At 63.7% G+C, this 57,671-nt stretch carries 49 protein-coding genes and 2 tRNA genes (2 of these 51 running past the window's edge); 41 read left to right on the top strand and 10 right to left on the bottom strand.

All coding sequences use genetic code 11. The annotated features are described in order from the left end of the window. The 14 genes from rsmI to BT122_RS05730 form a co-directional block, all read left to right on the top strand. Positions 1 to 98, top strand: partial view of a 16S rRNA (cytidine(1402)-2'-O)-methyltransferase gene (rsmI, locus tag BT122_RS05795; RefSeq protein ID WP_072355035.1) — the 3' end only. 775 nt of this gene lie to the left of the window's left edge; only the last 98 of its 873 coding nucleotides appear in the window; its start codon lies beyond the left edge, outside the window; the stop codon is at positions 96 to 98. Positions 99 to 180: 82 nt separating this feature from the next. Next, complete coding sequence (locus BT122_RS05790) at positions 181 to 1,806, top strand: helicase HerA-like domain-containing protein (RefSeq protein ID WP_072355034.1); 1,626 nt, start codon at positions 181 to 183, stop codon at positions 1,804 to 1,806. Between the two features lie 132 nt (positions 1,807 to 1,938). Then, positions 1,939 to 3,540 carry a methionine--tRNA ligase gene (gene metG, locus BT122_RS05785; RefSeq protein WP_072355033.1) on the top strand — a complete coding sequence of 534 codons (1,602 nt, stop codon included), beginning with the start codon at positions 1,939 to 1,941 and terminating at the stop codon, positions 3,538 to 3,540. 5 nt (positions 3,541 to 3,545) lie between these two features. Then, complete coding sequence (gene rsmA, locus BT122_RS05780; RefSeq protein WP_072355032.1) at positions 3,546 to 4,406, top strand: 16S rRNA (adenine(1518)-N(6)/adenine(1519)-N(6))-dimethyltransferase RsmA; 861 nt, start codon at positions 3,546 to 3,548, stop codon at positions 4,404 to 4,406. Beyond that, positions 4,399 to 5,412 carry a TatD family hydrolase gene (locus BT122_RS05775; RefSeq protein ID WP_072355031.1) on the top strand — a complete coding sequence of 338 codons (1,014 nt, stop codon included), beginning with the start codon at positions 4,399 to 4,401 and terminating at the stop codon, positions 5,410 to 5,412. Before rsmA ends, BT122_RS05775 begins: the two co-directional genes overlap by 8 nt. 523 nt (positions 5,413 to 5,935) lie before the next feature. Next, on the top strand, positions 5,936 to 6,694 hold the full coding sequence (locus BT122_RS05770) for a ComFC family protein (RefSeq protein WP_072355030.1): 759 nt from the start codon (positions 5,936 to 5,938) through the stop codon (positions 6,692 to 6,694). Positions 6,695 to 7,708: 1,014 nt separating this feature from the next. Beyond that, the gene (gene hpf, locus BT122_RS05765) at positions 7,709 to 8,299 is read left to right on the top strand and encodes a ribosome hibernation-promoting factor, HPF/YfiA family (RefSeq protein WP_072355029.1); all 591 of its coding nucleotides are present in this window, start codon (positions 7,709 to 7,711) and stop codon (positions 8,297 to 8,299) included. Between the two features lie 18 nt (positions 8,300 to 8,317). Then, positions 8,318 to 9,409, top strand: a complete 1,092-nt coding sequence (locus tag BT122_RS05760) for a DegV family protein (RefSeq protein WP_072355028.1) — start codon at positions 8,318 to 8,320, stop codon at positions 9,407 to 9,409. 74 nt (positions 9,410 to 9,483) lie between these two features. Then, positions 9,484 to 10,569 (top strand): NAD(P)-dependent oxidoreductase, encoded by a 1,086-nt coding sequence (locus tag BT122_RS05755; protein ID WP_072355027.1) that lies wholly within the window; start codon positions 9,484 to 9,486, stop codon positions 10,567 to 10,569. A gap of 6 nt (positions 10,570 to 10,575) precedes the next feature. Further along, complete coding sequence (locus BT122_RS05750) at positions 10,576 to 11,055, top strand: hypothetical protein (RefSeq protein ID WP_072355026.1); 480 nt, start codon at positions 10,576 to 10,578, stop codon at positions 11,053 to 11,055. Next, positions 11,056 to 11,838 carry an NYN domain-containing protein gene (locus BT122_RS05745; RefSeq protein WP_032111494.1) on the top strand — a complete coding sequence of 261 codons (783 nt, stop codon included), beginning with the start codon at positions 11,056 to 11,058 and terminating at the stop codon, positions 11,836 to 11,838. It begins immediately after the preceding gene. A 27-nt stretch (positions 11,839 to 11,865) separates the two neighbouring features. Beyond that, the gene (locus BT122_RS05740) at positions 11,866 to 12,456 is read left to right on the top strand and encodes a hypothetical protein (protein WP_072355025.1); all 591 of its coding nucleotides are present in this window, start codon (positions 11,866 to 11,868) and stop codon (positions 12,454 to 12,456) included. Between the two features lie 215 nt (positions 12,457 to 12,671). Further along, positions 12,672 to 13,553, top strand: a complete 882-nt coding sequence (locus BT122_RS05735) for a hypothetical protein (protein ID WP_286130317.1) — start codon at positions 12,672 to 12,674, stop codon at positions 13,551 to 13,553. A gap of 143 nt (positions 13,554 to 13,696) precedes the next feature. Further along, positions 13,697 to 14,887 (top strand): purine-nucleoside phosphorylase, encoded by a 1,191-nt coding sequence (locus BT122_RS05730; RefSeq protein WP_072355024.1) that lies wholly within the window; start codon positions 13,697 to 13,699, stop codon positions 14,885 to 14,887. A 172-nt stretch (positions 14,888 to 15,059) separates the two neighbouring features. On the opposite strand, the gene BT122_RS05725 is transcribed toward BT122_RS05730, so the two are convergent. After that, entirely contained in the window at positions 15,060 to 15,869 is an 810-nt protein-coding gene (locus tag BT122_RS05725; protein WP_072355023.1) for a spermidine synthase, read from the bottom strand. A gap of 472 nt (positions 15,870 to 16,341) precedes the next feature. Between BT122_RS05725 and BT122_RS05720 the strand changes: the two genes are divergently transcribed. Continuing rightward, positions 16,342 to 16,417: transfer RNA gene (locus BT122_RS05720), tRNA-Thr, on the top strand. Positions 16,418 to 16,658: 241 nt separating this feature from the next. Then, on the top strand, positions 16,659 to 17,309 hold the full coding sequence (locus BT122_RS05715) for a cupin domain-containing protein (protein WP_072355022.1): 651 nt from the start codon (positions 16,659 to 16,661) through the stop codon (positions 17,307 to 17,309). A gap of 191 nt (positions 17,310 to 17,500) precedes the next feature. Here BT122_RS05715 and BT122_RS05710 read toward each other — a convergent pair whose 3' ends face one another. From BT122_RS05710 to BT122_RS10965, 3 genes are read right to left on the bottom strand one after another with little or no spacing between them, the layout of a single operon-like run. Next, positions 17,501 to 18,850: an ATP-binding protein gene (locus BT122_RS05710; RefSeq protein WP_072355020.1), complete on the bottom strand. Its 1,350-nt coding sequence runs from the start codon at positions 18,848 to 18,850 to the stop codon at positions 17,501 to 17,503. Further along, positions 18,847 to 20,175 carry an ATP-binding protein gene (locus BT122_RS05705; protein ID WP_072355019.1) on the bottom strand — a complete coding sequence of 443 codons (1,329 nt, stop codon included), beginning with the start codon at positions 20,173 to 20,175 and terminating at the stop codon, positions 18,847 to 18,849. The genes BT122_RS05710 and BT122_RS05705 overlap by 4 nt, the downstream gene beginning before the upstream one ends. Beyond that, positions 20,175 to 20,885: a LytR/AlgR family response regulator transcription factor gene (locus tag BT122_RS10965; protein WP_072355018.1), complete on the bottom strand. Its 711-nt coding sequence runs from the start codon at positions 20,883 to 20,885 to the stop codon at positions 20,175 to 20,177. Before BT122_RS10965 ends, BT122_RS05705 begins: the two co-directional genes overlap by 1 nt. Before the next feature lie 364 nt (positions 20,886 to 21,249). Between BT122_RS10965 and BT122_RS05695 the strand changes: the two genes are divergently transcribed. Together BT122_RS05695 and BT122_RS05690 are read left to right on the top strand one after the other, a co-directional pair. Continuing rightward, the gene (locus tag BT122_RS05695) at positions 21,250 to 23,742 is read left to right on the top strand and encodes a glycoside hydrolase family 3 C-terminal domain-containing protein (protein ID WP_072355017.1); all 2,493 of its coding nucleotides are present in this window, start codon (positions 21,250 to 21,252) and stop codon (positions 23,740 to 23,742) included. 95 nt (positions 23,743 to 23,837) lie between these two features. Next, entirely contained in the window at positions 23,838 to 24,368 is a 531-nt protein-coding gene (locus BT122_RS05690) for a GtrA domain-containing protein (protein WP_072355016.1), read from the top strand. 238 nt (positions 24,369 to 24,606) lie between these two features. Here BT122_RS05690 and BT122_RS10855 read toward each other — a convergent pair whose 3' ends face one another. Next, positions 24,607 to 25,122 (bottom strand): DUF5626 family protein, encoded by a 516-nt coding sequence (locus BT122_RS10855; RefSeq protein WP_143189984.1) that lies wholly within the window; start codon positions 25,120 to 25,122, stop codon positions 24,607 to 24,609. A gap of 594 nt (positions 25,123 to 25,716) precedes the next feature. On the opposite strand from BT122_RS10855, the gene uvrA reads away from it, so the two are divergent. The 14 genes from uvrA (at position 25,717) to BT122_RS05615 (ending at position 41,649) form a co-directional block, all read left to right on the top strand. Continuing rightward, positions 25,717 to 28,593 carry an excinuclease ABC subunit UvrA gene (gene uvrA / locus BT122_RS05685; RefSeq protein WP_072355015.1) on the top strand — a complete coding sequence of 959 codons (2,877 nt, stop codon included), beginning with the start codon at positions 25,717 to 25,719 and terminating at the stop codon, positions 28,591 to 28,593. Positions 28,594 to 28,595: 2 nt separating this feature from the next. Beyond that, positions 28,596 to 29,099 (top strand): Cys-tRNA(Pro) deacylase, encoded by a 504-nt coding sequence (gene ybaK / locus BT122_RS05680; RefSeq protein WP_072355014.1) that lies wholly within the window; start codon positions 28,596 to 28,598, stop codon positions 29,097 to 29,099. Next, entirely contained in the window at positions 29,096 to 30,799 is a 1,704-nt protein-coding gene (gene murJ / locus BT122_RS05675; RefSeq protein WP_286130316.1) for a murein biosynthesis integral membrane protein MurJ, read from the top strand. Before ybaK ends, murJ begins: the two co-directional genes overlap by 4 nt. Positions 30,800 to 31,194: 395 nt before the next feature. After that, positions 31,195 to 32,865, top strand: coding sequence for an ATP phosphoribosyltransferase (hisG, locus tag BT122_RS05670; protein WP_083432339.1), 1,671 nt, complete (start codon positions 31,195 to 31,197; stop codon positions 32,863 to 32,865). A 2-nt stretch (positions 32,866 to 32,867) separates the two neighbouring features. Next, on the top strand, positions 32,868 to 34,268 hold the full coding sequence (hisD, locus tag BT122_RS05665) for a histidinol dehydrogenase (protein WP_177242199.1): 1,401 nt from the start codon (positions 32,868 to 32,870) through the stop codon (positions 34,266 to 34,268). 7 nt (positions 34,269 to 34,275) lie between these two features. Next, positions 34,276 to 35,367 carry a histidinol-phosphate transaminase gene (gene hisC, locus BT122_RS05660; RefSeq protein WP_072355013.1) on the top strand — a complete coding sequence of 364 codons (1,092 nt, stop codon included), beginning with the start codon at positions 34,276 to 34,278 and terminating at the stop codon, positions 35,365 to 35,367. Positions 35,368 to 35,369: 2 nt separating this feature from the next. Then, on the top strand, positions 35,370 to 35,957 hold the full coding sequence (hisB, locus tag BT122_RS05655) for an imidazoleglycerol-phosphate dehydratase HisB (protein ID WP_072355053.1): 588 nt from the start codon (positions 35,370 to 35,372) through the stop codon (positions 35,955 to 35,957). Beyond that, entirely contained in the window at positions 35,957 to 36,670 is a 714-nt protein-coding gene (locus BT122_RS05650) for an imidazole glycerol phosphate synthase subunit HisH (protein WP_072355012.1), read from the top strand. Before hisB ends, BT122_RS05650 begins: the two co-directional genes overlap by 1 nt. Beyond that, complete coding sequence (locus tag BT122_RS05645) at positions 36,667 to 37,401, top strand: 1-(5-phosphoribosyl)-5-[(5-phosphoribosylamino)methylideneamino]imidazole-4-carboxamide isomerase (protein WP_072355011.1); 735 nt, start codon at positions 36,667 to 36,669, stop codon at positions 37,399 to 37,401. The genes BT122_RS05650 and BT122_RS05645 overlap by 4 nt, the downstream gene beginning before the upstream one ends. Before the next feature lie 374 nt (positions 37,402 to 37,775). Further along, positions 37,776 to 38,543: an imidazole glycerol phosphate synthase subunit HisF gene (hisF, locus tag BT122_RS05635; RefSeq protein ID WP_059054819.1), complete on the top strand. Its 768-nt coding sequence runs from the start codon at positions 37,776 to 37,778 to the stop codon at positions 38,541 to 38,543. Between the two features lie 41 nt (positions 38,544 to 38,584). Beyond that, positions 38,585 to 38,968, top strand: a complete 384-nt coding sequence (hisI, locus tag BT122_RS05630) for a phosphoribosyl-AMP cyclohydrolase (protein ID WP_083432338.1) — start codon at positions 38,585 to 38,587, stop codon at positions 38,966 to 38,968. Between the two features lie 88 nt (positions 38,969 to 39,056). After that, a complete protein-coding gene (hisE, locus tag BT122_RS05625; RefSeq protein WP_059054818.1) occupies positions 39,057 to 39,380 on the top strand; it encodes a phosphoribosyl-ATP diphosphatase in 324 nt (107 codons plus the stop codon). Between the two features lie 11 nt (positions 39,381 to 39,391). Continuing rightward, on the top strand, positions 39,392 to 40,396 hold the full coding sequence (locus BT122_RS05620) for a lipid II:glycine glycyltransferase FemX (protein ID WP_286130315.1): 1,005 nt from the start codon (positions 39,392 to 39,394) through the stop codon (positions 40,394 to 40,396). Positions 40,397 to 40,416: 20 nt separating this feature from the next. Continuing rightward, a complete protein-coding gene (locus BT122_RS05615) occupies positions 40,417 to 41,649 on the top strand; it encodes a carboxylate--amine ligase (RefSeq protein ID WP_286130314.1) in 1,233 nt (410 codons plus the stop codon). Positions 41,650 to 41,662: 13 nt separating this feature from the next. Here the strand turns inward: BT122_RS05615 and BT122_RS05610 are convergent, their stop codons facing one another. The 3 genes from BT122_RS05610 to BT122_RS05600 form a co-directional block, all read right to left on the bottom strand. Further along, the gene (locus BT122_RS05610; RefSeq protein WP_177242198.1) at positions 41,663 to 42,643 is read right to left on the bottom strand and encodes a lipid II:glycine glycyltransferase FemX; all 981 of its coding nucleotides are present in this window, start codon (positions 42,641 to 42,643) and stop codon (positions 41,663 to 41,665) included. A gap of 96 nt (positions 42,644 to 42,739) precedes the next feature. Then, positions 42,740 to 42,814, bottom strand: a tRNA-Asn gene (locus BT122_RS05605). Positions 42,815 to 42,905: 91 nt separating this feature from the next. Next, positions 42,906 to 44,132, bottom strand: a complete 1,227-nt coding sequence (locus tag BT122_RS05600; protein ID WP_072355006.1) for a carboxylate--amine ligase — start codon at positions 44,130 to 44,132, stop codon at positions 42,906 to 42,908. Between the two features lie 147 nt (positions 44,133 to 44,279). Between BT122_RS05600 and uvrC the strand changes: the two genes are divergently transcribed. The 9 genes from uvrC to BT122_RS05555 all read left to right on the top strand — a co-directional run bounded on the left by uvrC (position 44,280) and on the right by BT122_RS05555 (position 55,249). Beyond that, positions 44,280 to 46,259 (top strand): excinuclease ABC subunit UvrC, encoded by a 1,980-nt coding sequence (uvrC, locus tag BT122_RS05595; RefSeq protein ID WP_072355005.1) that lies wholly within the window; start codon positions 44,280 to 44,282, stop codon positions 46,257 to 46,259. A gap of 55 nt (positions 46,260 to 46,314) precedes the next feature. Continuing rightward, positions 46,315 to 47,004 carry an N-acetylmannosamine-6-phosphate 2-epimerase gene (locus BT122_RS05590; protein WP_072355004.1) on the top strand — a complete coding sequence of 230 codons (690 nt, stop codon included), beginning with the start codon at positions 46,315 to 46,317 and terminating at the stop codon, positions 47,002 to 47,004. 58 nt (positions 47,005 to 47,062) lie between these two features. Next, a complete protein-coding gene (locus tag BT122_RS05585) occupies positions 47,063 to 48,157 on the top strand; it encodes a Gfo/Idh/MocA family protein (RefSeq protein WP_083432337.1) in 1,095 nt (364 codons plus the stop codon). Between the two features lie 991 nt (positions 48,158 to 49,148). Beyond that, positions 49,149 to 50,105 carry an RNase adapter RapZ gene (gene rapZ / locus BT122_RS05580; protein WP_072355003.1) on the top strand — a complete coding sequence of 319 codons (957 nt, stop codon included), beginning with the start codon at positions 49,149 to 49,151 and terminating at the stop codon, positions 50,103 to 50,105. Between the two features lie 3 nt (positions 50,106 to 50,108). Beyond that, a complete protein-coding gene (gene whiA / locus BT122_RS05575; protein ID WP_072355002.1) occupies positions 50,109 to 51,053 on the top strand; it encodes a DNA-binding protein WhiA in 945 nt (314 codons plus the stop codon). A 225-nt stretch (positions 51,054 to 51,278) separates the two neighbouring features. Further along, complete coding sequence (gap, locus tag BT122_RS05570; RefSeq protein ID WP_072355001.1) at positions 51,279 to 52,304, top strand: type I glyceraldehyde-3-phosphate dehydrogenase; 1,026 nt, start codon at positions 51,279 to 51,281, stop codon at positions 52,302 to 52,304. A 97-nt stretch (positions 52,305 to 52,401) separates the two neighbouring features. After that, a complete protein-coding gene (locus BT122_RS05565; protein WP_072355000.1) occupies positions 52,402 to 53,601 on the top strand; it encodes a phosphoglycerate kinase in 1,200 nt (399 codons plus the stop codon). Next, positions 53,594 to 54,361: a triose-phosphate isomerase gene (gene tpiA / locus BT122_RS05560; RefSeq protein WP_072354999.1), complete on the top strand. Its 768-nt coding sequence runs from the start codon at positions 53,594 to 53,596 to the stop codon at positions 54,359 to 54,361. Before BT122_RS05565 ends, tpiA begins: the two co-directional genes overlap by 8 nt. A 108-nt stretch (positions 54,362 to 54,469) precedes the next feature. Beyond that, on the top strand, positions 54,470 to 55,249 hold the full coding sequence (locus BT122_RS05555) for a creatininase family protein (protein ID WP_072354998.1): 780 nt from the start codon (positions 54,470 to 54,472) through the stop codon (positions 55,247 to 55,249). A gap of 313 nt (positions 55,250 to 55,562) precedes the next feature. Here BT122_RS05555 and BT122_RS05550 read toward each other — a convergent pair whose 3' ends face one another. Further along, the gene (locus BT122_RS05550) at positions 55,563 to 57,227 is read right to left on the bottom strand and encodes an ABC transporter substrate-binding protein (RefSeq protein WP_072354997.1); all 1,665 of its coding nucleotides are present in this window, start codon (positions 57,225 to 57,227) and stop codon (positions 55,563 to 55,565) included. A gap of 295 nt (positions 57,228 to 57,522) precedes the next feature. After that, on the bottom strand, positions 57,523 to 57,671 hold the 3' end of the coding sequence (locus BT122_RS05545) for an aminopeptidase (RefSeq protein ID WP_072354996.1). 1,252 nt of this gene lie beyond the right edge of the window; the window shows 149 of its 1,401 coding nt (coding positions 1,253-1,401); the start codon falls outside the window, past its right edge; the stop codon is at positions 57,523 to 57,525.

Genomic DNA, 57,671 nt, shown 5'->3' with positions numbered 1-57,671 from the left:
AGTCCGCGCTGGCAAAGCGGCTCGCCAAGGAACTCTCGGTTCCCCGTGCCGAGGTCTATGACCAGGTGGTGGCAGCGGCTGCGCCCGCCGAGCCGTAGCCCCTTGCCCCGGCAGCCCCTCGCGCACGCACTACAATCCACATAACAGCACCTTGTATCACAGACCACGTTGGGAGGCCCCATGCTCGTAGGTGACAAGATCTGGATCGCCCAGGGCGAGAAGCCCTGCTGCCTGCTCCTCAACCAGGCCAACCGCCACGGCCTCATCGCGGGCGCTTCTGGCACGGGCAAGACCGTCACGCTCAAGGTCCTTGCGGAGGGCTTCTCGCAGGCAGGCGTGCCCGTCTTCATGGCCGACGTCAAGGGCGACGTCACGGGCATGGCGCAGGCCGGCGAGATGACGGACTTCATCCGCAAGCGCTGCCAGGACACCTTCAACCTCAAGGAGGACGAGGTCAGCTTCCAGGGCGCCCCGGTGCGCATCTGGGACATGCTGGGCGACAGGGGCATCCCCGTGCGCGTGACCGTCTCGGACATGGGCCCCGTCATGCTCGCCCGCATCCTTGGCCTCACGCAGGTCCAGGAGGGCGTCCTCAACATCGTTTTTCGCGTGGCTGACGAGAACGGCCTTCTCCTCATAGACCTCAAGGACCTGCGTGCGATGCTCTCGTATGTCTCCGAGCACGCCAAGGAGTACCAGACCACCTACGGCAACGTCTCGCCGCAGTCGGTCGGCGCCATCCAGCGCGCGCTCATCTCGGTGGAGGACCAGGGCGGAGACATCTTCTTTGGCGAGCCCAACCTTGACCTTGGGGACTGGTTTGCCTGCGCCCCGGACGGCCGCGGGTACGTGAACGTCCTCAATGCGGCCAAGCTCGTCCAGACGCCCCAGATCTATGCCATGTTCCTGCTCTGGATGCTCTCCTCGCTCTTCGAGCTTCTGCCCGAGGTGGGTGACCCCGACAAGCCCAGGTTCGTGTTCTTCTTCGACGAGGCGCACCTGCTCTTCGACGACATGCCCAAGGGGCTCGTGGACAAGATCGTCCAGGTGGTGAAGCTTGTGCGCTCGAAGGGTGTGGGAGTCTACTTCATCACGCAGTCGCCGTCGGACATCCCCGACGAGGTGCTGGCGCAGCTCTCCAACCGCGTGCAGCATGGCCTGCGCGCGTACACGCCCGCCGAGCAGAAGGCCGTGCGTGCCGCCGCGGCGAGCTTCCGCGAGAACCCCGCCTTCGACTCGGCGCAGTCGCTCCAGGACCTGGGCACCGGCGAGGCCCTTGTCTCCCTTCTGGACGAGGAGGGCAGACCGTCCGTTGTGGAGCGCGCCCGCGTGCTCTTCCCCCAGTGCCGCATGGCCGCGGCGGACGCGGACGTGATGGACGGCGTCTACGCCGCCCAGGCAGACCTCATGGAGAAGTACGGCACGGCCATAGACCGCGAGAGCGCCTACGAGCAGATCCAGGGCCAGCGTGACGTGGCGGCGGCAAACGCCCAGCTTGCAGCCGAGCGCGCCGCCTTCGAGAAGGAGAGGGCGGAGTTCGAGGCCAAGCGCCAGAAGGAGGCCGAGCGTGCAGCCAAGGAGCAGCAGAAGGCAGAGGAGAAGGCCGCCCGCGAGGCAGAGCGCCAGGCTGCGCGCGCCGAGGCGGCCGCCCAGAAGCAGGCCGAGCGCGAGGCCCGGGAGCGCGAGAAGGCCCAGCAGGAGGTCGCCAAGCAGGTGGGAAGGGTTGCTACCTCGATGATCGGCTCCTTCGGGCGCGAGGTCACGCGGCAGCTTGCGCGCGGCCTCATGGGGAGCCTCAGACGCTAGGGTGTCGTTGCCGCCAGGCGCCGCGTGGGCCCTTCGTGAGCCCCTCGCGGCGTCCTTCTCGTACGCTGTATAATCTCCTACCGCATGCGCGCAGCGCATCTACGCACGATCCGTCATTAGGAGACCCAACCCATGGCAAAGCCGAGCTTCTTCATCACCACGCCCATCTACTACGTCAACGCCAAGCCGCACCTGGGCACGGCCTACTCGACCATCCTCTGCGACGTCGAGGCGCGTTACCGTCGCGCGACGGGCTATGACGTCAAGTTCCTCACGGGCATGGACGAGCACGGCGAGAAGGTTGCGGAGGCCGCAGCCGCCCATGGCATGACCCCGCAGGAGTGGTGCGACTCCCAGGCCCCGTTCTTCAAGGACCTCTGGCGCCAGCTCGAGATCTCGAACGACGACTTCATCCGCACCACCGAGCAGCGCCAGCACGACGCCGTGCAGTACCTCTGGGAGCGCATGAAGGAGTCTGGCTACCTCTACAAGGGCTCCTACGACGGCTGGTACTGCGTGCCCGAGGAGACCTACTTCACCGAGACCCAGGTCACAAAATCCGACGAGGAGCACCGCACCGAGGGCCAGCACCTCTGCCCCGACTGCGGCCGCCCGCTCGAGCGCGTGCAGGAGGAGTCCTACTTCTTCAAGCTCTCCGCGTTCCAGGATCGCCTCCTCAAGCTCTACGACGAGCACCCGGACTTCGTTCAGCCCGACTTCCGCATGAACGAGGTCCGCAGCTTCGTGGAGGGGGGTCTGCAGGACCTCTCCGTTTCTCGCACGAGCTTCGACTGGGGCATCCCTGTGCCCTTTGACGAGAAGCACGTCACCTACGTGTGGTTCGACGCCCTTCTCAACTACATGACCGCCGTGGGGTACGGCGTGGACACGCCCGAGGCCAAGGCCGAGCTGGCGTATCGCTGGCCCGCGCAGTACCACGTGGTGGGCAAGGACATCATCCGCTTCCACTGCGTGATCTGGCCGGCCATGCTCATGGCCATTGGCGAGGCTCTGCCCGAGCACGTTTTTGCGCACGGCTTCCTCATGGTGCGCAACGAGGAGACGGGACAGGGCGAGAAGATGTCCAAGAGCCGCGGCAACGCCATTGCGCCGCAGGACGTGATCGACCTTCTCGGCGTCGAGGGCTACCGCTACTACTTCATGACCGACGTCGTCCCCGGCGAGGACGGAGCCATCAGCTTCTCTCGCATGGAGCAGGTCTACAACGCCGACCTGGCCAATAGCTGGGGCAACCTGGTTTCGCGCGCGCTTAACATGAGTGCGAAGTACTTTGACGGCAAAACGCCCGAGCTGGCCGATGGCTGGGCGGACGAGAAGAACCCCCTGCGCGAGATTGCCCAGGGCATCGAGGGCCGCTACGCCGAGCACATGGACAAGCTTGAGTACGTCCAGGCCAAGGACGAGGTGATGGAGCTCGTCCACGCCGCCAACCACTACGTGGAGGACATGGCGCCGTGGACGGTGGCCAAGGACTTCACGCGCATCGGCGAGCTGGCCCACATCATCGCGAACCTGCTCGAGTCCATCCGCATCTGCGCGCACCTGCTGGCGCCCTTCATGCCCGAGACCTCGGCCGAGGTGCTGCGCCGCATGGGCGCCGGCGACGAGGTCGATACCACCGACCTCGCATCCGTGTGCGAGTGGGGTCGCCTTGCCGGGGGCGTCGAGGTGACGAAGGGCGACGCGCTCTTCCCGCGTCTGCAGAAGAAGTAGGCGCTATGCACTCCTGGCTTGCCAACCAGTCTGCAACGCGAGACGTGCTCGACGAGTTTGGGCTTTCGACAAAGCACCGGCTTGGGCAGAACTTCCTGGTGGATGACACGGTGATCGGGAAGATCCTGGAGCTGGCGGAGCTTGACCCCACTGATGTGGTTCTTGAGGTGGGGCCGGGCATTGGTACCCTCACGGTGGCCATGCTGCCGCGCGCAGGCGCCGTCTGCGCCGTTGAGGCCGACCGCCAGCTCGAGTCGGTGCTTGCCGAGACCTGCGCGCAGGGCTCCGATCGTCTGCACCTGGTAATGGGGGATGCCCTGCGCGTGATTCCGGACGGACTTCCACTTGAGCCGGGCAAGTTTGTCTCGAACCTGCCCTATCAGGTGGCGGCGACCCTCATCCTCAAGGTGTTTTGCGAGGTGCCCTCCGTGCGGCGGGCCGTGGTGATGGTCCAGGCTGAGGTTGCGGACCGCATCTGCGCGGCCCCTGGCTCCAAGACCTACGGTGCCTACACGGCAAAGCTGGCGCTTCTCGGCCGTGTGACCGGTCGATTCGAGGTGGGGCCGGGATCATTCAACCCGCCGCCGCACGTGAACTCCGCCGTCGTGCGCATAGACCGCGCGCCGCTTGCGGGCGTGCCGGCGTCTACGCCCGCGGTAATCGACGCCGCGTTCGTGCAGCGTCGCAAGACCATTCGGAACTCCATGGCCTCGAGCGGGTACGAGAAGGCCGCGCTGGACGCAGCCTTCGCCGCGTGCGGCATCGCGCCGGTCGTGAGAGCCGAGACCCTCTCGCCCGAGGACTTCGTGCGGCTGGCGGCTGCGCTGGAGGGCGCGGCTGCGGGGGAGAGCGGTGCGGATGCCTAGCGAGCTTCTTGGCCTTGACGCGCTCACGCTCGAGGACGGCCACCTCTTCCACGACCGCAAGGGGCGGCCGCGGGAGCTGCCGCCGGCGACCGCGCCACTGGCGGACACCCACGGGCACCTTACGAGCTTTACGCGGCACGATCCCTCGATTGCCATCTGCCGCGCCGCGCTGGCGGGCGTGCGCCTTCTGGTGGTGCCGGTTGACCCCGTGGACGAGGTGCCGCGCCTCTTTCCCTCGGCTGCTGTGTATCTCTCGTGGATAGACGAGCAGGTGGAACGTGCCGCGGAGCGCCTGGAGGAGTGCGCGCGGCACGGTCTTGTGCCGCCGGAGCACGCTGGGTATCCTGACCTTCCGCCGCTGGTGGAGCGCGTGCGTATTGTGGCTGGGGCGCATCCGTACGGCGCGGCGCGGCTGGACAAGGCCGCGCTTGCCTGCCTGGACGAGCTTCTCGCCAGCCCGCGCTGCGTGGGCGTGGGCGAGATTGGCCTGGACTTTGGGCCGTACAACGAGCTGCCGGCAGACGTGCAGGAGGCCGCGTTCAGACGCCAGCTTGCCGTTGCCCGCGAGCACGGGCTACCTGTTGAACTGCACATTCGAGACGGTCAGGACCCTGATGACCACTCCGCCCACGAGCTTGCGGCGCGGGTGCTGGCCGAGGAGGGCATACCTTCCGCCGGCTGCGACCTGCACTGCTTCACGGACGGTCCCGAGGTCATGGCCCCCTTCGTGGAGCTGGGCTGCCACATTGCCTTTGGCGGGGCGTCTACGTTCAAGCGCTCCGATGACATCCGCGAGGCGGTCGCGGCCTGTCCCGAGGAGCTTCTCCTCTCCGAGACGGACTGCCCTTACATGGCGCCCGTGCCGCTGCGCGGCGAGGAGTGCGAGCCTGCCATGGTGGCCTTCTCGGCGGCCTGCGTTGCTGCCGCTCGCGAGGACGCCGGCGTTGCCACGAGAGACCAGACGTACGCCGCGCTTTGGGAGAACGCCTGCGATCTTCTCGGCTAGCAATGCCTGGGGGCTTCTGTGTGCTTGCCCGGCGCTTTGGCCTCTCCCAGCCACCCTTCCTGCCGCCCTCCGCTTTCGTCCTCACACCCCTCTTTCGCCCTTCCAAAAACCTGCGGGTTAATAGCACCTCTTTGCACAGAGACAAGCCATCTACCTGCGGTTCTTGTCAGCGGTGACCTTGAAGAATTGCAATTAACCCGCAGGTTTCTCTGTGGCCAAGGAATGTGGGAGGCGAGATCCGTCTTCTCCCATTCAGTCGCATTCGGCTGGATTCGGCGGCGTCGAGACGGAATTATCGCGCGTTATTTCTGATAGCCATTAGGCTTAACTGGCCAGATGTCTCTCTTGCGAGAAATAACGTTCAATAATTTGAGAGCGGCTCTGAACCGGCGGCTCTGGGCTGGCGAGCAATCATCGGGAGCGCCTGGCATCCGATATTCCGTCCGGCCCGCTTGAGCCGGCCTTACGTGCTACCATCAGCTCAACTGATGCGACCCCCACCCGCACAAGCGATGGGGGTCGCATGCCGCGTAACGCCAACAGGGTGGGGGAGCGCCTCTCCGCCGGGGCGTCGCTTCTCGTCTCCGGTGCTGCCGAGCTCTTGTGGCCTACGCGTTGTGTTTCCTGCGAGATGCCCGGTGAGCTCGTTTGCGATCAGTGCCGAGAAAATCTCCCCTGGATTGCCCAGCGCTGGGCGTGTCCGGACTGTGGAGCGCCGTTTGGATACCTCACCTGCACGGAGTGCGCGCACGAGTGGGAGGCGCGCGCTACCATTTGTGCGCTGGGATTTGCCGGCACTGCCGCTCGGATGGTCTCGTGCCTGAAGGACGCCCACGAGCTGCGGCTGGCCCCCGTCATTGCCGCTGCAATGGCAACGGCGCTGGACGAGGCTTCCGCCTGGCCGGCGCGTGACGGCTACGCGCGATTTGACCCGCGGGCAATCGATGCCGTGTGCTTTGTGCCCGCGACCTCGGCGGCGTTTGCGCGGCGAGGCTTTGACCACATGGAGCTCGTTTCTCGCGCGCTGTGCCGAGAGGAGGGGCTTGCCCTGGCAGATGTCCTTGTACGTCCCTACTCTCGCGACCAGCGCGCCCTCGGGCGAGAGGAGCGCGCGGCCAACCTCGCGGGCACCATCTCGGTGTGCGATGACGTTTCGGGTCTTGACCTGCTGCTGCTTGATGACGTAATCACCACGGGGGCGTCTGTGCGCGAGGCGACGAGGGCGCTTCTCGCACGTGGTGCGGCGTCGGTGACGGCGTGCGCCCTTGCTCGCGTGTGGTGAGGCAGTTTTGGCGCGATTTGACGGTTGGGATACCGTTTTTCGGGGGTACCCAAAGTATCCAAGGGTCCAAACTTTGAAAAACAGCAGGTAGATAAATCGTACCAACCGCAGTAACACATAAGATATGCAACGAAAACTGCTGCCAACCGGAAGCTGCTCTGCGACGAGTTCGTGAGTGCATGGCTAACTTCCGGTTGGCAGCAGTTTTCGTTCAATCGCTTATATGACTACGTCGCAGACGCATTTCGCTGACCAGGGGTTTATCTACTTTCAAATCGGTTGATACTTGGGGTGTCTCTGAAAAACCGTATCCCAACCGTCAAATCGTGCCAAAGTGCATCCGGTCCCTTGGGCTCTGGGGATCCACCCGCCCGAAGCTCTTTTGTCTGTATTACTCACCGGAATCCCTTAGGTGGCATATGCCATTCTTGCGCTAACTGCTTGTGTCGCTGTTGCTGGCTTTGGCCTGCTACCTGCTATAATCTCCTCCGTTCCACCCAGGTCTGTGGTTGCGGGCGCATGCGTGCGCCCTAGTTCATGGCAGACGAGGCCAAAAGGATCCACGTAAGTCGCGGGGTGCGCCCTGCGGCGAGCACGGCTCGTCCTAGAGGTAAGTCGCACCGCCCGTTAGACGAGAGGTATACGGCCTCGCGGGCGAGAGGGTCGTGAGTGAGGGGCCGAGTAGCCCCAAAGCGGAGGCCCCGGTGCGCGAGTGTGGGGTCGAATACCAGGTCAGCTGGGTGGAACGCTCTTTTGTGGCCAGCCTTTCGGGTCTTGCGATACACATTCGCATGCCGAATCTGTATCGGCCTGCGCGCGTCACACATTCGTGTGCGAACGTGTGACGGAACTCCGCGCTGATTGCGGTTGCTGTCCCCCTCGCGCCCACTCCCCATATCCACGCGCCTACCGTCCTTGCGCGTAGCCCGCGGCCGCTTTGGGTACCAACCAAGTACGGCCAGACTCGCGTCGGTGCTTGCGCGGGGATGGCAGGGCAATCGATTGGAGGCACGCATGGTTGACATCAAGATCTCGGGCCGCAAGGTCACCGTTTCCGACGCGCTGCGTGACCGCGTCAACGAGAAGATAGGGGACGCCCTCAAGGTGTTCGACATCTCGCCCATGAGCTGCGACGTCGTGCTTCGCGTTGACAAGAACCCCTCGAACCCGGATCGCAAGACCTGCGAGGTCACCGTCTTCGTACGCAAGAACGTGGTGCGCGTGGTTGCCAGCGCCGACGACATGTACGCCGCCATCGACGAGGCGGCCGACAAGGTCACCCGCCAGCTGCGCAAGTACAAGACGCGCGTAATAGACCGTCGCCAGCGCGCCCAGGTCCCGCCGGCACCCGTGCCCAGCGCAGACGAGCTTGCCAACCTCATCGCGCCTGCGCCCGAGGAGGAGGACGACCAGCTCGTGCGCGAGAAGTATGTCGAGCTCACGCCCATGAGCGAGGAGGAGGCCCTCGTTCAGACCGATCTTCTCGGCCATGATTTCTATGTGTTCACGAACGCCACCACCGGTCTGGTCAACGTCATTTACCATAGGAAAAATGGCGGCTACGGCATCATCAAGCCCAAGGTCGAGGAAAACCCGGACGCGTAAGCGGGAAAGACTGAGCGAATGGCAGAAGAGAAGGACCAGAAGACCATAAGCGCCCAGGAGGAAGCTCCCCAATCGTCACAGGCACCGGCCGACGTCGCAGGCGTCGGCCGGCGCTACCATCAGAGGCGCAACGTCACCATCATCGTCGACTCAACGTCCGACTACGCCCCGGGCGTGGCCGAGCAGCTCGGCGTCGAGGTCATACCCTTCACCTACGTGGACTCCGATGGCGTGGAGCACGTGGATGACATGTGGAAGACCCAAGATCCGCACGAGTTCTACGAGAACATGCGCAAGCATCCCGAGACCCACTACACCACCAGCGCGGTGACGCCCGGCCGTTACCTCGATGTCTTCGAGAAGGCGACCGAGGAGGGTCTCCCCATCATCTACATGGGACTCTCCGAGGGCCTCTCGTCCTCCATCAACGCCGCCCGCCAGGCGGCGGAGATGCTTCGCGAGAAGCGCCCCGGAACCGAGATCTACGTCCTGGACAACCGCTGCGACTCCGCTGCCGGCGAGCTTCTCGCCATCGAGGTCGTGCGTCAGGCGTCAAACGGCCTCACGGCGCGCGAGCTCTACGATTGGGCCTCGGACGCGCGCTACTTCATCCACGGCTACTTCACGCTCGACAGCTTTGACGCGCTTGCCGCGGGCGGCCGCATCCCGCCAGCCGCGGCCAACGTGGGCGGCAAGCTCGACATAAAGCCCGAGCTCTCCTATGACCTCAACGGCGCCCTCACGCTGCGCGGCATGTGCCGCGGCCGCAAGAAGGCGCTGCGGGCCATCATCCAGGACTTCCGCGACAACTACGCCCACGATTCGTCACTCCCGCTTGCCATCGTCTCGACCGACGCCGAGAAGGACGCGGACTGGCTCGAGCACGAGATCCGCAAGGAGAAGGGCTGCGAGGACGTCACCGTCATTCGCTCCTCGGTCTCGCCCATCCTGGGGACCCACGTGGGACCGGGCATGGTGGCCCTCGTCTTCTGGGGCACCGACCGCCGCGAGAAGCTCTCGCTCACCGACCGCATCGCCAAGCGCGTGCGAGGCCGCGCAAGCAACGGCGGTGCCCAAGATGCGCCCAGCAACCCGGGCGCACAAGCCTAGCCTCGGCACAGAACCGGGCCGCCTCGGAGCGAGACGCTTTGGGGCGGCCTCCCTCACATGAAAGGACCTATCACATGCCCACAACCCACAGGACCAAGGTCGCCTTCATCGGCACCGGCATCATGGGTGCCCCTATCGCAGGCCACATCCTGGACGCCGGCTACGACCTCACGGTAAACAACCGCACCAAGTCGAAGGCCGAGGGGCTTCTCGCCAAGGGCGCGCACTGGGCCGACACCCCCGCCCAGGCTGCAGCCAACGCGGACGTCATTTTCACCATGCTCGGCTATCCCGCAGACGTCGAGGACGTCTATCTTTCAACGGACGGCCTGGTGCGCGCCGCAAAGAAGGGCGCCTACCTGGTTGACCTCACGACCTCCTCGGCGCAGCTCGCCAAGGACATCCACGACGCCTGCGAGGTCGAGGACAAGCACGCCTTCGACTGCCCCGTAACCGGGGGTGACACCGGTGCCAAGGCTGGTACGCTCACGCTCATTGTGGGCGCCAAGGAGAGCTACGCCGCGCCCGTGCTGCCCATCCTCCAGACCTTCTCGGACAAGATCTACTACATGGGCGGCGCTGGCAAGGGCCAGACGGCCAAGCTCTGCAACCAGGTCTCGCTTGCCGCGTGCATGGTGGGCTACGCGGACGCCATGGCCCTCGCCGAGCAGGGCGGCCTCGACGTTGCCCAGACGCTCGACATGGTGAGCCACGGCATGGGCGGCTCGGTTGCCATGGATCGTCTGGCGCCCAAGTCGCTCGATGGCGACTACAAGCCCGGCTTCCTCGTGGAGCACCTGCGCAAGGACCTGGGGCTTGCGCTCGCGCAGGCCGAGGACGCAGACATCACCCTTCCCGGCGCCGAGACGGCCTACACCCTCTATGACATGCTGTACCAGATTGGTGGCGCGCGTCTTGGCACCCAGGCGATAAGCCTTCTCTACCAGGACGAGGTCACCTGCACGGCGGCCGGCCTCGACTGGTCCAAGCTCGACGTGGAGGACCTCGCCGACGAGGGCGAGAAGGACGACCACTGCTGCGGCGGCCACGGCGGCGACGGCTGCTGCGGCGGCCACGGGGAGGGCCACGGTGACGGCTGCTGCGGCGGCCACGGCCACGAGGACGGCCACTGCTGCCACCACCATGGGGACGGGGAGTAGCCCCGCATGGACGAGAACAGCCTTGGCACAGGCAGCTTCGCTGTTGCCATCTTCGTGATCATGCTTTTTGCCTTTGGCCTTGTCATTGGCGAGCACGTGGGCGAGGAGATGGGCAAGAAGTGCGTCGAGAAGCGCGACTTCCACATCGCCAACCTCAAGATCATCTTGGTGGGCGTCGCAGTCTCTGCCATGGTGTGGGCTGTCCAGCTGCTCACGCTCGCTGGCCTGGTCCTTGGGCTCATGGCTGGCGCACTTGCCGGGGCAAAGATCGGCTTTGGCGAGTCCGTCGGTCCCTGGAAGTTCGCCGACAAGTACTTCAACGTGAACAAGGACCAGACCAATCGCACCGAGGCCGAGAAGGCCCGCAGACGTGCCGTTCGCAAGGCGCGCAAGGAGGGCAAGCCCGAGCCGGAACTCATGAGCGTCCAGGCAGAAACCCCAAACGCCGAGACCGGCGCCAACGTCGAGAAGGGAACCAGGCACTAGATGGCAACCACCGACATGCCGCAGAGCTCCATTGCGGTGTTCATAGACTACGAGAACCTTGCGCTGGGCACCGGAAAGCGCAAGCGGAACGGCCACCAGGAGCCGGGCCCCGCGCCCGACGTCAAGCTCATCCTGGAGCGCCTGGTCGACAAGGGCCGCATCACGGCCAAGCGCGCCTACTGCGACTGGCAGCGCTTCGACACTGCCGTCACGCCCCTGCACGAGCTGGGCATCGAGCTCATCGAGATACCGGACCGCGCCTACACCGGCAAGAACTCGGCCGACATCCGCCTTGCCGTGGACGCCGTCGAGATGTGTCTCACCAAGGACCACATCGACACCTTTGCGATTCTCTCCGGTGACTCGGACTTCTCGCCGCTTGTCTCCAAGCTCAAGGAGTTTGGTAAGACGGTCATTGGCGTGGGCATGAAGGAGTCAACCAGTTCGCTTCTGGCCGAGGTCTGCGACGAGTTCATCTTCTACGAGGACCTCACCCGCTCGGCGGGCATCCCGGACTTCTCGCAGAAGGTTCCCAAGGAGAAGCAGCCCTGCTACCAGCTGCTCTTCGAGACCATCGACGCTCTGCAGCGCGAGAGCGACTCGTTCATCCTGGCAAGTCGTCTGAAGGACACCATGCGCCGCAAGCGTCCGCAGTTCTCGGAGGGCTCGTTTGGGTACCGTTCCTTCACGGCGCTCATCCGCGAGGCAGCGAAGCTTGGCTTTATCGACATCCACCAGGACCCCAAGAGTGGAACCGTCGTGGTAGACGGCTTCCACGAGTAGCGCGGGGCTAAGAGAGGAGACTTGGCAATGGCAGAGGAGAACAACAAGACTATGAGCGCGGCGGGCGTCGCGACCCTGATTGACGGCCTTTCGGCATCGAGCCGTAGGCACCGTCAGGAGGTGTCGCAGGACATCGCGGCCGTGGCGGCAAAGGACCCGTCGCTGCTCGCCGGCCACATCGACGCGCTGATCGACGCCCTTGACCGCCCGGAGGCACAGACGCGCTGGGAGGTGCTCGACGCCCTCTCCACCATGACGGACGCATACGCCGACCAGGTGAGCGCCGCCTTCGACGGCGCCGAGGCGTCGCTCTTCGACGACGACTCCGCGACGGTGCGCCTGGCAGCGTTCCTCTTCCTCTGCCGCCTGGGGGCCACCTCTCCCGCGCGCTCCGACGAGGCCTGGCCGCTTCTGGACGAGGCGATCCAGTGCTACCACGGCGATGCCGAGTACCGCGACATGCTCGAGGGGCTTCTCGCCTTCGCCGGCGGCGACATCTCCAAGAAGACGGCCAAGGAGCTTGTCTCGCGCGTGAAGTTTGACGCGGAGAGCGGCAACGGCTACATCAAGCAGTTCTCGGGCGACATTCTCGCTATTGCCAAGGGCAAGGCCAAGTAGGGGCACCGGCGTAGGCCGCGCCCGTTGGACCCGTACGGCGCATTTCTCGCCCCCTCTTTAAGGTTGGTTGCGTGCATGTGCTAACGCGGGGGAGCGCGCCGCGTTGAGCCGGGCGCGCGTTGGCTCTAGGGTAGAATGCCAACCGTATGTATCTGCTGGGTTTCTATGAGAGAACCATGGCGCGGGAACCCCGCGCCGATTCGAGAGGTGAGCACATGGCAGACAGCACCATCGAGAAGAACGGTGCCCCCAAGGCACCCAAGGGCGCAAAGCGCTCGCTGGGCACGCCCGTCTGGATTGCGATCTGCGCGGTCGCCTTGGTCGTGGGCGTCCTTTGCGGCCACTTCCTGCTTTCGAACGGCTCCGGTACCGCATCGGGAAAGACGGCCCTCAGCGAGTCGGACCTCGACTCGACCATCGCGACGTACACCTATGACGGCTCCAGCCACGCGATCACCGCGCGCGAGGTGCTGCAGCAGAACGGGTCGCTCGAGAACCAGGCAAACAGTGACGGTTCCTACAACGTCCCCTCTGCGGACGACATCCTGAGCTATGCACGCAACAAGGTCGTCCTTGCGGAGGCAGAGAGCCAGAACATCACCGTGACCGACGACGACGTGAGCAGCTACGCACAGAGCACCCTTGGTACCGACGACTTTGCGACCATCGGCTCCAACTACGGCCTGGACGAGGACGCCACAAAGTCGCTCCTCCACGACGCCGCGGTCATCAAGAAGCTCCGCGACTCCGTGATCACCACCACGGTCCCCGACCAGCCCACCGCCCCCACCGCTCCCTCCGACGGCAACGAGGACACCACGTCGGCCGATTACGCGCAGTACATCATCGGCCTCGCCGGCGACGAGTGGGACTCCGCGAACAACACCTGGGCCAGCACCGATGGCGCGTACTACTCGGCGCTCTCGACCTACTCCATCTCCAACGACTCCGCGAGCTACGCTGCCGCCGAGCAGGCCTACTACGTGGCGTACTCCAACTACTCCACCGCCGCCTCGCAGGCGTCGAGCGAGTGGACGACCTACGTCAACACGCTGCTCTCCAAGACCTCCATCCAGATTAGCTCGCTGACGGTCTAGGGGTTACACCAAGCGCGTCCTTGTGGGGACGGGGCATTGCGCCCCGTCCCCTTTTTGATGACAATTTTGATGTGTCGAGAAGAACGCGCCGCCGTTCTCGCCGCTTGTGCGGGTGACGGCCGTGCTGCGAGAGGGGAGTGCCTATGCGTGCGATAGTGAGTGCCTGCCTTCTGGGGAGGCCGGTACGCTACGACGGGGGCGCCAAGCCGTGTCAGGCGGTTATCGACCTTGCCAAAAAGCTCGACGTGACGCCGGTGTGCCCCGAGACCGCCGCACGTCTGCCCGTGCCCCGACCGCCTGCGGAGCAGCGCGAGGGACGCGTGTGGCTCCGCGACGGCACCGACGTGACCGAGGACTTCCTGCGCGGAAGCGAGAAGATGCTTGCCGTTGCGCGCCGCGCGGGGGCACCGCTTGCCGTCCTCAAGGCAAAAAGCCCGTCATGCGGGGTCCACGTCATTTACGATGGTACCTATACCGGAAGCGTGACCGAGGGGGAGGGCGTCTATGCCCGGCTCCTCGAGGAGGAGGGGATCTGCGTGGTTAGCGAAGAGACGGTTGAGTCCTGCAAGCCCTCTGTGGAGCACCCCGTTGCCATTGTGCTGGGGACGGGCCTGGGGCATCTGGCCAAGCTCGTCAAACCCGTGCGCCGCATCGACTACCACGACATCGAGGGCTTCCCGGAGTCCGCGCGTCCCGTGAGGGGGCATGACTTCGAGGCTACGGTTGGCACCATCGACGACGTGCCCGTGGTTGTCTATCCCGGCCGCATTCACCTCTACCAGGGCTACTCCGCCTCCGAGGTGACATGTCTTGTGCGTCACGCGTTCCGCCTTGGCTGCCGTGACATCATCTTTGCGTGCGCGACGGGGGCGGTTGAGGGCAATGCCAAGGTGGGCCTTGGCATTCTCACGGACCAGATCAACTTTACGGGGAGAAACCCGCTTGCCGAGTGGGATGAGCTGCGCGACGTCGACACGCCGTTCGTCGACATGAGCGCGGCCTTCTCGCCCTATCTGCGCACGATTGCCCAGGGCGTGGCCGACGACGCCGGCATTGGGCTGCAGCAGGGCGTCTATGCAGGGATGCTGGGACCTTCGTTCGAGACTCCCGCCGAGGTTGCCGCCCTGCGCTTGCTGGGCGTCTCGTTTGCGGGCATGTCTACGGTGAACGAGGTCATCATGGCCCGCGCTCTTGACATGAACGTGCTGGGACTCACGCTTGCCACCAACATGGCCGGCTCTGCTGATACAGATCACGGCTCCGTGCTGGCGTGTGCCGAGCGCTACTCCGAGGACTTCGAGCGACTGGTCCGCGGCGTGCTAAGGATGCTGTAGGGCACCGCGTGCCTCTCGACTCTTGCGTCGCTCGCTCCCGTGTCGCCGGAAGGCCCCTTTTGGCAGCGTTTGCAACACAAACGGCCCTCTGGAGACAATTTGTCTCCAGAGGGCCTTGTTTGGCGAGAATTGCAACATTTTGCGCCTTCCGGCGACGTTGCCAGCAACTGCCTTACAGCGTGCTGTCGTGGAGGGCGTCGCCGAGAAAGTCCTCTTCAAAGGGGATGGCGTCGGGCAGGTCGAGTGGGGCGTCCGAGGCAAAGACGATGTAGTTCTCGCCGACGTTCTGGTGGTCGACCACCAGAGTGATTTCTACGTGGGAGAAGGTTGCCACAAGGCCTGCGGCGACGCTTCTAAGAAAGCCGTTGCCTGGGTCGTTCTCGTCTGGAACCACGTTGGCGAGAAGAACGCCGTGTGGAGAAAGGGCCTGGTGGGCAGCTTGGAACGCCTCTGCGGTGGCAAGGGAGAGCACGGGCGTATCGCGGATAAAGGCGTCCAAGACGACGGCGTCATACAAGGATGGCGCGGCATCATCGAGCACCCGTCTGCCGTCCGCGCAGATCACGTTGAGCTGGCCCCCGCCGTGCTGTTGCAGTTCGCTGGCCTCGTCGAGGTAGAACCAGCGCCGCGCGATGTCGATGACGGCGGGGTCGATTTCGACCACATCGGTCACGACAGCCGGGTGCTTCTCGGCAACGTACTTGGGGAAGGCAAAGCCACCGCCACCAATGGCGAGAAGTCGCTGGGCGTGGGGCACCAGGTCAAAGATGCGACCGAAGGCTCGGTGGTAGGCAAACGGGGGTTCCATGCGCCGGGGACCCAGGAGCGTTGCGGACTGCCAGACGCCTCCGGTGCTGAGGATTCGCTGCCATACGTCGCGCGCGTGCGTTGTGTGAATGACGGCCAGGCCAGACTGGGTGCGTACAACGTGTGGGAGGAGCTCGGCGGGGGAGGGGAAGTAGCCGTGCGCACTGTATGACATGCTCGCCCCCTGCCTCTCTCTGTCTGCGTAGGCCCCATCATAGCGATTGGGCTCTTTCTGCTGGCACGGCGCCGACAGTTTGGATTATTTGCAGGGGACGCTCTTGTGCTGGGAGTGCTGGAAGCTATCTTGGCACTGGAGGCTTGCTGTTCCCCGTTGAGGGCTGGCTGCTCTCCGCTTTGCCGGCGTGGTGAGATTAGCGAAGGCTGCGTTATTGCAAAAATCGATTGATTAGCGTGGCCTAACCAACCGATGTTTGCAGGTAGATAATGGTCCTGCAGATTCCGATTGGTTAGCATCCATTTATCGATCGAGTTTTGCAAGAGTGAGTCTAACCACTCGAAATCTGCAGTATTGGGTCACGAAGGGCATCCCAGCGGAGGCAAGCGGCGAGGGAATCCATGGAGAAATCCGCGCTGACGCTTGCAAAGCAGGGCGCGTCCCCGTATAGTAGTTGGGCGCTCAAGCGCAGGCCAGCATAGCTCAGTTGGTAGAGCACCGCTCTCGTAAAGCGGGGGTCATCAGTTCGAGTCTGATTGCTGGCTCCAGTGTATTCGCAGGTCGGATGGGGTATTCCTCGTCCGACCTATTTCATTATTTATGTCCCATTTTGCCCGGAGGGGTGAAATAGGGGTGAAATGTCATTCATTGGGAGCGATGGTTATCGCGACTCTCGGCCCCCTTTACCTCAAACTGAACTCAAGGCTCCATAATTGTTGCTACGACAACATTTCTTCTCGCCGCAGCAGGGCACCATTGCCTTGTCACCCTAAGAGAGGAGTGTCGCGTATGAATGAGACCGCGGGACACACATTTGATATTGCCGCAGACAACCCGCCTGTCGCGGGCTGCACGGTTTCGCATCCGGTTTGGGAGGCCGGTGGAAACGGCCTCTCGTACTTTAGCCTTGGCGCCGGGACCGACATCAGCGCTGAGCTCTACGGCTATCATAGGCTGGAGCTCGTTGTTGCCGGTGAGGCGCAGATCACGGGTGCCGCACCTGCTGTTGCCGGCGCCGGCCAGGCAGTGGTCACGCCCACGAATGTCCCCGTGGGCATGCGCGCCGAGAAGGACACCGTTTACGTTGAGCTTTCGCTCGAGAAGGGAACTGCCATGAACAGCGTCATCAAGCCGGGTGAGGCGTTCACTCTGAAGGACCTCATCCCTTACCAGGACGGGCGCATCGTGAACATGGACCTGGCGCACAACGACAGCATGAAGTTCGTTCTCATGAGCTTTGATGCCGGTACCGGCCTCTCCGAGCATGCCGCCCCAGGCGATGCCCTTGTGTTTGCGCTGGACGGCGAGGCAACCATTACCTACGAGGGCGTCGAGAACCTCGTCCGTGCCGGCCAGACCTTCAAGTTTGATGCGGGCGGTCGCCATGCCGTGCGCGCCGACAAGCGCTTCAAGATGGCGCTGTTGGTCACGCTGGCGTAGGGTCATACGCTGGATCTCGTGGGGCTAAAATCATACACATAACAACGTAATAGCCGAGAAAAACGTCGAGTTTCGGCCCGTGAGCATCGGTGGAGGAGCCCGTCGGCACCAGCGAGGAGCCCGTCGGCATCTGCAGAGGGGCCCACTGGCGCCGGCGAGCTCCCCCACCGCCAGCGGCACCCGCGCAGACCCTACTCCTCCGGAATCGGAATGAGTGCGTTCACGTGGAAAACGTCCCCGTCGCTGCTAAAGGTCACGGTGCCGCCGTACTTCTCGGCAACGTCTCGCATGGAGCGCGAACCAAGCCCGTGTCCGGTTGGATCGGCAGCCGTGGTCTTGGGCAGCCCGTCGACCATCGTCACCGCGCCGTCAAAGTAGTTGGTCACGTTAAGCGTGAGCATCCCGCCCATACGTCGCGCCACCAGGCCAATCGCGCGCTTCTCGGGGTCTGCCACCTTGCGCACGGCGTCCAGTGAGTTGTCGAGGGCGTTTCCCACCAGCGAGTAGATGTCGACGGGGTCCATGAACGCCAACGCCGAGCCGTCGGCAATGCACGAGAGGGTCACGCCCTCTCGCTCGCACACCAGGCCCTTTACAAAGAGCAGTGCGTCCAGGGCGTCGTTTCCGGTTCTTAGCCGCAGCTCGGACATGCGCGTTTCGCTCGCCAGCTCTTTGAGCTTTGCCGTGCTGGCTCCGCCCTCACGTGCTGCTGCGCGCACGTGCTGACGCATTGCCTCCATGCGCGCGTTCACGGCCTCGACACTCTCGCGCATGAGGGTGTAGTGGGCCTCCTGATCTGCGTCCATGCGCTCCAGGGTTGCGACATCGGACTCCAGCTGGCGCGAGTAGAGCATCTCAAACTCCAGCACCAGCGAGAAGACGCATATCACGTCGTGCACGGCGCGAAGCACCATCACAAATGGCACGGGAATGCCTGCGTTGAGCAGGTATTTGTTCTCCATATCAAAGACAATGGCGATGAGAACCACCAGCGCCAGCACCAGAAGGATCTTTTTGTTCTCGATCTCCACTAGGCCGTTCTTGTGGATTGGCCGCACAAACAGCCAGTAGCACACGGGGTAGACCACGGCCATTCCCAGCAGGTTAAGCGGCAGGAAGAGCGGGCTTGCCATGTTGGTTCCCGTGCCCTCGGCAAGCAGGAACGCCGAGTAGGTCACGCAGCTTGCCAGGTTCTGGATGATGTAGCCCGCCGTCGCACAGAAGAGTGCCGTCCAAATGGACACCTCAAAGCAGAAGGCCAGCGCCGCAACCATAACCGCCAGCATGGCCACAAAGTCCAGGGCCTCCGCCAAGAAGGAGACCAGCCGCGGCGAGAAGACCGAGACAATCAGTGAGTTCCTGTAGAGCGCAAACGACACAAGCGCCAACGCCGCATACGACGCTACGGCTCGCGCCACAACGTGGCTGCGCGGGGGAAGAATCGTTGTGAACATCCCTACTGCAATCGCAAGCTGGGCAGATATGGTTACCGCAAGGATGAGGGCCGCCCTTGTCATGACGGCAATAATGGTTGCGCTCACCTACGCGCCACCCCCTTGGACGGCAGCGGGACAATCACATCGAGGCGAAAGAGGTCGCCCTCGGTGCTAGTGGTGATCGAACCCCCGTAGCGCTCTACAACAGCGCGCATGTGACGCGCGCCAAAACCGCGGGCATCCTGGCGCGTCTGCGCAAGCGGCAGCCCGTTGGCGAGTCGCACGTCTCCGCGGAAGTAGTTCTCCACGTGTGCGCTCACCATGCCGCCGGTGTCTCTCACCGTGAGGTCAATCACACGCTTGTCCGGGTCATTGAGCTTCTCGACAGCCTCTATTGCGTTGTCGACGGCATCGCCAAAGAGCGAGTAGATGTCCGCCGGCGCCATAAAGGAGAGCGCGTCTCCGTCGGCCACGCAGCCAAGGGCAATGCCCTCGCGCTCGCATATCAGCCCCTTCTCGGTGAGCACCGTGTCTAGGGCAACGTTTCCGGTCTTCACCGCAGCGTCATAGACGCTCAGCTGGCGCTCGAGGTCATCGAGCGCGTCGGCGCCAACAAAGTCCAACGCCTCCAGATCGCGCAGCTGGTGGCGGATGTCGTGCATGCGCACGTTGATTGCCCGCACGTTGGAGCGCGAAGCTTCCAGCCCCTTGGCATCGTCGGCGCGGGCGCGCTCCATGGCGGCAACGTTTGTGCGCAGACTCCTCGTGTAGAGCAGCTCAAACTCGACGGTAAGCATGAACACGCAGGATATGCCGTGAATCACCCGCAGAAGCACCACGTCGCCGGTGCTTGCGCCGAGGGCAGGCAGGGACTTGTTCACAAGGTCAAAAGCAATCACCACGAGAAGAACCGCGGCAACCACAACAAGCATCGCGTGATCCTCGACATCCGCAAGTCCGTGGCGCCGTACCGGGAGCGCAAATGCCAGGTAGCCCAGGAGGTACACAATGCAGGTAACTGCCGCCGTCTCCGCAAGCTCCAGCGGGATGGTTCTCTCGCCCAAGGTGAAGACCAGAAGGCCCTCTGCGCCACTTGCGAGGTTCTGGAGCGTATAGCCCGCCGTGGCAAAGAAGAGCGCCACCCACACCGAGGTGTCGAAGAGGACGAGCAAAACCGGCACAGCCAGCACGAGCACCATCGAGAAGAGAACAAACTCCGCGAGCACGCGCGCGGGCCCCACCGTGGTAGATATGCCGGTGGCCCCCGCTACGGCAACCCCCACAAGGGTTAGGGCAACCCCTGTCGCAACCAGCCCGACCAAGCGCGCCCAGAAGTGGGAGCGGCGGGGGAGCGACCACGCAAAGATGAGCATGGCAAAGGCAATCTGGGCCACGGTCGCCACCGCGCTAACAGCGAGCTTGGCGTCCATCAGATGCTTCCACCCAGGTATTTGGCTATCTCGTCCACTGCGGCGCGGCGACGCGAGCGGCTAAAGAAGTACGTCTCGCCTGTGGTGGTGCGCACCTCCGAGCCAGTCACAGTGCGCACGTACGCCATGTTGAGCAGGCAGCTGTTCGAGATGCGCACAAAGGGCGCCTGCGAGAGATCCTCCTCGGTCTTCGAGAGGCTGCCGCGCACCACATAGGTGTTGCCGTCTGCAAGGTGGTAGACCAGGCTGTGGTTGGAGACCTCGACGGCCACAAGCTCTGCTGCCGGAATCACGCGCAGGCCGTCGTGGGAGGTTACCACCACATTCATGCCGGAGTTGCGCTTCAAGATGCGCATTGCCTTGTCCATGCGCATCTTGAAGTTGTAGTACGAGACGGGCTTCACCACAAAGTCCAGGGCGTCTACCTCGTAACCGCGTACCGCGTACTGTGCGAGGTTGGTCACAAAGATGATGGGCGTCTCAGAGTCGTAGGTGCGGATGAGCGTAGCCGCTTCCATGCCGTTGATTCCGGGAAGCCCAATGTCCATGAAGATGAGATCGAACTTCGCGTCTCCCGAAGATGCACCCAATGCCGAGCGCTCCCAGCTAACCTGGAACTCCAGGTTATTCTCGCGCGCATAGCGCTCCAGGCTGTGGCGAAGCGTCTCGGCCTCGCGTTCATCGTCCTCGACCATGAGTATGCGATACATGCCACCCCTCCATTCCCCCAGAACATGGTACGCGAAGGAGGGGATTTGCGCGACCCGAGCGGGCGGGCAGCGGGCGCAGAGTTGGGCACGCGTCGGCGCGGGCAAAGTGCAGACCGCGACCCAGTTTTGACGGATTACGACCTTTGGGGCGCGGGCTTGTTTGGCGCCCCTACTGTTACGACTGGAAGGGGTTCTCCCGTCACGTTGGAGGCCAGGCCGCAGCTGGCGCTCACCCTTTGGGTGGGCCATTCGTGGCACGTGGCAGACCGAATGTGCCACTTTTCCCCGGCGTGACGGGTGGGGCAATAGAGTTGAGGCAGTTGAGGGCGCACAGCGGCGCCATGTAAGCGAGGGAGCGGGTTCGATGAAGCACGCAGACATTATCGAGAAGATGACGCTGGAGGAGAAGTGCGCGCTCCTCCAGGGGGCTACGACTTTTGGGAGCTGGGACTCCGAGCGCCTCGGCATTCCCGTGATGGAGTTCTCCGACGGCCCCAACGGCCTACGCCACCAGCTGGGCGCGGCAGACCACCTGGGAATCGCGGGCTCCGAGCCCGCCACCTGCTTCCCCACGGCGGTCACCGTCGCCAACACCTGGGATGAGGCGCTGGGCGAGAAGATCGGCAAGGCACTGGGTGAGGAAGCTGCCGCCCAGGGCGTGGGCACGCTTCTGGGGCCGGGCCTCTGCATGAAGCGCTCGCCGCTCTGCGGGCGCAACTTCGAGTACTTCTCCGAGGACCCCTACCTTGCGGGCAAGATGGCCGCGTCCTACGTGCGCGGCATCCAGTCCGAGGGCGTTGCCGCCTGCCCCAAGCACTTTGCCGCCAACAGCCAGGAGACGCGTCGCCAGGCGTCCAACTCGGTGGTCGACGAGCGCACCCTGCGCGAGAACTACCTCACGGCCTTCGAGATCGTGGTGCGCGAGTCCCACCCCAAGTCGATCATGAGCTCCTACAACCTGATTAACGGCACTTACGCCAATGAGAACCGCCACCTGCTGCGTGACATCCTGCGCGGCGAGTGGGGCTTCGACGGCGCCGTGATCACGGACTGGGGCGGCTCGAACGACCACGTTGCCGGCGTGGAGGCAGGCTCCACCTTCGAGATGCCCGCGCCTGGCATGGACTCCGTACGTCAGCTGGTTGCCGCAGTGCACTCCGGCCGCCTCTCCGAGGAGGTGCTGGACGGTTGCGTGGACGACGCGCTTGAGCTGGTGCTCTCCACGCATCCGGCCGTCGAGGGCGCCACGGGCGAGTTTGACAAGGCTGGCCACCACGCGCTTGCGCGCGAGGCTGCGGCTGAGGGCGCCGTGCTTCTCAAGAACGAGGGATCGCTGCTGCCGCTTGTCGCCGGGACCAAGGTGGCCCTCGTGGGCGACTTTGCCCGCGAGCCGCGCTACCAGGGCGCCGGGTCTTCCGCGGTCAACTGCACGCAGGTCGACGACATTCTCGACATGGTGGGGGAGAGCGGCCTCACGCTCGTTGGGTACGAGCAGGGCTTCCTTCGCCACGGCGGCGAGGATGCCGCCAAGCGCGACGCCGCCGTTGAGCTGGCGCAGCACGCCGACGTTGTCATTGCGTGCCTGGCGCTCGACGAGATTGCAGAGTCCGAGGGCGCGGACCGTCGCAACATGCGCCTGAACGACAACCAGATCGAGCTCCTGCACGCAATCTCACAGGTGAACCCCAACGTGGTCGTGCTTCTCTCGGCTGGCTCTTGCGTCGAGACCGACTGGGTGGCAGACGCCCGCGCGGTGCTCTACCTTGCGCTTGGCGGACAGGCCGGCGCCGGCGCGGCGCTTGATTTGGTGTGTGGTCGCGTGAACCCCTCCGGCAAGCTCACCGAGACCTGGCCCAAGCGCCTGGCTGACACCCCTACGGCGGACCGCTTCCCGGCGCAGGGCATGAGCGCCGAGTACCGTGAGGGCATCTACGTGGGCTATCGCTACTATCAGACGGCTGGCGTCGAGGTTGCCTACCCGTTTGGCTATGGCCTCTCGTACACGAGCTTCTCATACAGCGACATCAAGGCGACCCCCAAGGGCGTGACCTTCACCCTTACCAACGACGGTGACCGCGCGGGCACCGAGGTGTGCCAGCTCTACGTGGCCAAGCCCAATCACCAGGTGTTCCGCGCCGCCCAAGAGCTCAAGGGCTTTGCTCGCGTGGAGCTTGCCGCGCACGAGAGCAAGCAGGTGAGTATTGCCCTGGATGACAAGGCGTTCCGCTACTTCAACGTGGCGACCGACGCCTGGGAGGTCGAGGGCGGTACCTACGAGCTACGCGTTGGCGCTTCAAGCGAGGATATTCGCCTTGTTGGAACTGTTGAGGTTGAGGGCACCAATGCGGCCGACCCCTATGCCGGCGTCGACGTGACGCCCTACGAGACGGGCAAGGTCCAGACCGTGGACGACGCACACTTCGCGGCGCTCCTCGGCCACCCCATCCCCAGCCCCAAGGTGCGCATCGACCGCAACATGTGCTTCTGCGACCTCAGCCACGGGCGCTCGCCAATCTTCTGGATAGTGTGGCTGGTGCTTGCGGCCATGAAGCGCGCGGCCGACGCCTCGGGCAAGCCCAACCTCAACGTGCTGTTCATCTGGAACATGCCGCTGCGAGCGCTGGCCAAGATGACCAACGGCATGGTCTCTGTGGCCATGGTCGACGCCATTGTGCGCGAGATCAAGTGGTGGGGCCTTGCGGGTATCGTACCGGCGCTTCTCGTCAAGCTTGCGACCGGCGAGGGCTTCATCCTGGTTTGGTTCCTCTGGTTTATCGTGCCGATCCTTGTCGCCTTTATCGCGAACCTTATCGGCAATGCGCGTACCAACGGGACGCTTACCTCGGCAGGCAAGTAGTTCCTGTGTGTTGGTCGCGCTGTCGGGCGGGGCGGCGCGGCCGTGTGAGGAAGTAGGTTGATCGGCCGGGTGGCCGGGAAGGAAGGGGCAAGTCAATGAGCTTCAAGACCTGGACCGAGGAGCACAAGACGCTCTGGCAGTTCATCAAGTTCAACGTGCTGTCGAACATCTCAACCATCACGCGCTTTGTGTGCACGTGGGTGGGCACGGCAATCTTCATTAACGCTATGCAGCTCAACGGCCCGTTCAAGTTCTGGCTGTTCGACTACACCACTGCCGGCTCGAACTACCTGGGCGGCTTCATCACGTTCCTCATCGCCGAGGTGCTGGCGCAGGTCGTGAACTTTTTCGTGCAGATGTTCTGGGTGTTTGACTCCGACACCTCGTTCAAGGACGCTGCCTGGAAGTATGCGCTGCTCGCCGTGCTTATTGTTGTGGTCAACCTCATCCTGCCGAGCTATGTGACCGCCTTCTGCCAGAGCACCTTTGGTTGGGACGCGGGCCTGTCTGGTACCGTTGCCTCTGCGGTCAACACGCTGGCCGCCGTTGTCGTGAGCTTCCCGCTGCTTAAGTTCTGGATCATGCCGGACTCCAAGGACAAGAAGTCGGAGCCCAAGAAGGCGTAGCGGATTCCGTAGTGTCGCGGCGTTACGACGGCTCATCAAAGTGGCCCGCCCTGATTATTACGGGGCGGGCCACCTTCTTTGGAGAAAATGGCAAGTAACGTCCTTCTTGGGGTACTAACCTATCGCTTCTTGGTGATTGAACGTACGACAAGCAGGAGAGCCACAACCACTATGGCAACGCACGCAATAATCAGTGGCTCAGGCGCACCCAGGCCTGCGTATTTCATAACCTCGCCTCCTAGTTGGCATACGTGTGTAGGGTTGTGCCTTCCATCAGTGCCTGGAGAACTGCTACTGTCGACCCCATTCCACCCACAGCGTCAACATTCAGCTGATACGTTGCGTAGGTACTCTCCCAATTGAAGCTCTCTCCGGAAACAGTGCAGAGGAAAGTTGTATAGGAAGGGCTATGAGCATTAGTAATTGCGTGGTTACTAATAGTGATATAAAAATGGCGGTAGATTATAGGAGAGTTATAGTAAATCTCCCAGTTGCCAGATGCGTTGTCATAGTATGAATCCCACAATGGGCAAATCGCCGATACTGGGCGAATACCGATTTCTGCCGTCCTGCCATCAGAGAGATAAACAGTCTCTGACTGTGGCTGATTCAGCTCGAGATCAAAGGTTGCTTCGACTGTCTCTCGACCATCGGGCTCACTTGCATTTGCAACGGCTGGCCCACAAATGCCGCCAAGAAAAACTGTCAGAGCCAGAGTGAAAACGATGAAATGCCTGCGTCTGCATTGACCCATCAGTGCCTCCTGAGTTAAGAGATTGCCTACATAATGACGAATGCTGCAAGTCTTAGAGGAGTCTTTTCACTGGTTTGACTTGTATAGCGCCTGGCCCCATTGGCCAGGTGCTTGTTTTTTGGGTTCATCACCTCCTGCAACGATAGTAATGTCTGCCGTTCCTGCGCTCGACGCTCTCTCGGTTAGCGTTTGATGCTGGACTCCTTGCGGTGTAGGTATCACTAATTCAGCAGGGCGGGGCATTTTCTCGTCCGCCCTCCTCGCTTCTCCGCATCCGCTCCCGCCTCTCCATCGCTCCATTCTTTATCGGTATCAGAGAGTTGGCGCTCTCGCCAACTGGGCAAACGTGGTTTCTCTTTCACAGAAACCGCAAAAGAACGAAGGGCGGTGATGAGAGAGGAGGCCAGAGGAAGGCGGTGGCTAACCGTACGAATTGTTGTTGCGACGTGTGCGAGAATGCCCACGCTGTGTTCTGAGGCACCGCTTAGCTAAACTCAAAGGCTGGCTAAAAACGTCTGCGAGAGACGCCGTCCTACGTCGTCCCGCAGAACCTGCCACCAGATTCGCAAGCAACAACGAGGGGAGCCACCTCACATGGCATCCAACTCCATAGTCATACGCGGGGCCCGCGAGCACAACCTGCAGAACGTCGACGTGCGCATCCCGCGCGACAAGCTCACGGTGATCACGGGCCTCTCCGGCTCGGGCAAATCGAGCCTTGCCTTCGACACCATCTACGCCGAGGGCCAGCGCCGCTACGTCGAGAGCCTCTCCAGCTACGCCCGCCAGTTCCTGGGCCAGATGGACAAGCCCGACCTCGACTCTATCGACGGTCTCTCGCCCGCCGTCTCCATCGACCAGAAGACCACGTCGAGAAACCCGCGTTCGACAGTGGGCACCGTCACCGAGATCTACGACTACCTGCGCCTTCTCTTTGCGCGCGTGGGCGTGCCCCACTGCCCGGAGTGCGGCCGCGTGATTGAGCGCCAGACCACCGACCAGGTTGCCGACAAGGTCCTGGCCCAGGGGCAGGGACGCCGTGCACTGGTGCTGGCGCCCGTGGTTCTCGGCCGCAAGGGCGAGTACACCAAGCTCTTCGAGGATCTGCGCCGCGAGGGCTTCAGCCGTGTGCGCATCGATGGCGAGGTGCGCGAGCTCGACGGCGAGGTGCGCTTGGAGAAGAAGCTCAAGCACACGGTCGAGGTCGTGGTTGACCGCATCGTGATCCGCGAGAACTCGCTCAACCGCATCGTGGAGGCTATCGAGCAGGCCACCAAGCTGGCCGCGGGGAAGGTGGGCGTCTACCTCCTGCCCGATCGCGATGACCCCGAGGCCATGCCGGGCGAGCTTTTGCAGTACTCGCTGGCGCTGGCCTGCCCCATCCACGGCCACTCGATTGACGACCTGCAGCCGCGCGACTTCTCGTTCAACGCGCCCTACGGCGCCTGCCCGGACTGCGACGGCCTGGGCTTTCGCAAGGTTGTCGACGCGGAGGCGCTGATCGACGACCCCTCGCTCTCCGTTGCCGAGGGTGTCTTTGGTTCGATCTTCGGCCACTCCAACTACTACCCGCAGATCCTCTCTGCCGTCTGCGCGCACCTTGGCGCCTCGGACCAGACGCCCTGGAAGGACCTGCCCAAGAAGGTGCAGAAGGCGCTTCTCGACGGCTTGGGCACCACCAAGATCCGCGTGGACTACCGCACGCGAGATGGTCGCAACACGCACTGGTTCACCACGTACTCCGGCGTGCGGAAGATTCTCTTCGACAAGTACCAGGAGACCACCTCCGAGACCATGAAGACACACCTTGAGCGCTTTATCCACGAGGTGCCCTGCCCAACCTGCCATGGTGCGCGCCTGAAGCCGGAGATTCTTGCCGTCACGGTGGGCGGCAAGAACATCAACGAGGTCTGCGACCTCTCGTGCCGCGACTGCCTGGCCTTCTTTGAGGCGCTCGAGATCCCCGAGCGTCAGCAGGCAATTGCTGGGCCAATCGTCAAGGAGGTCAAGGCGCGCCTGCGCTTCATGGTGAACGTGGGCCTTGACTACCTCACGCTTAGCCGCGCCGCCGCCACGCTCTCTGGCGGAGAGGCGCAGCGCATCCGCCTTGCCACGCAGATTGGCGCCGGGCTCATGGGTGTGCTCTACATCCTGGACGAGCCGTCCATCGGCCTTCACCAGCGCGACAACGACCGCCTCATTGGAACGCTCAAGAGCCTGCGCGACATGGGTAACACCGTGATTGTGGTCGAGCACGACGAGGACACCATCCTCGCGGCCGACTACGTGATCGACATGGGCCCCGGTGCGGGCGAGCTGGGCGGGCACGTGGTGGCCGCCGGCACGCCGCAAGAGATCGAGGCCAACCCCGACTCCCTGACCGGCGCGTACCTCACCGGCCGGCGCCAGATTCGCCTGCCGGAGGAGCGCCGCAAGCCCGGCCGTGGAGCCATCAAGATCACAGGTGCCACGGCAAACAACCTCAAGGGCGTGACCGCCAAAATCGAGCTAGGCACGTTCACTGTGGTCACGGGTGTCTCGGGCTCGGGCAAGAGCTCGCTTGTTACCGACACACTGGCGCCGGCGCTCACCAATGCCGTCCAGCGCTCCAAGCGCCCCGTTGGCTCGTACAAGAAGCTCGAGGGCGTTGAGCTCATCGACAAGGTCATCGACATCGACCAGAGCCCCATCGGCCGCACCCCGCGCTCGAACCCCGCCACCTACATCGGCCTCTGGGACGACCTGCGCGCCCTCTTTGCGTCCACGCCCGAGAGCCGCGCGCGCGGCTACAGCCCCGGCCGCTTCTCTTTCAACGTGCCCGGCGGGCGCTGCGAGGCGTGCAAGGGCGACGGCCAGATAAAGATCGAGATGAACTTCCTACCCGACGTCTACGTGCCCTGCGAGGTCTGCCACGGCAAGCGCTACAACAGGGAGACGCTCGAGGTCACCTACCACGGCAAGTCCATCTCGGACGTGCTTGACATGACCGTGAATGAGGCGCTGGCCTTCTTCACCAACATCCCGCGCATCAAGAACAAGCTGCAGACCCTGCATGACGTGGGGCTGGGCTACATCCACCTGGGCCAGAGCGCCACCACGCTCTCCGGCGGCGAGGCCCAGCGCGTGAAGCTTGCCAAGGAGCTCCACCGCCAGCAGACGGGCAAGACCTTCTACATCCTGGACGAGCCCACCACAGGCCTGCACTTCGAGGACGTTCGGCAGCTCATCGACGTGCTCGAGCGTCTGGTTGACGCTGGCAACACCGTCCTTGTCATCGAGCACAACCTCGACGTCATCAAGATGGCCGACCGCGTGCTCGACCTTGGCCCCGAGGGCGGCGACGGCGGCGGTACCATCGTGGCCTACGGCACGCCCGAGGAGGTTGCCAAGGTCCCCGGAAGCTATACGGGCCGCTACCTTGCCCGCATCCTTGAGCGCGACCGCGCGAGACTGGCGGAGGGGCAGGAGTAGCCATGGCAAAGCGCGAGAAGTTCCAGAAGACCAACGCCATGCGCGAGCTTGAGCGTGCGGGCATCTCCTTCACGTATCAGGAGTTCGAGGAGGATGACCTCACGCGAGGCCTGGGCCTGCGCATGGCGCTCGAGGCCGGCGTCGACCCGGCGTCCTCGTTCAAGACGCTGGTCACGGTGGCTCCTTCCGGCACCTACGTGGTGTGCTGCATTCCCGTGGGCGAGGAGCTCGACTTCAAGAAGGCCGCGGCAGCCGCGGGCGAGAAGAGCCTTTCGATGCTTCCCACCAAGGAGCTCGAGGGCCTCACGGGCTACGTGCGCGGTGGCTGCTCGCCTGTGGGCATGAAGAAGCGCTTTCCCACGCTCATAGACGAGACGGCCCAGCTCTTTGACATCATTGGCATCTCGGGTGGCAGGCGGGGACTCTCCCTGCGCCTTGCCCCTGACGACCTGCTTGCGTTCTGCGACGCCAAGTATGCCGACATCTGCCGAGAGGAGACCAGGTGAGCGATAACCAAGACTTGAAGCCCAAGCACATGGCTGCCAGCGAGAAGAGACCTGCGCCCAGCGTGACAGGTGAGACTTCCACGGGCAGCAAGGCGGCCGAGTCCACCGAGAACCAGGTGGGGCGCAACGCCGCGCTTATGAGCTTCCTTGTCATCGTGAGCCGCATCACCGGCTTCTTCCGCACCTGGGGCCAGAGCTTTGCCCTTGGCGCCGGCATGGTGGCCAGCTGCTACTCGGTGGCCAACAACCTGCCCAACCAGCTCTACGAGATTGTCGTTGGCGGCATGCTTGTGACGGCGTTTCTGCCGGTCTACATGTCGGTCAAGCGGCGCGAGGGATCCGAGGGCGCTAGCCGTTACACGTCCAATCTCGTCTCCATCATCATCCTACTCATGGGCGGCGTGGCCATTCTCGGCTTTGTCTTTGCCGCCCAGCTTGTGTGGACGCAGTCTTTCTCGGCCACAAGCGAGTTCGACGCAAGCTTTGCCACCTACCTCTTTAGGTTCTTCGTGGTGGAGGTTGTGCTCTACTCGCTGTCTTCGATCTTCTCGGGCGTGCTTAACGCCGAGAGGGACTACTTCTGGAGCAGTGCAAGCTCCATCTTCAACAACTTTGTGGTCACGGCGTCGTTTCTGCTGTATGCGGCGCTTGTGGGCTCCAACCCGACGCTGGCAACGGTGATTCTGGCCATTGGCAACCCGCTTGGCGTAGCGGTGCAGGTTATCTGCCAGATGCCTTCGCTGCGCAAGCACGGCATCCATCTTACGTGGCACGTCGACTGGCATGACCCCCACCTCAAGGAGACGCTTTCCATTGGCGTCCCCTCGCTTGTCGTGATGATCACGTCATTTGTCCAGACCTCCGTCCAGCAGAGCACCGCGCTCTCCGTGACGGTGTCCGGCGCGTCGGTGGCCTACTACGCGCGCCTTTGGTACACCCTGCCGTATGCAATCCTTACCGTGCCCATCACCACGGCCATGTTCACGGAGCTATCCGACAGCTTTGCAAAGAACGATGACGCTGGCTTTAAGCGGGGCATCTCTGCCGGACTGAGCGAGATTCTCTTCTTCATGGTGCCGTTTGCGATGTACCTCATCGTCTTTTCCATGCCGCTGACCTCGATTGTCGCGGCGGGGAAGTTCACCTCTGACCAGCTCTCCATGACGGCGGGCTATCTGTTTGGCCTTGCGTGCGCATTGCCGCTCTACAGTGTGTGCATGTACCTGCAGAAGGTCTTCTCGGCAATGAGGCGGATGGTCCTTTACGCGATTGCGAGCGTGGTGGGCACGGCGTGGCAAGTCGTGCTTTTGCTCTTCCTCATGCCACAGGGCCTAAGCGAGTTTCAGGCCATAGTGTATGTCTCGCTGACCTCGGCCTTGTTCTTCCTCGCGGTGGACATCGTCATTGTGGCGTTTTTGCGCTACGCCATTGGGTCGCTTGGGCTTCGCGACATTCTGGGGTCGCTTGTGAAGTCGATCCTCATTGGGCTGGTAGGCGCTGCCGTGGGCGCGGGGATTCTCGCTGCTCTTAACGCGTTCGTTGGGGACTGTGCCGGCCACACGCTGACGTCGATTCTCTATTGCATTGCAGGCGGCGTGCCAGCGGTTCTTGTGACCTACGGGCTGTCGATTGCGCTGAAGATGCCCGAGTCGCGCTTCATCAAGTCTGTGCTTGGGCGCCTTACGCGCCGCCGCGGGTAGGCGGTACCCCCCTGGTGAGACAAAGGGACAGTCCCTTTGTCTCATCCGGCGTCAATTTGACGCCGGAGGGCACGTTATCGAAAAAATCACGTAGGAAAGGACCTCTCGGGCGCCGTTTCTCGCCGGAGGGCGAGTTTCTGTGGAGTCTTCGGATGTCGCCGTCGGATGGCCGCCGAGAGGAACAAGCCGTCGCCGAGAAGCACTCCACTCCGCCCCCAGCTCCCCATATGAATGGAGCGTTAACGCTCTGTGTGCCTGGCGTCCACACAGCACACAGCACTTTAGTATGCTAAAGTGACAACGCGAGAAGACATGCGTCGCGACAAGTGGCGCACCGTAATTTCTGTCGCGGCGGAGCGGTATGCTCTACGTACCAGAAGGGGAGAGGGGCAGGCGTGATAGCAGGCACACCAAGCGGGTTCCGTGACATCCTTCCTCAGGAGGCGCTTGCGCGCGAGCGCATCTCCGGGACCGTGCGCGAGGTCTTCTCGTCGCATGGGTACCTTCCGGTGGAGACGCCACTCCTGGAGTCGCGTGACGCGCTCGAGCGCGCGGGCCGCATCAAGGGTCTGCCGTTTCAGCTTTTCGACGTGGACGGAAGCCTTCTCACGTTGCGACCGGATCTCACGCTGCCCATCGCGCGCATGATTTCCACGCGCGTAAGCCCAGACAGCCTGCCCGTGCGCCTTCGCTATGAGGCGCCCGTTGTGCGCGAGGAATCATCGCTCAAGGGTCAGCCGCGCCAGTTCACGCAGCTGGGCGTGGAGCTTGTGGGCGGTGACGGTGCTGCCGCAGAGCACGAGGTCGTGGACCTTCTCGCCGAGACGCTCGGTGCGCTTGACGTGCCGGCATGGCGCATCGTGCTGGGCTCGGTCACGCCGCTCAAGGCTCTGCTCGACACCTGTGCCCCCAGCGCACGCTTCCGCGAGGATGCGCTTGCCCTGGTGCACGACTCTGACTTCGTCTCCTTGGACGAGCTGGTCGAGAAGTCCGTTGCCGCCGGCGAGCTCGATGCCGCCGCAGCCCGCGCCATCTGCCGCATCCCGCGCCTGGTGGGCGGTACCGAGGTGGTTCCTGCGCTCGACGCCCTGCTCGACGAGGCTGGTGTCGAGGAGGACGCCCGTGGTACCGCGGAGCTCTCGCGTCTGGTTGACTCGCTCTCGGACCTGTTCTCTGACGGTCGCGCGTCCTTTGACTTCTCGATCATCAACTCCTTCGACTACTATACGGGCATCATCTTCAAGGGCTACGCCGAGGGCATCGCGGCCTCGCTGGCCTCCGGCGGCCGCTACGACGCGGTTCTCGCCAACCTGGGCCGCGAGAATACCGCTGCCTGCGGATTTGCCCTCTCGCTCGAGCGCCTGCAGGAGATTCTGGGCGAGCCGGGAGAGTCGGGCGTGGTCACCCCCGGCGTGAGGCTTGCCGAGCGGCCCCTGCGCATTGCCGTCCCCAAGGGGTCGCTCCTCAAGGACACCATCCGCGTTCTGGAGGCGGCGGGGCTTCCAGTTGAGGGTCTGCACGACCCAGGTCGCCAGCTCACGGTGCGCGAGGGCGACGTGGAGTACGTAATCGTGCGCGCCCAGGACGCGCCGGCCTTCGTGGGCCACGGCGGCTGCGACTGCGGCATCTGCGGGCGCGACTCGCTCGTGGAGGCCACCATGGACGTGCTCCAGCTGGTTGACCTTGGCTTTGGCGGCTGCCGCTTTGTGGTGGCCGAGCCGCGCGCCAAGGCGGGGCTCGCCGAACGCAACTACGCGTGGCGTGGCACGGTGCGCGTGGCCACCAAGTACCCGCGCATCACGCAGACCTACTACGACTCAATTGGCCAGCAGGTGGACATTGTGACCCTGCACGGAAACATCGAGCTTGGCCCCATCGTGGGCATGACCGACCGCATCGTCGACATCACGGCCACGGGCACCACGCTCCGCGAGAACGACCTAGTGGTTGTGGACGAGGTCATGGAGTGCACCGCCCGCTTCTTTGCGGGTCCGGCCGCATACCGCTGCGACAAGAGGATTCGCGACCTGGCGACGCGTCTCGCCGAGGTCGCGGGAGGGGAGTAGCTTTGAGAAGAATCACACTTGCCGCCGGACAGGCGCTCACGCAGGCAGACCTCAATCGCTCGGGGGCGCTTCCTCGCGAGGTGATGGAGAGCGCCGCAGCCATCGTGGATGACGTGCGCGAGAGGGGCGACGCAGCCGTCCGCGAGTACTGCCAGCGCTTCGACGGCGCCTGCCCCAGCGAGTTCCGCGTCCCGCAGGAGCTGGTGGACGCCGCCCCCAGCATGGTGGATGCGGAGTTCCTCTCGTCCCTGCGTCGCGCCTACTGCCAGATCCGCGAGTTCCACGAGCGCCAGCGCGAGAACTCCTGGTTCGAGACGCGCCCCGACGGCACCATCCTGGGCGTCAAGGTGACGCCGCTCGACTCCGTGGCCATCTACGTGCCCGGAGGCCGCGCGCAGTACCCCTCGACCGTGCTCATGGACGCCATTCCCGCAAAGGTCGCCGGCGTGCGGCGCGTTGTCATGGTGACGCCGCCCCAGCACGACGGCACGCTCTCGGCATACACGCTGGCCGCGGCCTCGGTGGCGGGCGTCGACGAGGTCTATGCCGTGGGCGGCGCGCAGGCGATAGGAGCCGTGGCCTACGGCACCGAGTCCATCCCTCGCGTCGACAAGGTTGTTGGCCCCGGTAACGCCTACGTTGCGGCCGCCAAGCGCCACGTCTCCGGGGATGTGGGCATCGACATGATCGCCGGGCCCTCCGAGGTCTGCGTCCTGGCGGACGCCTCGGCAGACCCCGTCGTGGTGGCGGCGGACCTCATGGCCCAGGCAGAGCACGACCCCATGGCGTCCTGCTACCTCGTGACCTGCGACGCATCGCTTCCAGACCGTGTCCTCGACTCCGTGGAGCGCCTGGTCTCGCAGAGCCCGCGCGAGAAGATCACCCGCGCCTCGCTCGACGACCGCGGCGTGGTGGTTGTGGCCGCAACGCTGGCAGACGCCGTGGAGGCCGTGAACGTGGTGGCGCCGGAGCACCTCGAGCTGCATTGCGAGGACGCCATGTCGCTTCTGGGGTCCGTGCGCAACGCAGGCGCCATCTTTGTGGGCGCCTGGAGCTCTGAGCCCCTGGGGGACTACGTTGCCGGTCCAGACCACACGCTTCCCACCGGCGGCACTGCGCGCTTCTCCAACCCCCTGGGCGTCTACGACTTCCAGAAGCACTCGAGCGTCATTTCCTACACGCCGCAGGGCCTTCTCTCCGATGCTCCCGCCGTCCAGGCCATGGCCCAGGCCGAGGGGCTTTGGGCGCATGCCCTTTCTGCCGGGCTACGCGTGAAGCTTGCCAAGCAGGGCGAGAAGGACTTCGCAAACGCGGCCGCCGCTTGCGAGGACGCAACCCACACCGCGTGGCCGCGCACGCTCGACACGCCGGGCGTGCCCAAGCTGCCCGGATACGAGGGGTAGGGGAGAGATGACAGGCATCACACCAGAGGTCCGCGCGCTCATGCGGCCGTCCGCGGCGGCGCTTGAGCCCTATGACCCGGCCTTCTCGCGCGTCGAGGTGATTCTCTCGGCAAACGAGAACAACTATGGCCTCCCACCCGAGGTGACACCAGCGCTTGCCAAGGCGGTGACTGATGCCGCTTGGAACCGCTATCCCGTGCCCCTTGGCGGCGAGCTGCGCAACCAGCTTGCCGCGTGGCACGGCGTTGCCCCTGAACAGGTGATTGTTGGCAACGGTGGCGACGAGCTGCTCTTCAACTTCTTCCTGGCGTTTGGCGGTGCGGGGCACGCCCTCGTGAGCTGCCCGCCCACCTTCTCGGTCTACGGCCTCTACGCCTCCATGGTCGAGACGCCCGTGGTGGAGGTTCCGCGCGAGAAGGACTTTGCCCCCAACGTGGACGCGCTGGTAGAGGCCGCGCGCACGGCGACGCTCGTGGTGGTGACCTCGCCCAACAACCCCACGGGCGACCTCTTCCCGCGCGATGGCGTGCGCAGGCTCTGCGAGGCGTGCCCGGGCATCGTGCTTGTGGACGAGGCGTACGCCGAGTTTGCAGACCCCGATTCGAGCGTTGAGGACATGCTTGGCGACTACGAAAACCTGGCCGTTCTACACACTTTCTCAAAGGCGTTTGCGCTGGCAGGAGCCCGCGTGGGCTACGTGCTGGCAAGCCCTGCGGTGGTGGCGGCACTTGCCGCCGTGCGGCAGCCCTACTCGGTGAGCGTGCTCGACCAGGCGGCCGCACTTGCCGCCGTCACGCACCGAGACGCGTTCCAGCCGGCCATCCAGGCCATACGCCAGGACCGCGGCCGCCTTTCTAGCATGCTGGGCGGCCTTGCGCCGCTGGGCGTGCGCGTGTGGCCAAGCCAGGCAAACTTCCTCTGCGTTCGCGTGCCGCACGCCCACGACGTGTGGCGCCGCCTGCGCGACGAGCGCTCCATACTGGTGAGGGACTTCTCGTCCACGCCCGGTCTTGAGGACTGCCTGCGCATCACCGTGGGCAAGCCCGAGGAGAACGACCTTGTGGTCGCGGCACTCACGTCCATCCTGAAGGGGGAATGACCATGGCACGCGTGGCAAGCGTCTCTCGGCAGACCGCCGAGACCGCCATCGAGGTCACGGTGAACCTTGATGGCACCGGCACCTCGGACATCTCGACGGGGGTGGGCTTCTTCGACCACATGCTCACGGCGCTCTCGCGTCACTCGCTCGTGGACCTCACGGTGCATGTGAAGGGCGACACCTGGGTGGACGACCACCACACCGTGGAGGACACGGGCATCGTGCTGGGGCAGGCGCTGCGCCAGGCACTGGGCGACAAGCGCGGCATCCGCCGCTTTGGCGATGCGCTGGTTCCGCTCGACGAGGCCCTGGTCATGGCTGCCGTCGACATCTCCGGCCGTGGCGAGCTCTTTTGGGACGTGCCCATTGGCCCCGAGAAGGTGGGCACCTTCGACACCGAGCTTGGTCACGAGTTCTTCTGCGGGCTGGCGCGTGACGCCGGCATGACCGTCCACCTGCGCGAGGTTGCCGGCGAGAACGCCCACCACATCCTCGAGGCCACGTTCAAGTCGTTCGCCCGTGCGCTTCGTGCCGCCGTCGAGCCGGACCCGCGCGTGGAGGGCATCCCGTCCACGAAGGGGGCGCTCTGATGGCATCAGCGAAGATCGTCGTCATTGACTACCACAAGGGCAATCTCCTCTCGGTCCAGCATGGCCTTGCCGCCGTGGGCGGTGAGGCGGTCATCTCCGACGCGCCCAAGGACATCTCCACAGCCTCTGGCCTGGTGCTTCCTGGTGTGGGAAGCTTCGAGAATGCCATGGAGTACGTGAACGCATCTGGTCAGGGAGAGGCCATTCTCGATGCACTTGACCGCGGCGTTCCCTTCCTGGGCATCTGCCTGGGGCTCCAGCTTCTCTTTGCGCGCGGTGAGGAGCGCTCGGGCGAGAGGGGCCTTCCGCACGAGAACGAGGAGCCCGTTGCCGCCGGCACGCCCGGGGACGACCGCTGGGTTGCCGGCCTGGGCTTCTTCCCTGGCTCGGTCACGCGGCTGCGTTCGGGGAGGCTCAAGGTGCCGCACGTGGGGTGGGACCAGGTCTATCCCACCGCAGTGGGCGAAAGCTCCCGCCTCCTGCGCGGCGTTCCCTCCGGCGCGAACTTCTACTTCACGCATTCCTACGCCCTTGCGGACGACGTTGACCCCGCACTGGTTGCTGCCCGTACGCATTACGCGCGCAGCTTTGGCTCGGCTATCGCACAGGACTCGGTCTTTGGCGTGCAGTTCCATCCCGAGAAGTCCTCGGCCACGGGCCTCGTGGTGCTCTCGAACTTCGTCGACATCGTGAGGGCTGGGGGCGTCCGATGATCCTTTTCCCGGCAATCGACCTGGTGGGCGGCCGTGTGGTGCGCCTTGCGAACGGTGACCGCTCACGCATGGACGTCTATTCGGATAGCCCGGCCTCCGTGGCGCGAGACTTTCTGGCCCGTGGTGCCAGCTGGGTGCACGTGGTAGACCTCTCGAGCGCGCTCGGCGAGGACGATGCCGCCCGCGAGGCAAACGCCCAGGCGATACGAGCCATCTGCCAGGTCGAGGGGCTCTCGGTCGACGCCGGCGGCGGCGTGCGCTCGATCGACGCCATGCGCCGGCTTGCCGACCTTGGCGTGCGACGCATCGCCATTGGCACCGCGCTCGTGCGCGACCCCGCGTTCGCCCGCCAGGCTGCGCGCGAGTTTAGCGACATGGCTGTGGCGGACGTCGCCGCGAAGGACGGCGTGGTGCGCGTGAACGGCTGGCGCGAGGGCGGCTCGCTTGCTGCAGATGACCTTGTCTCCAGCCTTGCCGAGATGGGCTTTCGCCACCTTGTCTTTACCGACATCGCGCGCGACGGCATGCAGACAGGCGTCGACCCCACGGCATACAAGCACATCGCCGAAGTGGCAGGCTTTCCCGTGGTGGCCTCGGGCGGCATTGCCAGCGCGGACGACGTGCGAGCGCTTGCGGCTCTGGGTCCCGAGGTGATTGAGGGCTGCATAACGGGGCGCGCGTTGTACGAGGGCGCGCTCACGCTCGAGGACGCCCTTGCTGCGTGCGGGTAGACGGTGGGGGCGCGTCCTGCTTCTCGCAGGGCTCGGCGCTCGCGCTTTGCGCTCGCTCGCTTCGCGACTCGCCCTGCAAGAAGCAGGACGCGCCCTCGGAGCGACCTACCGCAGGCAGCGCGCCCTCGCACAACGTCGCTTGGCTTCTGGTTGTGGTTGTAGCTCTTCTCTCTGTGCACTGTTCTTTGCTCTTCTAGAAGGTCAGGCCCAGGTCCCAGGCTCCAGTCAGGGGCTGACCGCTTGAACGTATTGGTTTCGACTGCGGGCCGCCGTGCTTGTCGCGGCGCAAGTCGCGAAGCGAGCGAGCCGCCTCAAGGGCGGCGAGCGCCGAGCGCAGCGACAAGCACGGCGGCCCCCACCGAAGGGAAGTAACCATGCTGACAAAGAGGGTCATCCCCTGCCTGGACGTCAAGGACGGCCGCGTCGTTAAGGGCGTCAACTTCGTCGACCTGCGCGACGCCGGCGACCCCGTGGAGTTGGCTGCCAAGTACGACCGGGAGGGCGCGGACGAGGTGGTCTTCCTCGACATCACTGCAACTTCAGACGACCGTTCCACTACAGTGGATTTGGCCTCGCGTGCGGCAAGCCAGCTGCACATCCCCTACACCGTGGGCGGCGGCTTCCGCGACGTCGAGGGCTGCCGCGTGATGGTCTCTGCCGGTGCCGACAAGGTCTCCATCAACTCGGCCGCCGTGCGCGACCCCACCCTCATCACGCGTGCCGCCAGCGCCTTTGGCAGCCAGGCCGTGGTCGTTGCCATCGACGCCAAGCAGGTGGGGCCGGGCGACAAGTGGGAGGTCTACCTTGCTGGAGGCCGCATCCCCACGGGCATTGACGCCGTCGAGTGGGCCGAGGAGGCCGCACGCCGCGGCGCCGGAGAGATCCTCCTTACGAGCATGGACCGCGACGGCACCAAGGACGGCTTCGACATCCCGCTCACCCGTGCCGTCTCGCGTGCGGTGAGCATTCCCGTCATTGCTTCGGGCGGCGTGGGCACGCTCGAGCACTTTGCCGAGGGCATAATCGAGGGCGAGGCCGACGCCGTTCTCGCTGCGAGCGTCTTCCACTTTGGAACCTACACGGTGCGCCAGGTGAAGGAGTACATGGCAAGCCAGGGCATTCCCGTGAGGCTTGACTTCTAGCACGTCTCACGCGGTCCATCAGTCGAGAAGGAGCAACAGTCATGCCAGATGCGTCGCTTGTCTCGCCTGCCTATGCCGGCGAGCCCACACAGCCCTGCGACAACTTCCCCGCCTGCGTGAGCTTTGACGCCCACGGCCTCGTGCCCGTGGTGGTGCAGCAGGAAGGCTCGGGCGAGGTGCTCATGGTTGCCTGGGCAAACCGCGAGGCCCTGGACCTCACCCTCAAAACGCGTACCAGCTGGTTCTGGTCGCGCTCTCGCAAGGAGCTCTGGAACAAGGGGGCCACCAGCGGAAACATACAGCAGGTGCGCCGCGTCCTTGTGGACTGCGACGCCGACACCCTCGTCTACGTGGTGGACTCTCCCGGCCCAGCCTGCCACACGGGACACCGTAGCTGCTTCTTCCGCGAGGTCCCTCTCGCCTGAGTGCGCCCGGCGCTACGTTGCCTGCACATTCTGCAGACACCCTTGCCGTACACTGAGCGGGTTGCTCGCACAGACCAAAGGAGATCAGATGGGTGTCAGAACCGCAAACGTGAAGGACGGCAACATCGGGGAGACCCTGGAGGGGCTCGCCGCCGTCATCCATCAGCGGGCCACGTCAGCGACTCCGGAGGAGTCTTATACAGCGCGTCTCCTCACGCCCGAGAAGGGCGACAAGCTGCTCTCAAAGCTTGCGGAGGAGTCGTCGGAGATCATCATGGCCTGCAAGGACGAGGACCATGACCACATACGCTACGAGATGGGAGACCTCCTCTACCACATACTCGTTGTTGCCGAGAAGTACGGCATCACGCTCGACGAGCTGGCGGGCGAGCTTGACGCTCGTCGCCATTAGCGGAGGGGGCAATGATGGCCTTTCACGTGAGAGAGATTGACTGGTCTGAGTTCGAGTCGCTTTTGGCGGCCCAGAACGTTGACGTCCCCATAGAGCAAACAAAGGCCTGGTCTGAGTACGAGTCTGGCATTCCCGGGCGCAGCTTTTGGGGCTGCGTTGCCATCGAGCACGACGGCGATGCTGTTGCCGTTGCTGCCTTTATGGACTACCTCACCCATCGCTTCCATTACCTGCGCTCACATCATGGGCCCATCTGGTTCGAGGCTCCCACACCCAGCGAAGAGGCCGAGGCGCTCGAGGCGCTTCGCAGCTACGTTCACACCCGCGATGGCAAGGTTGTTTTCCTCCGCCTGGCAGTGGACGCGGACGTAGACTTCGCCTGTCATACGCTCTCCACGATTCCCTATGACACAACCGTCGTTATCCAGACCGAAGGCGGTGAGGAGGGCATTCTTTCGCGCATGAAGCCGCGCGGACGTCGTGACGTGCGCAAGTCTTTGCGCGAATGTCCAGCTGAGGTTGCGGATGAGACTGACCTCGCCGCTGCGGACTTTGCTCCGTACTACCAGATCATGGTCGAGACAGGCGCGCGCGACGGCTTTGCGCCCGCTCCCTGCGGGGACTATGAGCGGCTGCTTGCCACTCTTGGCCCCGAGCACGCCCGTGTTTTTGCCGCACGCATCGACGGCGAGCTCTGCGCCTGGTCGATCGTCACCATTAGCGGTAAGGTCGCCATGCGGTACTACGCGGCGTCGAAGAACGCCACCATGCGGCAGCACGTTGGCGAGCGCCTCGTGCTCTTTGAGGCGGAGTCCCTTGGGGAAGCGGGAGTCGAGCGCTATGACCTCATGGCCGTTGGCTCGGAGATTGCGCCTCAGCTTATGGGCCTCAACGAGTTCAAGACAAAGTTCTCGAAGGAACTCGTCCACGTTGCCCCCGACCGCGACGTGCCCGTGCGCACTGCCTTCTACGGCGCCCTCGTGCGCCTGCAGCACCTCCGTCACTCACATCGGTAGTTGGGTATCTTCTCATGACAATGGCCCAGTCAAGGTCTGACCTTCTCCCCGTCATTCTTGGTGGGGACATTTCCTGCCACGCCTATGCCCGGGAGTTTCACGAGGCGTTTGGCGTTCGATCGGCAATACTGGGCACCGGTTTCGCTGCCGCCGTTGAGCACTCGCGCATTCTCGAGAAGCACCTGCTGCCGTCGTTCGCGCCCAATCAGCTCCTGCACGTCCTGCTGGAGCTTGCTTCGAGCGCACCCGGCGTGCGCATGCCCGTCATCGTCTCCACCGATGCCCTTGCAGAGGCTCTCGAGGCTATTCGCGACGAGCTCCCGTCCCAGTTCGTCCTGCCCATCCCTTCTCGGGAGGCGTTTTCCCGGGCTTGCGACAAGTCCGAGTTCATGGCCCTTTGCGCGGCTCATGGCCTTCCAACACCACAGACCGAGATCGTGCGTCTTGCGGGCAGCGATGTCATCCCGCCTACCCAGATTTGCTTTCCAGTTGTCGCGAAGGCGGCCCGTTCCGCTGGCTACAGCCACCTTTTCTCAAAGGGGTTCCGCAAGGTCTACCGCATGAACTCCCAGGCAGAACTTGATGAACTCTGGGCCTCGCTTCGAGCCGCAGGCTTTTCGGGCGACTTCCTTGTCCAAGAGCTCATTGGCGGTGACGACACCCATATGGGTGCGCTCACGCTTTACGTTGACGCCGCGGGCTCCCTGCGCCTCTTCTCGGCCGCCCAAACCCTGCTCGAGGACCATGCGCCCACCATGCGCGGCAACTCTGTGGCCATGGTCTCTCGCCCTATGCCCAACATGGTTGAGAAGGTCGCCGGCCTTCTTCAGGACCTGCGCTACACGGGCTTCGCGGAGGTTGACATGAAGCGAGACCCGGCAACGGGGGAGTGGCTCTTCTTCGAGCTCAACCCCCGTGTAGGGTGCAACTCCTACTACGTTGTTGGCGCGGGAGCCAATCCCATGCAGATCATGGTTGCCGATCTTGTAGATGGCGAGAATCGCCCTCTTGTGTGTGCCGAGAACCCCTGCCTGTACTCGCTTGTGCCGGACTGCCTGCTCATGCGTTACCTCACCGACAGTACGCTTGCAGCAGAAGTGCGGGGCCTCATCCGTGACGGCCGTCGGGTTGACCCCCAGCGCTACGCGCCTGACATGAGCCTGCGCCGCCGCTTGGACGTCGATCTCACGGAGTGGAACCAGCTGCGTAAGTTCCGCCGCTACTACCCAAGGCCAACCGAGAGCTCGTTTTAGGGGCGCCGCAAACCTACTTGTGCGCAATCACCTTGCGGGCAAGGTCGTAGACGGCGTAGTGCGCCTGCTTGATGGGCTTCTCCCAGGTGCCAAGGTAGTGGCGCGCCTCTCCGCCAAAGGACTGCTTGAACTTAGTGAACCCGTACCAGGGGTGCTCTGGGCCGGCACCCTCGGGTGCCATGCCGTGGAAGTCGCACCACGTGCGGCCCTCCTCGGCGGCATCGAGCACAATCTGCACCTGCATGGCTACGTTTGCGCCGGTCTTGAAGTAGTTGCTGTCTGCGCCGTTGTGGATGAGGTAGCAGCAGCCGTCATCGAGGAAGACAAAGTTGGCGGCAATCACGCGCTCCTCGCCGGTGGGGTTGCCATCGGCATCCCTCTCGTGAAGCACCGCAAGATACAGTCGGCCGTTTCCGGTGGGGAAGAGCGAGGCGGCCTCCTTCTTGAGGTAGTCGGTATCGCGAAGCGTTACGCCGTCCCTCTCCTCGACGTCGCTCATGAGCTTGGTGAGCAGCGGAATGTCTTCCGGGTTGGTGGACGTGCGAATCTCAATGCCCTTGCCGGCTGCCTGGCGATAGCGCTTGCGGTTGGACTTATCCATGCCCTTGAGCAGGGCGTCTTTACCAACGGTGACGTTTATGCGCCACGTGTCCTCCGGCAGGAGGTGGCTCACGCGGTGAAACCCAAGGGACTCGAGCTTCTCGCGCGCGCCCTTCTCGACCTCCGGCGAGGTGCCCATGGGCTCGACGCGCACAAAGACGTCGCCCATCTGGCGGGCGTTGAGCTCGAACTGCTCGAGTGCCGGCTGGAGTGCCTCAGGGTCCGAGAAGCTCGGCCCATATGGCGCATAGAGGCGCTTTGTGTGAAACGGGCCAAAGACCTGAGTTTCCTCGACGCCAAGGAAGCTCCAGTCCTCGCCTACGCGCCTGGTAACGCGCTCGCCCAGGCTCTGCTGGAAGCGTGCCCATGCCTCTGATTGCAGGAAGTGTGCCACCTGACGTCTCCTTCTCGCATGCCGACTGCCACCCGCCTCTGTTGGGGTGAACATGAAAACGGGGCCGACGAAAAGCGCCGGCCCCGCATTGCGGTCTGGCTCCCCGGGCAGGGTTCGAACCTGCGACACGCTGATTAACAGTCAGCTGCGCTACCACTGCGCCACCGGGGAATCACGTCGAACAATAATAATACCTCGTCGGCCAAACCTCACGGGTTCATTCAATTTCCTTATCGCCATACAAATGGCCTTTGCCAAACGCCTAGAAGCTCGAACTGCTTTGCTCGGGGTAGTATTTTGCAAACTTCCGGTACTGGTTAAGCTCGGTGAGAGAAACGCTCAGCATGCGCGATGCGCCGTTGTCATGCGCGTAGCGTTGAGGATCGAAGACAAGACCGGCACGGTATGCATTCTCGACTCGCTTGCGTAGGGACTCGTCGGTGAGGTAGCGCCTGAGAAGGCCGCGGGGGACAAGCGTGTAGAGGGCCTCGCGCGAGGTGCGCACCTCCTTGGGCTCTCTGCCAAAGACAAGCTCTTCGATGCAGTGGCCCATGGGATTCTCGCCCGCGGCGCTTACGTAGTAGGAGTTGCGCCCAACACGGGGGTTTATCTCAAGGAAGAGTGCCCGCCCATCACGCGGGTCGCGCTTTACGTCAACGCATGCGTAGCCGTGATAGTCCATGCCCTCGAGGAGCCGGCTCACCTGGTCGTATAGTTCTGGCACCTCTTGCGTGAGCATTGCCACGGAGTTTCCCATCAGGCTGGGTGAGTGGTCGTTGAGAATAGTGCGGGCTCCTGAGAGCAGGCTGATGCGCCCAGAGCGCGTCACGTAGACGGTGACGGTCTCGTTCATGGTGTCATCGCCGGGGACAAACTCCTGAACCAGGAAGGTGCCTGCGAATTCTGCCGAGCGCAGCTTCTTCCAAAGCTCGTCGAGCTGTGCCTGGCTGTGCATGAGGTAGACCTTCCGGAACCCCTGGGCGATGAACGGGGCGTACTCTGCCGAGAAGGACGGTTTGGCAACCACGGGAAAGGCGATCTTGCTCGGCGGAATTGTGGTGCCACCGGAAAGGTCGACGATCTCTGTTGCCGGGGTGGGAAGGTTCCGCTCGCGGCAGAGGCGGATGAAGCGGTCCTTGTGGGCAAGCGCCTCCACGGACTCGAGGGATGGGGTGGGGGTCACCACGTTTTCCGGTAGGCGTGCCTCCAGGCGGCAGACGCAGCCCACCACAGATTCGAGGTTGGTGATGAGAAGGACCTTCTGGTCTGCGTGGGCGGCTGCCGTCTCACGCACTACGCGCTCGACCTCGGCGTCATCAAGCCTGCTGACGCTTGCGCACTCAAAGATGCGAGACTTCGTGATGGCGTCGATGGGACCTTGAGAAGCGCATATGCTGCGAACCCCGCATGCCTCGTGGAACTCGCGGCCAAGCGCGTATGCGCCAATGTCGCCCCCCAGGATGAGAGGGACGAAATCGGGTAAGGCCATTGCATCTCCTAGCTTAAATGGGAACCACGTGCGTTTTGCAAACGCACCTTATACTACTCCTACTGTTGAAGTGTCCTTTTGGTGCCGAGGGGAGACGTGTCGCATGCTCTGCGAAGGTATGGCCCGTGCGGAAGGGAGTCGCGTGCCATGACAATCCGTGACCCCGGGGCCCGCCCCGACTTCGATGACGCGCGCTCGCTTGACGAGAGTCTGCCCGAGTTACGTCGCCAGGTGGACGACGCGCCTACGGACCCCGGCTGCTACCTCTGGAAGGACGCGCGCGGGCAGGTTGTCTACGTGGGCAAGGCCAAGAACCTGCGCGCCCGCCTGCGCCAGTACGTGACGCTCCAGGACGATCGTGACAAGATCCCCCTCATGATGCAGGTCGTGAGGTCGTTCGACTACATCGTGGTGGGCTCCGAGCACGAGGCCCTCGTGCTCGAGCGCAACCTCATCGCCCAGTACCACCCGTACTTCAACGTGGACTTCAAGGACGACAAGAGCTACCCCTACATCGCCATCACCGAGTCGGACGTGTTCCCGGCCATCAAGTACACGCGCGAGCACCACCGCAAGGGCACGCGCTACTTTGGCCCCTACACCGACGCCCACGCCGCGCGCGACACCATCGACACGCTGCGCAAGGTTGTCCCCATCTGCATAGCCACGTGCGCGGAGTGGAAGCGCTGTCGCCGCGAGCTGGAGCGCCGCCCTGACGAGGCGGCCGTGGCCAACCTGGCGCTTGCCCGCACGGGGCGGCCCTGCTTCGACTACCACATGGGTAAGGGCCCGGGCGTCTGCGTGGGCGCCATCGATACCGTCGAGTATGCCAAGCACGTGCGCCAGGTCGAGGACTTTCTCGCCGGGCGCCGCTCGCACGTGGTCTCGGCCGTTGAGGAGCAGATGCGCGAGGCCGCCGCGGACCTCGACTTTGAGCGCGCGGGCCGCCTGAAGGCGCGCCTCGAGAGCCTGAACGCCCTGGACGACCGCCAGCAGGTCATGTTCTCCTCGGACGTCTCCCTCGACCTTATCGGCTTCTACCGCGAGGAGACCATCAGCGCGGCCTGCGTCTTCGTGGTGCGCGAGGGCCGCACGGTGCGCACCGTCGAGTTCATTCTCGACAAGGGCGCGGACGTGGGGGAGGTCGAGCTGCAGGGCGGCTTCCTCAAGCGCTACTACGACGAGACAGCTGACATCCCCTCCGAGGTGGACGTGGACGTAGACCTGCCGGACGCCGAGCTCCTCTCGGAATGGCTTGCCGAGAAGCGCGGGCGCGCCTGCCACATCCATCACCCGCAGCGGGGCGAGAAGCGCCACCTCCTGGACATGGCGGTCGCCAACGCCCGCCATGCGCTCATGCGCTACATGGTGCGCACGGGCTACGCGGACGACCGCACCAACCAGGCGCTGCTGCAGCTCGAGAGTGCGCTTGCACTCGATGCGCCGCCCATGCGCATCGAGTGCTTCGACATCTCGACCCTCCACGGCCACTTTACGGTTGCCTCCATGGTCGTCTTTACCAACGGTCGTCCCGACAAGTCCCAGTACCGGCGCTTCAAGATCCAGACGCCGCTCACCGAGGCGAATGACTTCGTGAGCATGTCAGAGGTTCTCGCCCGGCGCTACGCGCCCGAGCGCATGGCCGACGAGCGCTTTGGCTCGCGTCCGGACCTGCTGGTGGTCGATGGCGGCAAGCCCCAGCTCACGGCTGCCATGGAGCAGCTCTCCTCGTTGGGGCTCGACATTCCCGTGTGCGGCCTTGCCAAGTCGGACGAGGAGGTCTTTGTCCCCTGGGACGAGACGCCCGTGGTGCTGCCCTCGGGCTCGGCGTCGCTCTACCTCATCAAGCAGGTGCGCGACGAGTCGCACCGCTTTGCCATCACCTTCCATCGCGAGCTGCGCGACAAGGCCATGACCGTCTCGGTGCTCGATGACGTGCCAGGCGTGGGTCCTAAGCGCAAGCGGGCCATCATGCGCCGCTTTGGGTCGCTCAAGCGCTTGCGTGCTGCGAGCGTGGAGGACATCGCCCAGGTCCCGGGCGTGCCCGCAGATGTGGCGCAGGCGGTCTTTGACGCCCTGCGTGCCTGGGACGAGGAGGCCCAGACGGTGGCGGAGAAGGCGCGTTAGGGCTAGCCTAATCAACAGTGGCGTGACCGTGGTGGCCGCGAGGAGAGGAGCTTCCATGGCTGTCAATCCGCTCGTCCAGCCCCTCAAGGGCAAGCTCATCGTGAGCGTCCAGGCGTATCCCGGAGAACCCATGCGCCACCCGGAGACCATGGCCCAGATCGCCCGCGCCTGCGAGCTGGGCGGTGCCGCAGCGATCCGCTGCCAGGGCCTCTCGGACATTGCCGCCATCAAGGGGCGCGTTGAGATTCCCATCATCGGCCTCTGGAAGGAGGGCCACGACGGTGTCTACATCACGCCCACGCTGCGCCATGCCGTGGCCTGCGTGAACGCCGGCGCTGACGTGGTGGCCATCGACGCCACCGACCGCCCTCGCCCTGACGGCCGCACCTTCGAGGAGACCGTCCGCGACCTGCGCGCTCAGTGCGAGACCATCGTCATGGCCGACTGCATGACTATCGAGGACATCCGTCGCGGCGTTGCCTGCGGCTGCGACATCGCGTCCACCACGCTCTCGCACAACAAGCCCGCAATCGACACCACGCTGGACGATGGTCCCGACCTCGCCCTTCTCGCCGAGGCCGCTAAGGAGTTCCCCGGCTTCCCCGTGATCTGCGAGGGCCACGTCCACACCCCGGCGGATGCGCGCGCGGCCATTGACGCTGGCGCGTGGGCCGTGGTCTCGGGTACCGCGATCACGCACCCCACGAGCATCACCAGCTGGTTCAAGGCAGCCATCGAGGCGTAGGGCATTCCTGGCAGACGGTAGTAACCCGGCCCTAGCGGCCACAAGAGAGGAGAAGCGTATGGCAGAGAACAACGGGTCTGGAACCGCGGCCCCGCTCGATGCGGCAGCCGCCGCAAAGGCAGCGTTTGCCGAGGTCACAGGCGAGCCCTTCCCCACAGACATCTACACGGCGCCGCAGCTCTCCTGGGCGGTCATCGGTTGCGGCGTGATTGCCAACCAGATGGCGACCTCGCTTGCCCTCTCCGGCCGCCATATCCGCGGCGTTGCCAACCGCACGCGTGAGAAGGCCGAGACCTTCGCCGAGCGCTACGGCGTGGAGCGCGTGTATAACTCGGTCGAGGAGCTCTACCAGGACCCCGACGTGGACGCCATCTACATCACCACGCCGCACAACACGCACATCCGCTACCTGCGCGGCGCCCTCGCGGCGGGCAAGCACGTCCTCTGTGAGAAGTCCATCACGCTCAACTCCGAGGAGCTCGACGAGGCCCGTGCGCTTGCACGCGAGAACAACGTGGTGCTCATGGATGCCACGACCATCCTGCACATGCCGCTCTACCAGGAGCTTCTCCGCCGTGCCAACGCGGGCGAGTTTGGTGCCATGAACCTGGCGCAGCTCAACTTTGGCAGCTACAAGGAGTACGGCGACCTCACCAACCGCTTCTACAACCCCAAGCTGGCGGGCGGCGCGATGCTCGACATTGGCGTCTACGCGCTCTCGCTCATGAGGCTCTTCATGGCAAGCCAGCCCACGGAGGTAGTCTCTCTCGCCAACCTGGCGTCGACGGGCGTGGACCAGACCTCGGGAATCGTATGCCGCAACAGGGAGGGGCAGATGGGCGTCCTTTCGCTCACGCTCCACTCTAAGCAGCCCAAGTGTGCGGTCCTGAGCTTCGACCGCTGCTATGTTGAGGTTATGGACTATCCCAGAGCCGACGTCGCGACCATCGTGTGGACGGAGGACGGGCGCCGCGAGGAGGTTCGCGCAGGTCGCTCGGGCTATGCGCTGTGCTACGAGATCGCCGACCTCGAGCGTGCGGTTGCTGGCGACGCCCGTGCGGCGGGCCTCATCGATTATGCCGCGGACGTCATGCAGATCATGACCCGCCTGCGCCGCGAGTGGGGCGTGGTCTACCCCGAGGAGCGCGCATAGGTGCTGGCTGCAGAAATGCGCCTTTCGGCGAGAAAATGCCGCCTGAGCGAAGGTTTTGTACGGAATCCCCTCCAAAACCCATGCTCGGGCGAGAAATTCTCGCCCGAGGGGCGCTTCCGTATGAAGTAGCTGCGATAACGTGCCTTCCGGCGCCAATTCCGCGCCGGAAGGGCGATTTCGTACGCAATCTCTGCGGTAACGCTGCTTCCGGCGCCCCGGACCCCCCGGACCAGCGGACCCCCGGACCCCCGAGACCCCCCGGACCAGCGGAGAATAGCTCCTTTTCTTAAACGGCGGTTGCGTTTGCCCAGGTGGCGGCCAACTGGATTAAGAAAAGGAGCAAAACTCCGCGAGGCGAGATGGACCAAAGGCGGGGAGAGACACGCTATCCCCATCCAGAACGCCGCCATTAGCGAGAGCCCCTTATCAAAAGCGCGTCTCTAAGGACGGCACTGCTGCATCTCGGCAATTTATTGCGCGTTTCTCCTCGGCCTAAGTACGTTTGCCCAAATAAGCCCAAAATTTCCAAGAAATATCGTGCATTATTTTCGGAACAGAGGAACATGAAGTTAGGGTTTGGGATCGGACGAGAGCAATCGGGCGCTGAAGGCAAAGGCTCCATCTCCAATATGGATTCACACTCTCAGCGAACGCCATGTCTGACCTGGGCACATGTTGGCAACGGGCACCATTTCAACCCATGGCACCTCTCTGCGGCAGAACTTATTGCACGTTTTTCCTAGGTCTGAGCATATTTGCCCAGATAAGCTCAAATTTTCGAGAAATAACGCGCAATAATCCCGCGCGAGAGCTTCGATGGTGAGGCGTGCGCCCCGCCCGCCGAGAACCCTTGGACGAGAACCCCGCCCGCCGAGAACCCCTGGACGAGAAGCGCGGACCCGGGGGAGCAACGGCACCCAGACCGCCACCCCAGCCGGGCGTCAACCCCCTATACTTGATGCAGTTGTCACCAAGAGCGGAGGAGGGACGAATGCCAGTCGAAACCACCGGCCAGACCATGCGGGACGCCGAGAGCCGCGACCGCGTCCCCGACATCGTGATCATCACGGGCATGTCCGGCTCGGGTCGCACCCAGGCCCTGCACTGCTTCGAGGACATGGGCTACTTCTGCATCGACAACCTACCTCCGCGCCTGGTCCCACAGCTTGCGGACCTCGTGGGCATCAACTCTGGTGTGGGCCGCCACCTGGCCGTGACCTGTGACCTGCGAAGCCAGGGCCTCTTCGACGAGCTCACGGACACCATCCGTCAGCTCGGCGAGCACGAGCTCTCCTGCAAGCTCCTCTTTCTGGACGCCTCCGACGAGGTTCTCATGCGCCGCTACAACGAGAACCGCCGCCGCCACCCGCTTGCCGTGCCCGGCGAGTCCGTCGAGCACGCCATCAAGCGCGAGCGCCGGCAGCTCAAGGACGCCCGCACGATGGCCGACCTCGTCATCGACACCAGCCGCATGCGCACCGCATCCCTCAGGGCCCGCCTCAACGCGGCCTTCTCCGAGCTCACCGAACAGCAGCTCCTCGACGTGAACGTCTTCTCGTTTGGCTTCAAGCACGGCATGCCCTCCGAGGCAGACCTCATGATCGACGTGCGCTTCCTGCCCAACCCCTTCTACGACCCAGAGATGCGCCACCTCACGGGCAATGACGAGAAGGTCACGCGCTTCGTGATGGACAACAAGATTACGCGCGACTTCATGGACGCATGGCTGCGCCTGCTCGACGTGGCCATGCCGGGCTACGTCGCCGAGGGTAAGGCGCGCCTGTCCATTGCCGTTGGCTGCACGGGCGGCCAGCACAGAAGCGTCGCCATCGCCAATGCCACGGCAGCCCACCTCAAGGCGCAGGGCTATCGCGTGAACCTCTTTCACCGCGACCTTCCGGAGGCGGTCGCTGCGGCTGCGCAGGACGCGGCCACAGGCGAGAGGTAGCCCATGTCCTTCACCGCCCAGGTAAAAGACGAGCTCTCGCGTATCGAGCCCACCACGCGCATGGCCGAGCTTGCGCAGCTCTCGGCACTCGTCCGCGTCTGCGGCACCATGAGCTTCCACGGCTCGGGGCGCTACTCCATCCGCATTGCCACCGAGACGGGCGCCGTGGCCCGCACCGTCATCAAGCTCACGCACCGCGTGTTCGACCTCGAGACATCGCTCACCGTGCGCCGCTCGGTCCTCCACAAAACGAGAAATTATCTCATCGAGATGCCCGAGCAGGACCGCTTGGCCAACGACCTCACCAGCCTGGGCATTCTCGTGCCCGGCCATGGCATTGCGCTTGGGGTTCCCGAGGAGCTTCTCAAGACGAGAGAGGCGCGCTGCGCCTTTGTGCGCGGTGCCTTCATGGCGGGCGGCTTCATAGCCGACCCCCGTGGCGACTTCCACCTCGAGATTGCGGTGACGGGGGAGGAGTTCGCCCGCGGCCTGGCAGATGTCATCTCCACGCTGGGTGCCTCCGTCCGCATCAACCGGCGCCGTGGCGCCTATGCGCTCTACCTCAAGAGCTTCGACGACGTGCTGTGCCTCCTGCGCGTGATGGGCGCCCAACGCATGGCGCGCGTGGTCGAGGTGGCGCGGGCGAGAAAGTCGGTCAAGAACGACGTCAACCGTCGCGTCAACGCCGAGGTTGCCAACCAGGCGCGCTCGTCTTCGGCTGCTGTGGCGCAGCTCGAGCTCATCGACCGTGCGGACGAACTTGTGGGCATCTCGCACCTCCCCCCTGCGGTGCGCGAGTTCTGCGTCGCGCGCAGGGAACACCCCGAGCTCTCGCTTGCGGCGCTGGGCGAGACCTTCGACCCCCCGGCGTCAAAGTCTGCCATGTATCACCGGCTGCTCAGATTGGAGCAGATCGTGGGCGACGAGGTTGCTGCCGAGAAAAACTGAGAACGTTTCCACATCAGAAAATCGACGTTCTATCTCATAAAAGCCCAGGTAAATTGCATCCCATACTATATTTTGCACAAAAAAGCGTCCACAATTTTGCCAGCGTTGCGGATTAGTCGTTTTAGATTGGCAAACGTGCGGTAGAATGTACCTAGCAATGACGTTTCGGCGTTGTTACATGGTCAGTCGGGGGGAGGCCCCGTCGGCCACTCGAAAGGAGAAAGCATGGCAGTTAAGGTTGCAATCAACGGCTTCGGTCGCATCGGTCGCCTGGCATTCCGCCAGATGTTCGGTCACGAGGGCTCCGAGATCGTCGCCATCAACGATCTTACGTCTCCCGAGATGCTCGCCTACCTGCTGAAGTACGACTCCACGCAGGGCAACTACTCCCGCGATCACGAGATCTCCGCTGGTGAGGACTCCATCACCGTCGACGGCAAGACCATCAAGATCTACAAGGAGGCAGACGCCAACAACCTGCCTTGGGGCGAGCTTGGTGTTGACGTCGTCCTCGAGTGCACCGGCTTCTACACCTCCAAGGCCAAGTCCCAGGCCCACCTCAACGCTGGTGCCAAGAAGGTCGTCATCTCCGCTCCCGCGGGCTCCGACCTCAAGACCATCGTCTACAACGTCAACCACGAGACCCTGACCGCCGAGGATGACATCATCTCCGCCGCCTCCTGCACCACCAACTGCCTCGCTCCCATGGCCAAGGGCCTGAACGACTTCGCCCCCATCGTCTCTGGCATCATGACGACCATCCACGCCTACACCGGCGACCAGATGATCCTCGACGGCCCGCAGCGCAAGGGCAACTTCCGTCGTAGCCGCGCTGGCGCGGAGAACATCGTCCCCAACAGCACCGGTGCCGCCAAGGCCATCGGCCTCGTGCTCCCCGAGCTCAACGGCAAGCTCATCGGCGCAGCTCAGCGCGTTCCCACGCCCACCGGCTCCCTCACCAACCTCTACGCCGTCGTTGACAAGGAGGTCACCGTCGAGGAGGTCAACGCCGCGATGAAGGCCTTCTCCGAGAAGATCCCCGAGACCTTCGGCTACAACGAGGACCAGATCGTTTCTCGCGACATCGTCGGCATGACCTACGGCTCGCTCTTCGACGCTACCCAGACCATGGTCAACCCGCTCGGCAACGGCCAGAGCCTCGTCCAGGTCACCTCTTGGTACGACAACGAGAACTCCTTCACCTCTCAGATGGTCCGCACCATCAAGTACTTCGAGAAGTTCGTCGCCTAGTCGACGCTTCGGTGAGGTAACTATGGGGCGCGGTTTGCAGCTTTCGGGCCGCGGCCGCGCCCCTATTCTTTGCACGTATCGACAATAAGGAGTGAACATGGCTTTCACCAAGAAGACCGTTCGCGACATCGACGTCGAGGGCAAGCGCATCATCATGCGCGTTGACTTCAACGTGCCCCTGAAGGACGGCGTCGTCACCGACGACACGCGCATCAAGGCCGCCATCCCCACCATCAAGTACCTCAAGGAGCACGGCGCCGGCATCGTGCTCATGAGCCACCTCGGCCGCCCCAAGGGCGATGGCCCCGAGCCCGAGCTCTCGCTCAAGCCTGCCGCCGAGAAGCTCGCCGAGCTTACCGGCTATGACGTGAAGTTCGTCGACGACACGTACGGCGAGAAGGCCGCTGCCGCCGTTGCCGAGGTCAAGCCCGGTGACATCCTGGTGCTCGAGAACGTCCGCTTCGACAAGCGCGAGAAGAAGAACGACCCCGAGATCGCCAAGAAGCTCGCCTCCTACGGCGACATCTTCGTGCTCGATGCCTTCGGCACCGCTCACCGTGCCCAGGGCTCCGTCGTCGGCCCCGCCGCCTACATCCCTGCCGTTGCTGGCTTCCTTCTCGAGAAGGAGGTCGACACCCTCACGTCGATCTTCGCCGAGCCCGAGCGTCCGTTCGTCGCCATCGTGGGTGGCTCCAAGGTTTCCTCCAAGATTACCGTGCTCGATCGTCTGATCGACTCCGCCGACACCCTCATCGTGGGCGGCGGCATGGCCTACACCTTCTTCCTTGCTAAGGGCTATACGGTGGGCACTTCCCTCCAGGAGCCCGACTACGTCGACGAGGCCAAGAAGCTCCTCAAGAAGGCCGAGGACAAGGGCGTCAAGCTGCTTCTTCCGGTCGACAACGTTGTCACCGACGACTTCGACAACCCCACCGTCAAGGAGGTCGTCGACTCCGACAAGATCCCCGACGACCGCATGGGCATGGACATTGGCACCAAGACCCGCGAGCTCTACGCAGATGCCATCAAGGGCGCCAAGACCGTCTTCTGGAACGGCCCCATGGGCGTCTTCGAGAAGGACGAGTTCGCTGACGGCACCAAGGCCGTTGCCGAGGCCGTGGCTGAGGTCAAGGCCAACGGCGGCACCTCCATCATCGGTGGTGGCGACTCCGTGGCCGCAATCAACAAGTTTGGCCTGGCTCCCAAGATGAGCTGGATCTCCACGGGCGGCGGCGCCTCGATGGAGCTCGTCGAGGGCAAGGCCCTTCCTGGAGTGGAGGCGCTTCTCGATGCGTAACAGGATGATCGCTGGTAACTGGAAGATGAACAAGACCTACGACGAGGGCGTTGTCCTCGCACAGGGTTTGGTCGACGAGCTCAAGGACGGCACCGGCTCGGTGGACGTCGTCGTCTGCCCGCCCGCCATTGACGTCAAGGGCGTCGCCGAGGTCATCCAGCAGGCAAACGCCCCCATCGCCGTGGGCGTCCAGAACGTCTACTGGGAGGAGAAGGGCGCCTACACCGGCGAGACCGCTCCCGACATGATCACCGCCGTTGGTGCCACCTACTGCATCATTGGCCACTCCGAGCGTCGTGGCTACTTTGGCGAGACCGACGAGGACATCAACAAGAAGGCCAAGGCCCTGATGGCCCATGGCATCGTGCCCATCTCCTGCTGCGGCGAGTCCCTCGAGGTCCGCGAGGCCGGCAAGCACGTGGAGTTCGTGGTCGAGCAGATCAAGAAGGACACTGAGGGCCTCACGATCGACGACCCCTCCAAGTACGTCGTTGCCTACGAGCCCATCTGGGCCATCGGCACCGGCAAGACCGCCACGGCCGATGACGCCGAGGAGGTCTGCGGCGCCATCCGCAAGACCCTCGCCGAGATCTTTGGCCAGGAGACGGCCGACGGCATACGCATCCTCTATGGCGGCTCCGCCAAGCCCGAGAACGTGGGCGGCTTCCTCGAGAAGGAGGACGTCGACGGCGCGCTCGTCGGCGGTGCCTCGCTCAAGGCCGACAGCTTTGCTGCCATGGTGAGGAGCGCCATGGCATAAGACAAAGGGACAGTCCCTTTGTCTCATTCGGCCCCGGTGCGGTATTCGCGCCGGGGCCTTTGTGCAATTTGGGGCAGAATAAGCACTGCCTCAGAAAGGTGGCGGAAGTTGCTTCTCGAGAAGTCGACATGGCCTGCGGTCGAGGCCTACTTTGCTGGCAATGACCTGGTAGTCCTTGGGTTTGGCAGTACGGAGAACCACGGACGACACAACCCACTTGGAACCGACTGGATGGCCCCCCAGAGGATACTTGAGCTCATGGAGGAGCGTCGGCCTGGCATTCTCTTTGGCCCAACACTTCGCTTTGGCTCGGCCGATCACTTCATCGACTATCCTGGCACGCTCTCGCTTGGCGATGACCTCCTCCACCAGGTGAGTGCCCGAATCTGCGACCAGCTCTACCATTACGGCGCGCGGCACTACTGCTTTGTGAACGGACATGGGGGCAATACCCGCGCACTCACGTTGACCGGCTACGGCCTCAACGATCGTGGCTGCCAGGTTGCCCTCCTCAACTGGTGGAAGCTTGCGGGTGAGCTTGATTCCGCGTGGGGCGGTGGCCACGGCGGAGCGCAGGAGACCTCTGCAAACCTCTGGATAGACCAAGGATCGGTTGATGTCTCTGCGCTTGGTTCCATGGACCTTGTGGATGACGGCGGTAGCGATATCAAGACAAAGGGATTCGATGTCGTCGAGTTTGAAGGGGTTCACCCTTCGCTCATCCGTCGCGCTCGCAGGTATGCCTCGAACGGATGGATAGGGAAAGACGATCCCAAGCAGGCGTCTGCGGAGTGGGGAGAGCAGATGCTCACCTCCTTTGCGGATTGGGCCGTGAAGTTCCTCGACGCCTTCGCTCAGTCTCCGCTGCCGGGCCAGATAGAGCGCTAGGCGAGAACGTCGAGGCTTCTCTCCACGATTGCACGGAGACCTTCTCTGCAGAAATGCGCCTTCCGGAGAGAAAATGACGCCCGAGCGGTTGTTTCGTACGGAATCCAGTACGAGATACGCCCTCCGGCGCCCTTTTAGCGCCGGAAGGGTCGTTGCCGCAACTATCGCGTACAAAAGAGTTCTTCCGGCGCCGTTTTGGCGCCGGAACGTGAGATATGGCAGCGCATGTGTCCGCGGTCTTCTCGTAGAAAATGATCTGGGCCCATCGGCATCAACCGGTGGGCCCAGGACTACTACATGATGACAAATGCAACTACTGCGCGGGCGTTGCGTCCCTTAGCTCGGGCAGGCGTGCGGCATCGACCTTGATGCCGGTGAACTTGTTCGAGGTCACCTTGTTCAGGGTCTTGTGGAGCATGGGGATGATGGGCATGTCCTCGGCCGCAATGGCGTCCGCCTCGTGCATGAGCTCGACGCGCTTGTCCTCGTCCACGGTCTTTCGCGCCTCGTCCAGCTTGGCGTCGAACTCGGCGCTGGAGTAGTGGGAGACGTTGTCGCCCACGCCGGTGTACATGAGCGGCTGCAGGAAGTTGTCCATGATGGGATAGTCTGCGGTCCAGCCACGAGATCCAAGCTGGAAGGTGCCGGCAACGTAGTCGTCGAGCATCGACGCGTATTCCTTCTGGTCGATGGTCACGTTGATGCCCACGGCCTTCCAGTCGCCCTGCAGGACCTCGAACTCGTTTGTCTTGTTGGACGAGGAAACCATGATGGTGAGGTCGATGCCGCGCATACCATCTGAGCCGGCGGGATAGCCTGCCTCGTCGAGGAGCTTGCCCGCCTTGTCCACGTCATAGGCGCAGTACTGCCACGTGGTCTCGTCGTTGCCCTTGATTCCCGGCGGGACAATGTCGCCTGCGGGCTGCGCAAATCCCTCGTAGAGGGTGTCGCAGAGGTTCTGGCGGTTGATGGCAAGAGACATTGCCTGGCGCACCCTCTTGTCAGAGAGGATGGGGTCGTTCACGTTGTACGCAAGGTATTCCGTGTACAGAACCTCGCCAACCATCGTCTGCTTGTTGGGGGTGCCGGTGTAGCCGTCGTCCGACTGCCCGTACTTCTCGACCGTCTCCTTGACGCGCCCCGCTGGAATGTCGCAGAGGTCGAGGTTGCCTGCCTCAAACTCGCGGAACGCCGTGTCGGTGTCTTTGTAGATGTTGAAGTGTACGGCGTCGACCTTGGCGGGGTTGTCACCGGCATAGTCCTCGTAGCGCTTCATGTTGATGTACTGGCCATCGTTCCAGGTGCCATCCATCTGGAAGGGGCCGTTGCCAACCGGCGCCTTGGAGTAGGTGTCGTAGTTGTCCTTCGCGCAGTCCGGGATGGGCGAGAGGGGCGTGCAGCACACCACAAAGGGGAAGTCTGCGTAAGGGCCGGTGAGCTCGACCTTGAGGGTGTAGTCGTCGGGGCAGGAAAGCCCCTCAAGCTCTTCGGCGTTACCGTTGACCACGTCGTCATAGCCCTTCACCATGGCAAGGTGGTACGAGACCACAGACGGCGCAGTGGTGGTCTTGGGGTTGCAGATGCGGTTCCAGGCGTACTGGAACGACTTGGCCGTGACGTCGGTGCCATCGTGGAACTTGAGGCCCTGCTTGATGTGGAAGGTCCACGTCGCGGCGTCGTCAGACGACTCCCAGGACTCGGCGACGCTGGGCTTCAACTCCTCTGTGTCATAGTCGTAGACCGTGAGCTGGTCAAAGAGCTGCGAGGCAACAGCCGTGCCGTTGAACTCCTCAATGTCGAAGGGGTCGATCGACGTGGGGTTCGTGATTGCGTAGTTGATGGTTCCTCCGGATGGTGCCTCCCCACTGGATGACTCTCCGCTGCTGGACGAGCGTTGTCCGCAGGCGCCGAGTCCTGCGGCAGCCATCGCGGCAGCTCCACCCTTGATGAAGGTGCGACGATCCATCGAATGACCCATCTTTTCCTCCCGCCGTCTGTCCCCATGCAGACGCCGCATGACCGCAGCGTCTGCTTTTCGAGAAAGATGTTCGTCCTGTTGGAGGAAAGTGTCTGAGGGCTGAAACACGCCTGAAGCAAATGTTTGCAGTATTGATACCTTTGGCCTGATTTTCCTACCGCTCGCCGACTGCAACTCGAAAGCCGCATGGCCGCACCTCGCTCGTGGACCCCACAAGAATGGGTGCGAGCATGACTGCCCGCACCCATCAAGAGGCACCGTCTCTAATGGCGAGAAGCTCCGCCCGTTCTGTCCGCTATTCCAGCGCGAGGAAGGCGCAATAGCCCTTGTAGGCCTCCCAGATGTCCGCCTTGCTGGTGACCTCCCAGGGGGAGTGCATCGAGAGCACGCCAATGCCGGAGTCAATGACGTTCATGCCATAGGTGGCAAGGATGTAGGCGATGG

This window comes from Olsenella sp. kh2p3 (assembly GCA_900119625.1).
Taxonomy (GTDB): Bacteria; Actinomycetota; Coriobacteriia; order Coriobacteriales; family Atopobiaceae; genus Tractidigestivibacter.
The sequence above is the reverse complement of the archived record's forward strand: the minus strand, read 5'-3'. Positions and strand labels throughout refer to the sequence as shown.

Coding starts and splice junctions, on each gene's coding strand:
- BT122_RS05645 (WP_072355011.1), top strand. CDS start 36,667: ATGATCCTTTTCCCGGCAATCGACCTGGTGGGCGGCCGTGTGGTGCGC.
- BT122_RS05590 (WP_072355004.1), top strand. CDS start 46,315: ATGGCTGTCAATCCGCTCGTCCAGCCCCTCAAGGGCAAGCTCATCGTG.
- BT122_RS05775 (WP_072355031.1), top strand. CDS start 4,399: ATGCCTAGCGAGCTTCTTGGCCTTGACGCGCTCACGCTCGAGGACGGC.
- rapZ (WP_072355003.1), top strand. CDS start 49,149: ATGCCAGTCGAAACCACCGGCCAGACCATGCGGGACGCCGAGAGCCGC.
- hisI (WP_083432338.1), top strand. CDS start 38,585: ATGCCAGATGCGTCGCTTGTCTCGCCTGCCTATGCCGGCGAGCCCACA.
- hpf (WP_072355029.1), top strand. CDS start 7,709: ATGGTTGACATCAAGATCTCGGGCCGCAAGGTCACCGTTTCCGACGCG.
- BT122_RS05565 (WP_072355000.1), top strand. CDS start 52,402: ATGGCTTTCACCAAGAAGACCGTTCGCGACATCGACGTCGAGGGCAAG.
- hisF (WP_059054819.1), top strand. CDS start 37,776: ATGCTGACAAAGAGGGTCATCCCCTGCCTGGACGTCAAGGACGGCCGC.
- BT122_RS05690 (WP_072355016.1), top strand. CDS start 23,838: ATGAGCTTCAAGACCTGGACCGAGGAGCACAAGACGCTCTGGCAGTTC.
- BT122_RS05755 (WP_072355027.1), top strand. CDS start 9,484: ATGCCCACAACCCACAGGACCAAGGTCGCCTTCATCGGCACCGGCATC.
- hisB (WP_072355053.1), top strand. CDS start 35,370: ATGGCACGCGTGGCAAGCGTCTCTCGGCAGACCGCCGAGACCGCCATC.
- BT122_RS05650 (WP_072355012.1), top strand. CDS start 35,957: ATGGCATCAGCGAAGATCGTCGTCATTGACTACCACAAGGGCAATCTC.
- gap (WP_072355001.1), top strand. CDS start 51,279: ATGGCAGTTAAGGTTGCAATCAACGGCTTCGGTCGCATCGGTCGCCTG.
- BT122_RS05725 (WP_072355023.1), bottom strand. CDS start 15,869: ATGTCATACAGTGCGCACGGCTACTTCCCCTCCCCCGCCGAGCTCCTC.
- BT122_RS10965 (WP_072355018.1), bottom strand. CDS start 20,885: ATGTATCGCATACTCATGGTCGAGGACGATGAACGCGAGGCCGAGACG.
- BT122_RS05745 (WP_032111494.1), top strand. CDS start 11,056: ATGGCAACCACCGACATGCCGCAGAGCTCCATTGCGGTGTTCATAGAC.
- BT122_RS05695 (WP_072355017.1), top strand. CDS start 21,250: ATGAAGCACGCAGACATTATCGAGAAGATGACGCTGGAGGAGAAGTGC.
- tpiA (WP_072354999.1), top strand. CDS start 53,594: ATGCGTAACAGGATGATCGCTGGTAACTGGAAGATGAACAAGACCTAC.
- BT122_RS05600 (WP_072355006.1), bottom strand. CDS start 44,132: ATGGCCTTACCCGATTTCGTCCCTCTCATCCTGGGGGGCGACATTGGC.
- BT122_RS05715 (WP_072355022.1), top strand. CDS start 16,659: ATGAATGAGACCGCGGGACACACATTTGATATTGCCGCAGACAACCCG.
- BT122_RS10855 (WP_143189984.1), bottom strand. CDS start 25,122: ATGGGTCAATGCAGACGCAGGCATTTCATCGTTTTCACTCTGGCTCTG.
- uvrC (WP_072355005.1), top strand. CDS start 44,280: ATGACAATCCGTGACCCCGGGGCCCGCCCCGACTTCGATGACGCGCGC.
- BT122_RS05615 (WP_286130314.1), top strand. CDS start 40,417: ATGGCCCAGTCAAGGTCTGACCTTCTCCCCGTCATTCTTGGTGGGGAC.
- hisE (WP_059054818.1), top strand. CDS start 39,057: ATGGGTGTCAGAACCGCAAACGTGAAGGACGGCAACATCGGGGAGACC.
- metG (WP_072355033.1), top strand. CDS start 1,939: ATGGCAAAGCCGAGCTTCTTCATCACCACGCCCATCTACTACGTCAAC.
- BT122_RS05585 (WP_083432337.1), top strand. CDS start 47,063: ATGGCAGAGAACAACGGGTCTGGAACCGCGGCCCCGCTCGATGCGGCA.
- whiA (WP_072355002.1), top strand. CDS start 50,109: ATGTCCTTCACCGCCCAGGTAAAAGACGAGCTCTCGCGTATCGAGCCC.
- BT122_RS05735 (WP_286130317.1), top strand. CDS start 12,672: ATGGCAGACAGCACCATCGAGAAGAACGGTGCCCCCAAGGCACCCAAG.
- BT122_RS05730 (WP_072355024.1), top strand. CDS start 13,697: ATGCGTGCGATAGTGAGTGCCTGCCTTCTGGGGAGGCCGGTACGCTAC.
- BT122_RS05790 (WP_072355034.1), top strand. CDS start 181: ATGCTCGTAGGTGACAAGATCTGGATCGCCCAGGGCGAGAAGCCCTGC.
- BT122_RS05760 (WP_072355028.1), top strand. CDS start 8,318: ATGGCAGAAGAGAAGGACCAGAAGACCATAAGCGCCCAGGAGGAAGCT.
- BT122_RS05750 (WP_072355026.1), top strand. CDS start 10,576: ATGGACGAGAACAGCCTTGGCACAGGCAGCTTCGCTGTTGCCATCTTC.
- BT122_RS05620 (WP_286130315.1), top strand. CDS start 39,392: ATGATGGCCTTTCACGTGAGAGAGATTGACTGGTCTGAGTTCGAGTCG.
- BT122_RS05770 (WP_072355030.1), top strand. CDS start 5,936: ATGCCGCGTAACGCCAACAGGGTGGGGGAGCGCCTCTCCGCCGGGGCG.
- BT122_RS05740 (WP_072355025.1), top strand. CDS start 11,866: ATGGCAGAGGAGAACAACAAGACTATGAGCGCGGCGGGCGTCGCGACC.
- rsmA (WP_072355032.1), top strand. CDS start 3,546: ATGCACTCCTGGCTTGCCAACCAGTCTGCAACGCGAGACGTGCTCGAC.
- hisC (WP_072355013.1), top strand. CDS start 34,276: ATGACAGGCATCACACCAGAGGTCCGCGCGCTCATGCGGCCGTCCGCG.
- BT122_RS05550 (WP_072354997.1), bottom strand. CDS start 57,227: ATGGGTCATTCGATGGATCGTCGCACCTTCATCAAGGGTGGAGCTGCC.
- ybaK (WP_072355014.1), top strand. CDS start 28,596: ATGGCAAAGCGCGAGAAGTTCCAGAAGACCAACGCCATGCGCGAGCTT.
- BT122_RS05705 (WP_072355019.1), bottom strand. CDS start 20,175: ATGGACGCCAAGCTCGCTGTTAGCGCGGTGGCGACCGTGGCCCAGATT.
- uvrA (WP_072355015.1), top strand. CDS start 25,717: ATGGCATCCAACTCCATAGTCATACGCGGGGCCCGCGAGCACAACCTG.